General features: G+C 42.1%; 58 protein-coding genes and 1 tRNA gene (1 of these 59 running past the window's edge). 30 read left to right on the top strand and 29 right to left on the bottom strand.

Annotated features, from left to right (window positions below):
• Positions 1 to 167: 167 nt before the first annotated feature.
• Together metK and RM049_RS13635 are read right to left on the bottom strand one after the other, a co-directional pair.
• Positions 168 to 1,442, bottom strand: coding sequence for a methionine adenosyltransferase (gene metK / locus RM049_RS13630; RefSeq protein ID WP_322682594.1), 1,275 nt, complete (start codon positions 1,440 to 1,442; stop codon positions 168 to 170).
• Positions 1,443 to 1,701: 259 nt separating this feature from the next.
• On the bottom strand, positions 1,702 to 2,706 hold the full coding sequence (locus RM049_RS13635) for a phosphoribulokinase (protein WP_322675356.1): 1,005 nt from the start codon (positions 2,704 to 2,706) through the stop codon (positions 1,702 to 1,704).
• A gap of 1,220 nt (positions 2,707 to 3,926) precedes the next feature.
• Here RM049_RS13635 and petH point away from each other — a divergent pair.
• The gene (gene petH, locus RM049_RS13640) at positions 3,927 to 5,273 is read left to right on the top strand and encodes a ferredoxin--NADP reductase (RefSeq protein ID WP_322704621.1); all 1,347 of its coding nucleotides are present in this window, start codon (positions 3,927 to 3,929) and stop codon (positions 5,271 to 5,273) included.
• Positions 5,274 to 5,401: 128 nt separating this feature from the next.
• Complete coding sequence (locus RM049_RS13645) at positions 5,402 to 6,688, top strand: homoserine dehydrogenase (protein ID WP_322704531.1); 1,287 nt, start codon at positions 5,402 to 5,404, stop codon at positions 6,686 to 6,688.
• A 589-nt stretch (positions 6,689 to 7,277) separates the two neighbouring features.
• Here RM049_RS13645 and RM049_RS13650 read toward each other — a convergent pair.
• From RM049_RS13650 to RM049_RS13680, 7 genes are all read right to left on the bottom strand, one after another.
• Positions 7,278 to 7,427: a hypothetical protein gene (locus tag RM049_RS13650; protein ID WP_322704532.1), complete on the bottom strand. Its 150-nt coding sequence runs from the start codon at positions 7,425 to 7,427 to the stop codon at positions 7,278 to 7,280.
• Positions 7,428 to 8,288: 861 nt separating this feature from the next.
• Positions 8,289 to 9,443, bottom strand: coding sequence for a site-specific integrase (locus RM049_RS13655; protein WP_322704533.1), 1,155 nt, complete (start codon positions 9,441 to 9,443; stop codon positions 8,289 to 8,291).
• Positions 9,444 to 9,505: 62 nt separating this feature from the next.
• The gene (locus tag RM049_RS13660; RefSeq protein WP_322704534.1) at positions 9,506 to 10,090 is read right to left on the bottom strand and encodes a 3'-5' exonuclease; all 585 of its coding nucleotides are present in this window, start codon (positions 10,088 to 10,090) and stop codon (positions 9,506 to 9,508) included.
• A gap of 65 nt (positions 10,091 to 10,155) precedes the next feature.
• Positions 10,156 to 11,322, bottom strand: a complete 1,167-nt coding sequence (locus RM049_RS13665; RefSeq protein WP_322704535.1) for a hypothetical protein — start codon at positions 11,320 to 11,322, stop codon at positions 10,156 to 10,158.
• A gap of 211 nt (positions 11,323 to 11,533) precedes the next feature.
• The gene (locus RM049_RS13670; RefSeq protein ID WP_322704536.1) at positions 11,534 to 11,755 is read right to left on the bottom strand and encodes a hypothetical protein; all 222 of its coding nucleotides are present in this window, start codon (positions 11,753 to 11,755) and stop codon (positions 11,534 to 11,536) included.
• Positions 11,752 to 11,946, bottom strand: coding sequence for a hypothetical protein (locus tag RM049_RS13675; RefSeq protein WP_322704537.1), 195 nt, complete (start codon positions 11,944 to 11,946; stop codon positions 11,752 to 11,754). The genes RM049_RS13670 and RM049_RS13675 overlap by 4 nt, the downstream gene beginning before the upstream one ends.
• Positions 11,947 to 12,026: 80 nt before the next feature.
• A complete protein-coding gene (locus RM049_RS13680) occupies positions 12,027 to 12,392 on the bottom strand; it encodes a hypothetical protein (RefSeq protein ID WP_322704538.1) in 366 nt (121 codons plus the stop codon).
• 91 nt (positions 12,393 to 12,483) lie between these two features.
• On the opposite strand from RM049_RS13680, the gene RM049_RS13685 reads away from it, so the two are divergent.
• The 7 genes from RM049_RS13685 (at position 12,484) to RM049_RS13715 (ending at position 16,416) form a co-directional block, all read left to right on the top strand.
• Positions 12,484 to 12,684 carry a hypothetical protein gene (locus RM049_RS13685; protein WP_322704539.1) on the top strand — a complete coding sequence of 67 codons (201 nt, stop codon included), beginning with the start codon at positions 12,484 to 12,486 and terminating at the stop codon, positions 12,682 to 12,684.
• Positions 12,685 to 12,797: 113 nt separating this feature from the next.
• Positions 12,798 to 13,142: a hypothetical protein gene (locus RM049_RS13690; RefSeq protein ID WP_322704540.1), complete on the top strand. Its 345-nt coding sequence runs from the start codon at positions 12,798 to 12,800 to the stop codon at positions 13,140 to 13,142.
• Between the two features lie 115 nt (positions 13,143 to 13,257).
• On the top strand, positions 13,258 to 13,434 hold the full coding sequence (locus RM049_RS13695; RefSeq protein WP_322704541.1) for a hypothetical protein: 177 nt from the start codon (positions 13,258 to 13,260) through the stop codon (positions 13,432 to 13,434).
• Positions 13,431 to 13,652, top strand: coding sequence for a hypothetical protein (locus tag RM049_RS13700; protein WP_322704542.1), 222 nt, complete (start codon positions 13,431 to 13,433; stop codon positions 13,650 to 13,652). Before RM049_RS13695 ends, RM049_RS13700 begins: the two co-directional genes overlap by 4 nt.
• Entirely contained in the window at positions 13,621 to 13,881 is a 261-nt protein-coding gene (locus RM049_RS13705; RefSeq protein WP_322703732.1) for a hypothetical protein, read from the top strand. Before RM049_RS13700 ends, RM049_RS13705 begins: the two co-directional genes overlap by 32 nt.
• A 193-nt stretch (positions 13,882 to 14,074) precedes the next feature.
• Positions 14,075 to 15,880 (top strand): DnaB-like helicase N-terminal domain-containing protein, encoded by a 1,806-nt coding sequence (locus RM049_RS13710; RefSeq protein WP_322704543.1) that lies wholly within the window; start codon positions 14,075 to 14,077, stop codon positions 15,878 to 15,880.
• Positions 15,853 to 16,416, top strand: coding sequence for a hypothetical protein (locus RM049_RS13715; protein WP_322704544.1), 564 nt, complete (start codon positions 15,853 to 15,855; stop codon positions 16,414 to 16,416). Before RM049_RS13710 ends, RM049_RS13715 begins: the two co-directional genes overlap by 28 nt.
• A 125-nt stretch (positions 16,417 to 16,541) precedes the next feature.
• Here RM049_RS13715 and RM049_RS13720 read toward each other — a convergent pair whose 3' ends face one another.
• Together RM049_RS13720 and RM049_RS13725 are read right to left on the bottom strand one after the other, a co-directional pair.
• Complete coding sequence (locus tag RM049_RS13720; protein WP_322704545.1) at positions 16,542 to 16,742, bottom strand: hypothetical protein; 201 nt, start codon at positions 16,740 to 16,742, stop codon at positions 16,542 to 16,544.
• Between the two features lie 133 nt (positions 16,743 to 16,875).
• Complete coding sequence (locus tag RM049_RS13725; protein WP_322704546.1) at positions 16,876 to 17,481, bottom strand: site-specific integrase; 606 nt, start codon at positions 17,479 to 17,481, stop codon at positions 16,876 to 16,878.
• Between the two features lie 218 nt (positions 17,482 to 17,699).
• On the opposite strand from RM049_RS13725, the gene RM049_RS13730 reads away from it, so the two are divergent.
• The 8 genes from RM049_RS13730 (at position 17,700) to RM049_RS13765 (ending at position 23,068) form a co-directional block, all read left to right on the top strand.
• Entirely contained in the window at positions 17,700 to 18,050 is a 351-nt protein-coding gene (locus tag RM049_RS13730) for a hypothetical protein (protein WP_322704547.1), read from the top strand.
• Positions 18,050 to 18,592 (top strand): hypothetical protein, encoded by a 543-nt coding sequence (locus RM049_RS13735; RefSeq protein ID WP_322704548.1) that lies wholly within the window; start codon positions 18,050 to 18,052, stop codon positions 18,590 to 18,592. Before RM049_RS13730 ends, RM049_RS13735 begins: the two co-directional genes overlap by 1 nt.
• A gap of 4 nt (positions 18,593 to 18,596) precedes the next feature.
• Positions 18,597 to 19,529 carry a LamG domain-containing protein gene (locus RM049_RS13740; RefSeq protein WP_322704549.1) on the top strand — a complete coding sequence of 311 codons (933 nt, stop codon included), beginning with the start codon at positions 18,597 to 18,599 and terminating at the stop codon, positions 19,527 to 19,529.
• A gap of 3 nt (positions 19,530 to 19,532) precedes the next feature.
• On the top strand, positions 19,533 to 21,368 hold the full coding sequence (locus RM049_RS13745) for a hypothetical protein (protein ID WP_322704550.1): 1,836 nt from the start codon (positions 19,533 to 19,535) through the stop codon (positions 21,366 to 21,368).
• Positions 21,369 to 21,733: 365 nt separating this feature from the next.
• Positions 21,734 to 21,967 carry a hypothetical protein gene (locus tag RM049_RS13750; RefSeq protein ID WP_322704551.1) on the top strand — a complete coding sequence of 78 codons (234 nt, stop codon included), beginning with the start codon at positions 21,734 to 21,736 and terminating at the stop codon, positions 21,965 to 21,967.
• 58 nt (positions 21,968 to 22,025) lie between these two features.
• Positions 22,026 to 22,388: a hypothetical protein gene (locus RM049_RS13755; protein ID WP_322704552.1), complete on the top strand. Its 363-nt coding sequence runs from the start codon at positions 22,026 to 22,028 to the stop codon at positions 22,386 to 22,388.
• Positions 22,389 to 22,393: 5 nt separating this feature from the next.
• On the top strand, positions 22,394 to 22,756 hold the full coding sequence (locus RM049_RS13760) for a hypothetical protein (RefSeq protein WP_322704553.1): 363 nt from the start codon (positions 22,394 to 22,396) through the stop codon (positions 22,754 to 22,756).
• A gap of 21 nt (positions 22,757 to 22,777) precedes the next feature.
• A complete protein-coding gene (locus RM049_RS13765) occupies positions 22,778 to 23,068 on the top strand; it encodes a hypothetical protein (protein WP_322704554.1) in 291 nt (96 codons plus the stop codon).
• A gap of 17 nt (positions 23,069 to 23,085) precedes the next feature.
• Here RM049_RS13765 and RM049_RS13770 read toward each other — a convergent pair whose 3' ends face one another.
• The 7 genes from RM049_RS13770 to glcD form a co-directional block, all read right to left on the bottom strand.
• Positions 23,086 to 23,304 carry a hypothetical protein gene (locus RM049_RS13770; protein WP_322704555.1) on the bottom strand — a complete coding sequence of 73 codons (219 nt, stop codon included), beginning with the start codon at positions 23,302 to 23,304 and terminating at the stop codon, positions 23,086 to 23,088.
• Positions 23,305 to 23,412: 108 nt separating this feature from the next.
• Positions 23,413 to 23,598: a hypothetical protein gene (locus RM049_RS13775; RefSeq protein ID WP_322675389.1), complete on the bottom strand. Its 186-nt coding sequence runs from the start codon at positions 23,596 to 23,598 to the stop codon at positions 23,413 to 23,415.
• A 190-nt stretch (positions 23,599 to 23,788) separates the two neighbouring features.
• Positions 23,789 to 23,860, bottom strand: a tRNA-Lys gene (locus RM049_RS13780).
• A 63-nt stretch (positions 23,861 to 23,923) separates the two neighbouring features.
• Entirely contained in the window at positions 23,924 to 26,173 is a 2,250-nt protein-coding gene (locus RM049_RS13785) for a GAF domain-containing protein (RefSeq protein WP_322704556.1), read from the bottom strand.
• Between the two features lie 347 nt (positions 26,174 to 26,520).
• Entirely contained in the window at positions 26,521 to 27,084 is a 564-nt protein-coding gene (locus tag RM049_RS13790; protein ID WP_322704557.1) for a hypothetical protein, read from the bottom strand.
• The gene (locus RM049_RS13795; RefSeq protein WP_322704558.1) at positions 27,084 to 28,322 is read right to left on the bottom strand and encodes a glycoside hydrolase family 10 protein; all 1,239 of its coding nucleotides are present in this window, start codon (positions 28,320 to 28,322) and stop codon (positions 27,084 to 27,086) included. The genes RM049_RS13790 and RM049_RS13795 overlap by 1 nt, the downstream gene beginning before the upstream one ends.
• Positions 28,323 to 28,671: 349 nt before the next feature.
• Positions 28,672 to 30,144, bottom strand: coding sequence for a glycolate oxidase subunit GlcD (gene glcD, locus RM049_RS13800; protein ID WP_322688177.1), 1,473 nt, complete (start codon positions 30,142 to 30,144; stop codon positions 28,672 to 28,674).
• Between the two features lie 349 nt (positions 30,145 to 30,493).
• Between glcD and RM049_RS13805 the strand changes: the two genes are divergently transcribed.
• Both RM049_RS13805 and RM049_RS13810 read left to right on the top strand, forming a co-directional pair.
• The gene (locus tag RM049_RS13805) at positions 30,494 to 32,605 is read left to right on the top strand and encodes a helix-turn-helix transcriptional regulator (RefSeq protein WP_322704559.1); all 2,112 of its coding nucleotides are present in this window, start codon (positions 30,494 to 30,496) and stop codon (positions 32,603 to 32,605) included.
• A 31-nt stretch (positions 32,606 to 32,636) separates the two neighbouring features.
• Positions 32,637 to 33,323, top strand: a complete 687-nt coding sequence (locus tag RM049_RS13810) for a Uma2 family endonuclease (protein ID WP_322704560.1) — start codon at positions 32,637 to 32,639, stop codon at positions 33,321 to 33,323.
• 55 nt (positions 33,324 to 33,378) lie between these two features.
• On the opposite strand, the gene miaA is transcribed toward RM049_RS13810, so the two are convergent.
• Entirely contained in the window at positions 33,379 to 34,284 is a 906-nt protein-coding gene (gene miaA, locus RM049_RS13815) for a tRNA (adenosine(37)-N6)-dimethylallyltransferase MiaA (RefSeq protein ID WP_322704561.1), read from the bottom strand.
• A gap of 393 nt (positions 34,285 to 34,677) precedes the next feature.
• Here miaA and gyrB point away from each other — a divergent pair, with 393 nt between their 5' ends.
• Together gyrB and RM049_RS13825 are read left to right on the top strand one after the other, a co-directional pair.
• Positions 34,678 to 36,615, top strand: coding sequence for a DNA topoisomerase (ATP-hydrolyzing) subunit B (gyrB, locus tag RM049_RS13820; RefSeq protein ID WP_322669473.1), 1,938 nt, complete (start codon positions 34,678 to 34,680; stop codon positions 36,613 to 36,615).
• A gap of 358 nt (positions 36,616 to 36,973) precedes the next feature.
• Positions 36,974 to 37,600 carry a fasciclin domain-containing protein gene (locus RM049_RS13825; RefSeq protein WP_322704562.1) on the top strand — a complete coding sequence of 209 codons (627 nt, stop codon included), beginning with the start codon at positions 36,974 to 36,976 and terminating at the stop codon, positions 37,598 to 37,600.
• Between the two features lie 449 nt (positions 37,601 to 38,049).
• On the opposite strand, the gene RM049_RS13830 is transcribed toward RM049_RS13825, so the two are convergent.
• Positions 38,050 to 38,232 (bottom strand): hypothetical protein, encoded by a 183-nt coding sequence (locus RM049_RS13830; protein WP_322682581.1) that lies wholly within the window; start codon positions 38,230 to 38,232, stop codon positions 38,050 to 38,052.
• Between the two features lie 889 nt (positions 38,233 to 39,121).
• Here RM049_RS13830 and rpoD point away from each other — a divergent pair.
• Positions 39,122 to 40,291 carry an RNA polymerase sigma factor RpoD gene (gene rpoD / locus RM049_RS13835; RefSeq protein WP_322669476.1) on the top strand — a complete coding sequence of 390 codons (1,170 nt, stop codon included), beginning with the start codon at positions 39,122 to 39,124 and terminating at the stop codon, positions 40,289 to 40,291.
• Positions 40,292 to 40,446: 155 nt separating this feature from the next.
• Here the strand turns inward: rpoD and RM049_RS13840 are convergent, their stop codons facing one another.
• From RM049_RS13840 to gyrA, 3 genes are all read right to left on the bottom strand, one after another.
• On the bottom strand, positions 40,447 to 40,632 hold the full coding sequence (locus RM049_RS13840; protein ID WP_109009401.1) for a chlorophyll a/b-binding protein: 186 nt from the start codon (positions 40,630 to 40,632) through the stop codon (positions 40,447 to 40,449).
• Between the two features lie 288 nt (positions 40,633 to 40,920).
• Positions 40,921 to 41,382 carry a GNAT family N-acetyltransferase gene (locus RM049_RS13845; RefSeq protein WP_322704563.1) on the bottom strand — a complete coding sequence of 154 codons (462 nt, stop codon included), beginning with the start codon at positions 41,380 to 41,382 and terminating at the stop codon, positions 40,921 to 40,923.
• Between the two features lie 9 nt (positions 41,383 to 41,391).
• Complete coding sequence (gyrA, locus tag RM049_RS13850) at positions 41,392 to 43,878, bottom strand: DNA gyrase subunit A (RefSeq protein WP_322682579.1); 2,487 nt, start codon at positions 43,876 to 43,878, stop codon at positions 41,392 to 41,394.
• 284 nt (positions 43,879 to 44,162) lie between these two features.
• Here gyrA and RM049_RS13855 point away from each other — a divergent pair, with 284 nt between their 5' ends.
• Positions 44,163 to 44,561, top strand: coding sequence for a response regulator (locus tag RM049_RS13855; RefSeq protein ID WP_069073372.1), 399 nt, complete (start codon positions 44,163 to 44,165; stop codon positions 44,559 to 44,561).
• 212 nt (positions 44,562 to 44,773) lie between these two features.
• Here the strand turns inward: RM049_RS13855 and RM049_RS13860 are convergent, their stop codons facing one another.
• Both RM049_RS13860 and RM049_RS13865 read right to left on the bottom strand, forming a co-directional pair.
• Complete coding sequence (locus tag RM049_RS13860; RefSeq protein WP_322669480.1) at positions 44,774 to 45,667, bottom strand: tetratricopeptide repeat protein; 894 nt, start codon at positions 45,665 to 45,667, stop codon at positions 44,774 to 44,776.
• Positions 45,668 to 45,887: 220 nt separating this feature from the next.
• On the bottom strand, positions 45,888 to 46,019 hold the full coding sequence (locus RM049_RS13865) for a hypothetical protein (protein ID WP_322704564.1): 132 nt from the start codon (positions 46,017 to 46,019) through the stop codon (positions 45,888 to 45,890).
• A 158-nt stretch (positions 46,020 to 46,177) separates the two neighbouring features.
• On the opposite strand from RM049_RS13865, the gene RM049_RS13870 reads away from it, so the two are divergent.
• The 5 genes from RM049_RS13870 (at position 46,178) to RM049_RS13890 (ending at position 51,955) form a co-directional block, all read left to right on the top strand.
• Positions 46,178 to 46,711, top strand: a complete 534-nt coding sequence (locus RM049_RS13870; protein WP_322704565.1) for a hypothetical protein — start codon at positions 46,178 to 46,180, stop codon at positions 46,709 to 46,711.
• 101 nt (positions 46,712 to 46,812) lie between these two features.
• Positions 46,813 to 48,429 (top strand): efflux RND transporter periplasmic adaptor subunit, encoded by a 1,617-nt coding sequence (locus RM049_RS13875; RefSeq protein ID WP_322688254.1) that lies wholly within the window; start codon positions 46,813 to 46,815, stop codon positions 48,427 to 48,429.
• 22 nt (positions 48,430 to 48,451) lie between these two features.
• Positions 48,452 to 49,732, top strand: a complete 1,281-nt coding sequence (locus RM049_RS13880) for an ABC transporter permease (protein WP_416212637.1) — start codon at positions 48,452 to 48,454, stop codon at positions 49,730 to 49,732.
• 23 nt (positions 49,733 to 49,755) lie between these two features.
• Positions 49,756 to 50,427 (top strand): ABC transporter ATP-binding protein, encoded by a 672-nt coding sequence (locus RM049_RS13885; RefSeq protein WP_322704566.1) that lies wholly within the window; start codon positions 49,756 to 49,758, stop codon positions 50,425 to 50,427.
• Between the two features lie 115 nt (positions 50,428 to 50,542).
• Entirely contained in the window at positions 50,543 to 51,955 is a 1,413-nt protein-coding gene (locus RM049_RS13890; RefSeq protein WP_322701549.1) for a TolC family protein, read from the top strand.
• Between the two features lie 308 nt (positions 51,956 to 52,263).
• Here RM049_RS13890 and RM049_RS13895 read toward each other — a convergent pair whose 3' ends face one another.
• Together RM049_RS13895 and RM049_RS13900 are read right to left on the bottom strand one after the other, a co-directional pair.
• Complete coding sequence (locus RM049_RS13895) at positions 52,264 to 54,510, bottom strand: cation:proton antiporter (protein WP_322704623.1); 2,247 nt, start codon at positions 54,508 to 54,510, stop codon at positions 52,264 to 52,266.
• 187 nt (positions 54,511 to 54,697) lie between these two features.
• On the bottom strand, positions 54,698 to 55,516 hold the full coding sequence (locus RM049_RS13900) for a class I SAM-dependent methyltransferase (protein ID WP_322704567.1): 819 nt from the start codon (positions 55,514 to 55,516) through the stop codon (positions 54,698 to 54,700).
• Positions 55,517 to 55,561: 45 nt separating this feature from the next.
• On the opposite strand from RM049_RS13900, the gene RM049_RS13905 reads away from it, so the two are divergent.
• Positions 55,562 to 56,272 carry a class I SAM-dependent methyltransferase gene (locus tag RM049_RS13905; RefSeq protein WP_322704624.1) on the top strand — a complete coding sequence of 237 codons (711 nt, stop codon included), beginning with the start codon at positions 55,562 to 55,564 and terminating at the stop codon, positions 56,270 to 56,272.
• A gap of 72 nt (positions 56,273 to 56,344) precedes the next feature.
• Positions 56,345 to 57,034 carry a Uma2 family endonuclease gene (locus RM049_RS13910; RefSeq protein ID WP_322704568.1) on the top strand — a complete coding sequence of 230 codons (690 nt, stop codon included), beginning with the start codon at positions 56,345 to 56,347 and terminating at the stop codon, positions 57,032 to 57,034.
• A gap of 65 nt (positions 57,035 to 57,099) precedes the next feature.
• Here RM049_RS13910 and RM049_RS13915 read toward each other — a convergent pair whose 3' ends face one another.
• Positions 57,100 to 57,396: a hypothetical protein gene (locus RM049_RS13915; protein ID WP_322704569.1), complete on the bottom strand. Its 297-nt coding sequence runs from the start codon at positions 57,394 to 57,396 to the stop codon at positions 57,100 to 57,102.
• A 28-nt stretch (positions 57,397 to 57,424) separates the two neighbouring features.
• On the bottom strand, positions 57,425 to 57,671 hold the 3' portion of the coding sequence (locus RM049_RS13920) for a VOC family protein (protein WP_322688187.1). The gene runs 221 nt beyond the window's last position; only the last 247 of its 468 coding nucleotides appear in the window; the start codon falls outside the window, past its right edge; its stop codon occupies positions 57,425 to 57,427.

A 57,671-nucleotide genomic window follows, 5' to 3' on the forward strand; every position in this document is an offset into this window, starting at 1 on the left:
GTCCCCAGTCCCCAGTCCCCAGTCCCCAGTCCCCAGTCCCCAGTCCCCAGTCCCTTGCTATATTTGTGGATATTCAGGTGGCTAGCAAAAAATGAGGGTATTGCTAACTTGTTAAGTTGCCAATACCCTCACGTAGATAAACTAAGTTTTTGTAGTAGCCTATAAGTCTAAGTTACTGCCTGAGCAACTACTGCCGAAAGTGACTCATTTGCTGCTTGCTTCAACAATTCGGCTTTATCGGTCTGTTCCCAAGGCAAGTCTAAATCAGCCCGCCCAAAATGACCGTAAGCCGCGACGTCCTGATAAAAACGTCCGCCTCGTTCACTTGGTAAGTTCCGTAAGTTGAAGGTATGGATAATCCCTGCTGGACGGAGTTCAAAGTGCTTGTTGATTAATTCCAGTAAGGTTTCTTCATCCACTTTGCCAGTACCAAAAGTATCCACTAGAATGCTTGTAGGTCGTGCTACACCTATAGCATAAGATAGCTGGATTTCAACTTTTTCTGCTAACCCAGCAGCGACAATATTTTTCGCTACATAACGAGCCGCATAAGCAGCAGAACGGTCTACCTTCGTGGGGTCTTTGCCAGAAAAAGCGCCACCACCATGTCGTGAATAGCCACCGTAGGTATCAACGATTATTTTTCGTCCTGTCAGACCAGAGTCTCCTTGAGGGCCACCAACGACAAATTTGCCAGTGGGGTTGACTAAAAAACGTGTTTCCTGATTGGGTTTAACGTCAATGTCGCCAAAAACAGGTTCAACCACTGCTGACCAGAGGTCTTGTTTAATTTTGGCTTGTACCGCTGCCTCATCCGTAATTTCCCCAATACTAGCTGTATGCTGAGTGGAAATTAGAATCGTATCAATACCTACTGGGCGTCCATCTTCGTAGACCACAGTTACTTGGGTTTTACCATCAGGACGCAGGTATGACAGTTCACCTGTTTTACGGACTGCTGCCAATCGGCGAGCAATGCGGTGGGCGAGACTGATGGGTAAAGGTGTCAGTTCTGGTGTTTCGTTGCTGGCAAAACCGAACATTATACCTTGATCGCCCGCACCAATTTTATCGAATTGTTCATCACTATCTTGTTCGCGGGTTTCTTGGGCGGTGTTAACGCCTTGGGCAATATCGGGTGATTGTTCGTCTAAAGCCAGCAGAACGCTGGTACTGTTAGCAGAAAAACCATTGTCAGCATTGGTATAACCAATTTCAGCAATTTTTTTTCGGGCGAGATTGACGAAATTTACATTAGCTTTGGTGGTTATTTCACCAGTGATTAGCACCAAACCAGTATTAACTACGACTTCAGCGGCGACACGACTGCTCGGATCTTGTGTCAATAGGGCATCCAGAATAGTATCAGAAATCTGATCGCAGATTTTATCTGGATGACCTTCGGTGACTGACTCAGAGGTAAATAAATATCGACGAGACAAAAGAAATTCCTCCATCAAGAGTTTTTTCGTTGACTAAATGTGAGTATTTAGTTCAACTACTAATTTCTGAAATCATAACAATATTTATACTTCAGTCGTTAGTATCTTCTTGATATTGATAAAAACCAGTAACTATAAGGTAAATATCCGTAAGTAAGATAAATGTATGCTAATTATTTTGTAGCTAAAATGTATTTAATAACACAAAAAAAGGAGCACCCGAAAGCGCCCCATAAGCTTTGACACAAACACTGCTGCTTTAAACCTGAATCGCTAACTTTGCTTCTGTAGCTGTCAACCGCTCATAAGCAGCACGCATCTTCAAACCTGTAAGCACTTGGAAGAAACCAGTTCCATTATTGGAACCTGGATACTCGCGGTGCTGGAGTAACAAGTGAGTCAATTCACCCTGATATTTTGTGGATGTATTGCTGAGATGGGTTTCGATATAAATGACTTCTTCCAAATTGTCAAATTGACCATCCACCTCTAGTACTGAGACATAGCGACCGTAGTAAACATCTGAACCGTAGTACAGTTGCATACCAGGATAAGAACAGGTCAGCTTGCGTCCACAGGGAGTCCAATTGATTGTTGATCCTTCATCAAATAAGTAAGTTGGATCGAAGCCTTCCTTACCTTCCCGCTGGAGCATACGTACCCGTAAGACTCTACGTTCGGTGTCGTTTTTGATCAAGTTTGTGGGCAATACCTGAAGAACCACATCAGCAAATTCTCTTTGTGGTTCGATAAATTTATCAAAGTCAGGTTTGCGGGAATTAATTTGTGCTAACACATCTTCGTAGCGATGACCGCGTTCAGCCATATCTCGCTGGATTTTCCAGGCAATTTTGACCTCATCGCTAATGTCAAAATAAACACTGAAGTCGATTAGCGATCGCACCCGCTCATCATATAAAGGATGCAGCCCTTCAACAACTATAATATGATTCGGCTCTATCCGCTCTGGCGGATCGATCAAGCCGGTTTCGTGGTTGTAAATCGGCTTATCAATCGCTTGACCACTTTTGAGCGCTTTAATTTGCTCATACATCAGGTCAAAATTGTTTGCTCTGGGGTCTAGTGCCGTTATCCCCGTTTCTTTACGCTGTTTGCGATCTAGGGAATGATAGTCATCCAAGCAGATAACTGTCATTAACTCTTCACCAAACAAATCGATCAAACGACGCAAAAACGTAGATTTACCGCAACCAGAGTCTCCGGCTACTCCAATCAGTACCACGCGTTCCGGCTTACTTGTCATAAATCTCCTCTAAAATACTAAAGTTGTGTCAATAATTTTTCACACAGCAGATTCTGAAGCCAGGAGTTTACCCCTTTGGTTTATCCTGCGTTCTTGCTACCTAGCACATCTATAAGACACCAAGCAAGTAGACAACAAAGTAATTAAGTTGCTACTCGTCGGACTAGCCTGAATGTTGGTGCCGGTAAGTATTTAATCCTAGTGATATATTTGATTTTAACAGAAGGGGGTATCCCATACAAGATTGCTGTCAAGAAGAATTAACGTGGTTCCTCAATCATTTTTTTGTTAATTTAGTTGTTAATTTAAAAATGGGGATCGTTACTGCCCATCAGTGTTGCACCTTTATCTATCTGCTACTTGTGACTCTATAGAATCAAGCGTATAAGGTATAATTTATTATTGCAGCAAAATTGCTGCAAATTTTCTAATCTTCCTAAATTGTAATTTCTGCTCGACAATACTTAATATATTCAAAGCAAAAATCTATCCAACGAATGAGGAAATAACTTGCATTACCCAAATTATTGGCTGTAAATTTATGAATATGCTCGTATAGAAGCGTTGACGTTATGGCAAAGTACTGATGCAAGGTTGACAGATTTTTCACATCAAGTGAAACTAATTACAGTTGCTGAAATTATGATTGTCTATCTCGTGATATTTGTGGCTGGAGTTGTCCTAGTTATGTAATTGTCCATAGATAGGTAATGAAGATAGCTAATAACATTCCAGAAGAGTAGTAGATTTGGAGAAGTAAAACCAATTGGAAGAAAACCTTCTTTTCTTGACATTCTCCGATTTAAACCCCTGGAGTAAGCAAGCACAAGGGAAGCTTGTGGAGGATAACTTCGAGCGGTAGCTTCCACCGATTGAAGTAACTCTCCGAGAATATCTACTATTGTGAGTCGATCGTAGGGTACTAAGGTAAAAAGCTATCTCCCTGATGGGGGTGGTAGTTAACGAAAAAAAGATTAAATTGATTCATTATTAACATTCTCCACAAGACTTATCCTTTACCTTAGAAGGTAAACAGGTGTGTTTTTGCTATGCCTGCATGTCTTTGGTGAGTGTACTTAGCAAGGCATTAATTTAATGATGCCGTTTTTCCTTCAGGGCCAGTTTTGTGAAACGAAAATCCGGTAAACTAAAGCTGGCAAGGTAGGGGAATAGTTTTTTTTTGAAAAACGGTTAAGTAAATTATCGGAGTGGTAGAACGAATGTACAATCAAGGTGCTGTTGAGGGTGCTGCCAACACAGAATTAGGTAGCCGCATCTTCCTTTATGAAGTAGTGGGTTTGCGTCAGAGTGAAGAAACCGATCAAACTAACTACCCAATTCGGAAAAGTGGCAGTGTGTTCATCAGAGTGCCTTACAACCGCATGAATCAAGAAATGCGACGTATCACTCGTCTAGGCGGCACAATTGTTAGCATCCAACCTGTAACTGCTCTAGAGCCAGTTAATGGTAAAGCCTCACTTGGGAATGCTAATAGCGTTGTCAGCGAGTTAGCGACATCTGGGGAAAATGCTGACAGTGAAGGGAATGGTAAAGCCACACCTGTAAATGCTGGTAGTGAAGCCAAAGGCTTCGCTAAATCATCAGCTGAAGAACAGATCAAGAACAAGGACAAGAAAGGCAACACCATGACTCAAGCGAAAGCCAAAAAAGACCACGGTGACGTTCCTGTTAACACTTACCGTCCCAATGCTCCGTTTATTGGCAAAGTAATATCTAATGAACCGCTAGTCAAAGAAGATGGTATTGGTATTGTTCAACACCTTAAATTTGACATTTCCGCCGGGGATTTGAAGTATATAGAAGGTCAAAGTATTGGGATTATTCCACCAGGATTAGACAAGAACGGTAAACCAGAAAAACTTAGACTCTATTCCATCGCCTCAACTCGTCATGGCGATGATGTGGATGATAAGACAGTATCACTGTGCGTCCGCCAATTAGAATATAAGCACCCGGAAACTAGCGAAACAGTCTACGGTGTTTGCTCCACACACCTGTGTTTCCTCAAGCCAGGGGAAGAGGTAAAAATTACAGGGCCCGTGGGTAAGGAAATGTTGTTACCCGACGATCCTGATGCTAATGTCATCATGATGGCAACCGGAACAGGTATTGCCCCCATGCGAGCTTATCTGTGGCGTCAGTTTAAAGATGCGGAAAGAGCAGCTAACCCAGAATACCAATTTAAAGGATTCTCTTGGCTAATATTTGGTGTGCCGACAACTCCAAACCTTTTATATAAGGAAGAACTGGAAGAAATTGAACAAAAATATCCTGATAACTTCCGCCTCACTCCTGCCATTAGCCGCGAACAAAAAAATCCTCAAGGCGGTAGAATGTACATCCAAGACCGCGTAGCAGAACATGCTGATGAATTGTGGCAGTTGATTAAAAACGAAAAAACCCACACCTACATCTGCGGTTTGCGAGGTATGGAAGAAGGTATTGATGCAGCCTTAACTACTGCTGCTGCTAAGGAAGGCGTAACCTGGAGTGATTACCAGAAGCAACTTAAGAAAGCTCATCGCTGGCACGTAGAAACATACTAAATTAGTCATTAGTCATTTGTCATTTGTCATTAGCAAAAGACGAAGGACAAATGACAAAGGAAGCAGGATAATCAGTAGGTAGGGCAAACGCTCTACCTACAATTGTTATTGGTTAAATTGGGTGCAAAATGGGTGTGAAACTAGGAATACTGGGATTAGGCACCGTGGGAACGGGAACAGTGCAGTTGTTGCAAGATAGTGCTGGGCGTCACCCATTGTTGCAAGAGATAGAAATTTATCGGGTGGGAGTCCGATCGCTAGATAAACCCCGTGCAGTAGAATTGTCTACGGAAGTAATAACAACAGATTTAGAATCTATTGTCAACGATCCGGCGGTAGATATAGTTGTCGAGGTGATGGGTGGATTGGAACCGGCGCGATCGCTCATTCTCAAAGCTTTAAGTAATGGTAAGCATGTAGTCACAGCCAATAAAGCAGCGATCGCCCGCTTCGGAGCAGAAATTTTCACAACTGCCAATCAAGCAGGCGTATACGTGATGTTAGAAGCCGCCGTGGGTGGTGGTATTCCAGTGATTCAACCTTTAAAGCAATCTTTAAGTGTTAACCGAATTCATACTGTAACAGGCATCGTTAACGGTACAACAAACTACATCCTGACGCGGATGCAAACAGAAGGCAGCAACTTTAATGATGTCTTAGCTGATGCTCAACGTTTGGGTTATGCTGAGGCTGATCCCACTGCTGATGTGGATGGCTTAGACGCAGCTGATAAAATTGCCATCCTGGCATCATTAGGCTTTAGTGGACGCATCAACTTACAAGATGTTTATACTGAGGGGATTCGGCAAGTAAGTAAAACAGATATTGCCTACGCCGAAAAATTGGGATTTGTGATTAAATTGTTAGCGATCGCTAAACGTGATACTCCCTCATCTTCCCTCTCTGTCAGAGTTCATCCTACCTTAGTGCCTCAAGCCCACCCTTTGGCTAGCATCAACGGCGTTTACAATGCCATTCTTGTCGAAGGAGAACCCATCGGGCAAGTAATGTTTTTTGGCCCCGGTGCTGGTGCTGGTGCAACTGCTAGTGCTGTCACGTCAGATATTTTGAATTTAGTTGCTGTCCTCAAAACTAATACAGCAGTTACAAATCCATTATTAACTTGTGGGCATCAAGAATACTGCCAAATTGCGCCGATGGCAGAATTGATAACTCGATTTTACGCCCGTTTCCTCACCAATGACCAACCCGGAGTTATCGGTAAATTGGGTACTTGCTTTGGCAATTATGGCGTTAGCTTAGAGTCAGTTGTCCAAACTGGCTTTCAAGGGGAACTAGCAGAGATTGTGGTTGTCACCCATGATGTGCCAGAAGGCAATTTTAGGCAAGCTTTGGCAGAAATTCGGGAGATGTCAGCGATTGAAAGCATTCCTAGCTTACTGCGCGTACTTTGAGATTAGTCGGGAGTTAATACTGTTCGGTTAAGGCAAGAGACGCGATAAATCGCCGTCTGTACAATAATCAGTCTTTCGTCTTGATGGCGATTTATTGCATCTTTGCGATCTAGAATTTTCATCAAAAAACCTTAACCGAACCGTATTGAGTCGGGAGTAAGGCTCGTCAAGTCGGCCCCAAGAAAAACAGTTGAAATTTGGATAGTATCGTTGTTCATTCTGATACTTCTGACGGTCGAGATTTTCTTAGTCATTAGTATCTGTATATTCAACTATTATACTTATTCCTTTATTTTTGGCAGATATTATAAAAATAATAGAAAAATTAGCAGAAAAAGATAATACTTTAGGTACTTTACTAACTGTGGGAGGAATAATATTTTTTATTGTTGGTAACTTGTTTCAATTCATAGCAAGTTTTAAATAAATTAAAGCAAAGTAGAGACGGTAGAGCAATTAAAACCTCCTACAAAATAGAATAGGCAACCTTTTTGGGGAAAGGTTGCTTATTGCTTGTGATATACGCTAATCTGAGAAAAACAATTTAAATTACGAGTCTCTGGTTAGTCAAACTATCTGGAGACATTTTTTATTTCAGCAAATAACCCAAATAGCCAGCTAAAAATAACTTGGAATATTCCAGTAGCACTGTTTGGGCTTGTGCATCTACTACGCTACGCATAGCTAGAACCACAAAAACCACAGCAAACATAGTAAACAGAATTGTTTCCTTATTCATGATTGAAATTATTAACTACGAAGCGAGATTAACATGAATAAATTAGGAGATATTAATAAGCGTATTTGCGTTACAAACTTTAACAATCCGCCAAATAGTATCTGTAACTCGTTTTTATGACTATTTACCAGTAAACTATTAAAGTTCAAAAACTAGACCAAAATACTACTGCTATCGCATTTCGTATTCTTTTTTAAATGCAATAGTAAGCGTCAAAAAACTTAAACCATAAATACACTTAACTAGTACCGTACCCCTACCAAGGGATTTTATATCCTTCACAACCAGCTAGATATTTTCCTGTTAAAGGTGAATGAAAACAGCTTAGACTAGCCTTTATTAATTAGGAGTCCCGTTTCCTTTAGATTCCATAGCAAGCATAAAAAGTTGGATAAAAATATACTCAAGTATATAAAGTATGTAATTTTTTACACACTAAATTACATACCTCTAGATATAGGTGATAGCACTCTAACGCAGAGACAGCACCACTATGAAACCAACTTGATGCACAAAATTTTAAAAAAGTCAAGTTTAGTATAAATTATATTAAAAATTTTCTAGCAAGTTCTTAGGAATTATCAGAGACAGGTTTTATCAATTTATAAGCAAAAATCATACTAACGAGTCTGACATATAATTTTTCTGTATTCCAGCTATCCGTTGCAATTATGTCTCATAGGGTAAATTGGGTTTATCCACTGAGATAAAATTGAGAGAAAATTTGGATAGCTGGAAGTGGGTGACGAGGGATTTGAACCCGCAACCAATAGATTAAGAGTCACCGTCTCATTACAATCGCAATGCAAAAACCCAGCAAACTAGCTGCTGGTTAACTCAGAATTAGAAATTATAAATTCATCATTCTGGTGGCAGGGGGCGATCGCTTTTATTCATCGCTAAGTCGAAAGCTCTTTGGTGATGCTCGGCGTTGATCCAGGCGTGATAGAGGTTACTGTGAACTGACAGACTGTGCCCCATCTGCTGCGCTGCAAGGGTTATATCAATTCCATACTCTAATGTGCGAATAGCCCAAGCATGGCGAAGATCGTAAACTCTAAATGGTAAACCATCATTTCGCCTAAATCTTTGAGTAACGGTTCTGCCAATTGCAGAATTATTTCGGTTTAAGTTGATCTCTGGGATTTTGACATTAGGCAAGCCAAATGAGTCAAACCACTTTGGATGGAAGGGCCAGATTTTTCTGTAGCCAGTCTTGCCGGCGAGGACGGTAATAATTTTATTACCTGCTCGTAGCTGCTCTAAATCTAAGAAAAATACTTCATGATTTCTCAATCCGTAAGTGGCAAGCATTCCAAATATCCACTGCCATTTCGCATCGGCTAAATTTGAATGGCATTCAAAAATTAATTTATCTGTTGGCAGACTACGAATCTGCCTATTTCTATAGCTATAGCTTCCTGAATAAGAATTAGGATTAAAATCAAGGTCAGCAAATTTAGCTAACAATTGCAATGTCAGACAAAATCGTTTGCGGGTTCTAGTATCTGGTGTGGTTGTTAAAATGGCTTGCTTTAGTACTTCAGTATTAAGTATTTCGTGTTGAGGCAAGGTTTTAAAAACTGTCTGATATTCAACCTTCCATGTACTTTCTGTTTTAAAGTTACGTTGCCTTCTTTCAAAATAATCTTTTTCAAATTCTTGAATTAATTCACCGATGGTTTTCACTTTACTATTCTGTGGTTCTGATTTTAAATAATCGTTCCAATCAAAGGTTTTAGTATCGAGTCTCAGCCTGAGAAGCTTACCTTCTTTCTCAGCAAGCTTTACTCCGTCCAGGTTGGCAACGGTAATATTTATTTTTTGTTGATGCCAGCCGTTTTTTAATGCCAAAGGTTTTGGGGGAAGCGTTGCACGCAAATAAAGCCTGACACCAATTTGTTCAATTTTGATGCCGTAAATACGGAGCCTTCCGTTAGCCTCCTTAAGAGCGTGTTCAATATTTTTCATGAAATTCCCATTAAAAATCCATCCCAAAATGAAGTAGGTTTTCATCTACTTCTCATTGGGATAAAATCACAAGCTTTCAGTTAGTGGTTTCGTCCGACAGTAAAGGCTTAGAAGAGTGGATCAGACATTGACTTAATTACTTCTAGCGTTGCCTTACAATCTCCTAATGCAGAATGATCGCCTCCTGGCAATTTCTGCCATTTGTAATTCCCGTGATAATCATTCCACTCACCAACGTATTGAGAGTAATAGTGCATTGCACAATGAATCGATCCGCCATTGACGAAAATTCTACAGTTCCTACGGTCGCTAGTTGGAAAGGCAATTTGAATGCCTCTAGCTTTCAGAGAATTCCTGATTACTTTTAAATCGAATTCTGCATTGTAAATGATTACATCTCTATCCTTCAGCAACTTCCACACATCCAAAAATACTTGCTCAAATGGAAGTGCTTGTACTACATCATCATTGTGGATGCCGTGTATTTCAGATGCGGCTTCACTAATTGCAATAGTTGGTTTTGCAAGGGTTTGATATTCTTCTCCCGAACTACTAAGAATGCCTATTTGAACTATTTCAGCATTGTTACTCAACCCTGTGGTTTCAGTGTCCAAAATACACCATTTATCGTTTTTGAGTATTGTTCTACTCCACTCTATGGACTTTTCTGTGTCGCTCATTTCGCTAGTCATAAATCACAATCTGGTAGATGTATCTGTGAAATGCGATCGCGTTCTTGAGAAACGCGATCGCAATTTCAATTTGTCCCTTGTATCCATTCCTCAATCAACGCCCTGGCTGAGTAATAATTTCCAGGTAAACCGGGAACGTTCTTGGCGCACCAGTCAACGGAGCGACCAGCATCGAGGGCGGATTTTACCGCCTCCTGGGGGTCGGAAATGGCGCCCTTTTCCGGCGTGGTTTTGGGCTGAAACCCTTGATTTTGCGTGGTTTTTTGCGGTTTTTGCGATTTGGCTTGCAACTGGCTTTGTAACTGGTCAACAACCGAGTAGCTACTATCCATGAGAGCAACTGCAACGGCTTTGCTACCCGGTTTCCAGTTCGACAAGTCGGGGACTCTGGCAGGAAGTCGGTCAATCATGCAGCACCGAAACCCTTGTGAAACCAATTCATTGAGTACCGCAGAGTAATAAAGAAACTCATCACTGTCTTTTCGGTACTGGTTTCTTAGCCCTTTACAGTAGTCCAGGGCGAAATCACCAAAGCGCACTGAGGTAAAGCATTCCTCTAAATCGCTTTCCCCTTCTAGCCCCCAAGTGGCAACATTTTCGCCTTGGGCCAGAGCTATCAAGCGTATCTTGGCATCTCTGGCCACAATAATAATGTCCTTCATCACCTCCTTGGCACTAGAAACATTTTTGTTGATCAGCTTCCACTCGTCGCAGGCGAAATTGATTTGGTTATGGGTAACGCCCTCCTCCATCTCTGCATAACGCCTGTGCATGAGTGAATGAACATCCTTGAGCTTGGCTTCACATTCTTGGTAGTTGAACGGGTAGCCATAAATGTCGTGATTCTGCCAGTCTGTAGGCTTTTTCTTGGGCGTGATCACGAACTGTTCACCACCCAGTAAATCCATTAGCCACTCGGTAAAACGGGTTTTACCAACGCCAGTTTTACCGATGACACGCAGGTGCGGGAACTTGTCCGGCTCGTTGCGGAACTGAGAAAAATCAAAGAACTGAATTTCGTTTGTGGTGGCTAGCGCTGGTACGTCTATTGTTTGCGCTTGTAGCTCTTGTCTCATGATCGCGATCGGAACACCAGCATAGGGTAGATGGTCAACCACAAAGGCGATTTTATCCATTGGTTTATGAGCTAATTTCACACACCACAGCAGAAACTCAAGGATTTTCTCAGCTAGCAACAGGCAAAACTGAACTAGAGAAACAACTAGTTTCACTGCTACCCACCCCAAGAACCTTAGCCATGTCCTTGCTGAGGGAATATCAAAGTGGTTCATTTGCGGTAAATGACTCCGTTCTTGAATCCTTCAAACTCAGATTGACACTTTGTTAGCTGTGCCTCCGTGTCGGGCATAGGGTACTTGAAAGCAACCCACACCCCAACACTAATAGCAGCCAAAATCAAAAATAAAGGCGTGCTATCCTTCATTAGCCAATACCGTATCTTTGAAGGTTGGCTACAGCATGGTCAAAAGGGTTTTTGACTTCTCTGAATGTTTCTACTTGCACAGGACTTGTACTAATATCGTTGGCTAGTAGTTGTTCTTGAATTAGCTCCGAAGCTTCCTCTACATCAAGGGGGTCAGGTGACTTGATTAGGGTAGTACCTCCGCCATCTTTATCCCAGTACTGAATTTTGTACGTTATCATTTCAACTCCCTAGCAGCATCAAGGACAATTTGCTGTTGCTCAGGTGTCAAATTGACATCCCCGTTACACTCAATCACCTCCATGTGTGTTCCGGCACGGTAAAGGGCATCATTTCTGATTTGTTCGTTTGTCGCTCCCTCTGCTTGCTTGATATAGCGCTGAACGTATGATTTGTTGATGTCTTCTGTCATAATTTGGGTACGTGTTGTTTTCTTTGTAAAACAGCTTTTTTGCTTAGGCGATCGCAATCCTGGTAGATGGGCGGTCGCCTTTAAAAATCTGTTTTGTTGGCACTGGTTGAGTTGAAATTGGTCACAACCCAGACCTGTAAAGAGTTGCGGATTGATGGCTTAATCTCAATCGGTTGGCGAGTATCTAAGCAGATGGCACGCCCATCGTTAAGCTTGACGTGCAAGTTTTTGCCAGACTTGGAGCGAGAGAATAGCTGACCGGCTTCAAGTAATGCCCAGGTAATAGGTGCTTTGCCCACGACATACTCAGCATGATGGCTGTCATACCCCTCTGAGAGTGGGTCAATACTTAAATCTTTCCACTCCTTCTTCTTCCCTTTACGGCTGGTGTAGTTAGTCGTTAGTCGCCCATTAAGGGGCTTATCTGTCGTCTGTTGTTCGGTCATAGTGCGTTAATAGTCGCTCGTTGTTTACCATTTAGTTATTTGCTAAAGCCTTGCTCAGTCAGGGTTTCAGTGTTTTTGTGGTAAAATCTCCTTGTTAAATACTACGCATTTGGCGATCGCAAACCGTTGGGACGGTATCCGGTCGCCTTTTTACTTGGACTGCCACCCCGCGACGCTACGGCTTATGGGTGAATGCAGTTGTCAGTCATCAGTCATTGGGCATCAGATACAGGGTGTTTCCGCGCAAGGTCAAGGCGCGGGTGCTTTCTCCGGTTGCAACGCAAAGGGTTAGGCGTTGGGGAGCGGAATGCACTTGCATAAATGCATTATTCTTTTATAATATGCACATGCGCATGTGCAAGTCAAGAATGCATTTGCGCATGTGCAATAATTAAGGAGTTGAGAATGGAAAAAATAAATGGTAAAAACCGGTCGTCCCAACCCTCGAAAAAACGCCAGAACAGTCAGCTTGAAGTTAGAAATGGAAGCCTGGGAACTTTTCCAGGAGGTAGCTCAGAATATGGGTTTAACCAGATCCCAGTTGGTAGAGAAGATAGCGACAAACCAAATATCTTTGTCAGCGGACAATGGTCAACTCATGGAATCCCTGGGAAAATAGTTGGCCAGCTTATTGAAGAGAATGAGAAACAGCTGGCTTATCACGAACAACAAGCTGAGTTAATAAGAGGCAGAATTAAACAGCTAAAAGAGATTCCCGAAACTCTTCAAGACATTAACCATAAAGAATAATAAAGCCGTTTACCTATTTGGGTAGACGGCTTTATTCGTGGCGCTATCGCCTTACTTCAAATCGGAGTGCGATCGCCACGAAGACTTGATTGACTAGAAATCTTGATTGCCAACTATGAAAGTGATTCTAAAAATCAGCACCGGAATAGCCGAAACAAAGGAATTAACTGGCGTTCTAGAATTTCCTAACTTCATTCTGAGCAAAGGACATCTTTACAAGCTGGTAGAGCGGAACCTCTCAGAGGCAACTTACCAGTGGGAGGAATGTTTCCTAATGCCAAATGACCAATGACCGACCAAAAAACCGAAGGGCAAAGACTCGAAGACCTCATGACCAAGATAGATACCGAAATGCAGCGCCTGGGCTGGACGGTAGAACAAGGTCGAGAACATTTGCAGAAATATTACGGAGTGCGATCGCGCCTCCTGTTGACTGAGGACGAATTAGATAACTTTCTATTGTTTTTACAGCTTTCCGATGTTGAATCCTCACCAAAAACCACTTCCTAAACCCAAAGACCTAACCCAGGAGCGACTAGACAGACTAGAGCGTACAGTGGATTTCCTCCGTAGGCATCTGCTCTCCACTCTAGAACTAACTTATGCACTGGCCGCAGAGCTAGCCGAAACTAAGGGGCGAGAACAGTCCAAAGACCCAATCTGTACCAAGCTGCTAGCTGAATTCAACACCCTTAGCACCCTAAAGACAACCCAACGTGACTTCAATCAGAGGAGGTAGTTCTTAAACAGCAACTAGGCAACTTCTTACACGCAAAAAAAAACTCACCAACTCAGATGTTGATGAATTCAGTACCAAAAAATCAATAAAAAATGAACAAATACTTAAAAAGCTTAGGCGATAGGATAGCCTTTACTTTCTGCTATTCTACCACATTAAATAATTCAAATTCAGCGAATCGGGGGGCAGGAAAATGGTAGCTGTTCCCTATTCTTACACTGAAGAATTAGACTTTAGCTTTAATGACAGTAAGCTTCCACCACAAAATATTGAAGCCGAAGAAGCTGTACTGGGAGGCATCTTATTAGACCCATCAGCAATCTATCGGGTTAAAGACAGGTTACAACCAGAACACTTCTACATTGGGGCACACAAAGATATTTACAAAGCGTGTTTAAGGCTTTGCAAGAAAGGTGAACCAACAGACTTATTAAGTGTTACTAGCTGGTTGTCTGACCATGAATTACTAGCAGAAATTGGTGGGCGAAACAAACTAGCGACTCTTGTTAACAGAACAGTTTGCGCGGTAAATATCGACTACGACGCAGGGAAGATAATCGAAGAATCCAAACTCCGCGAACTGATTAGAGAAAGTTATAGAACTATCAAGCTAGCTTATGATAAAACACAAGACTTAACAGATAAATTGTCAACAGTTGCCAACAGAATAAAAGCAGTAACTGATACACCAATTGCACCAACTAAAGAGGAATATCTGAGATGGAAGCATGACCAACTACTAGAAGAAGTGACGAATATTTATACAACAGTAGTTGAGCCATCATTTAGATTCTTTAGACTGGAAGAACTCGCTAAAGAGTATTCACGCAGTACAAATTCTCTTGAACATCTCTACCTCAAAAGTCTCACTGCTGAGTGTACTAAACTACTAACTTATGAGGAATTAAAAGAGTTAGCAGGCTCTACAGTTCGTGAGTGGTTAGTTAATGGCTTAGTGCCTAAAAGTACCACTATTTTGCTAGCAGCCGATGGCGGAATTGGTAAAACCAAATTCGCCTATGGAATTGCAAAAACTATGATTCAGGGTACTCAATTCGGAAAATTTATTGCCACAGGACAGAGACGAAAAATTCTTTACTACCAGGGAGATGAAAGCCCAGGTGACATGATGCAGGCCTTAGAATCTCTTGGATATTCCGAATCCGACATTGGTAAATATGTCAGAGTCAGGTTTGGGTGGAGTGCTGAGAACATGCCAGCGCTGCTCCAGGACTTAAAAGAATTCCAGCCCGACTTTGTGGTACTTGACTCACTTTCAACCGCCAACAAATACTCTGTTTACCAAGAGTCGCAAATGGAGTATGCCCGTCCCATTTTGCAAATGACCGGACTTGCAACCCAGTACAAAACCACCTTTTTGATAATTCACCACACTAACCGGGAAGGTGGTGTACGCGGAACGACCGCAATTAGAAACGCCGTTAGCGAAGTGTGGTTACTGACCAAAGACAATAGCCAGACCGCCACACCTTATGACCGTCTCCTAGAAATTAACAAATCGCGATCGCGCTCCAGTGGAAAAAAATATCGATTGATGTTCAACCCCGAAGACCTGCAATTTACCTTCCTGGGTGAAGAATCCGAGCAGGGATTTAACGGCACGGAGCAATCAGCCAAAGATGCACTACTGGAATTCTTCAGCAACAACCGAAACACCCGCTTTACTACCAAAGAGCTAGCGCACAGGCTGGGATATTCAGATGGGCATCTTCGCAACTGCTTAGGTGGGCTGGCGGCGGATGGGCTAATCTCGGCTGAACCGCAAAACGGTCGAGCTACAAATTACTTCTTAGTACTGGAGTCAGTGACGATCACCCCCGATCACCCCTGCGAAACGCCTCAAAGCATTGCCAGAACTCAGCTAGAGGCGGTTGAGACTGGAAGTATCGCAGAATACCCGATCACCCCACGATCACCCCCGACGATCACCCCAGTGATTCATACACTGCAATGGATACAGCCGAAGGTGATCGTCTAAGTACAGAAAAATCACTAGAAAAAAAATCTGAGTTAGAAAAAAATAATGGGCATTTTTCGCGATCGCCCGATCACCATCAGCCAGAAACCTTGCCAGCTAATAATCTTAGGGGTGATCGTGGGGGTGATCGTGGGGGTGATCGTGGGGTGATCGTCATTGAGGACGATCACCCCACCTCTTCGCCGTCAGCGACAAAACCAGAGTTGCCCCTTATTGAAGAGAAGGGAATCTACTGGAGCGCATCGTTTAAGCGAGAGGTAACAGTATTCCTGATCTTTGATGAGATGTCTGAGGCTAGTTGCCAGATTCCAGGGCGGGGTAGGTGGAGCTTGCAATTTACTGATTTACAATATTGCGACAAATCCCCCAGACACGACTTCAAGGTGGGAGACAGGGTAGTAATTCTCGTTGGCAAGCTCCATGAAACCTTCGCCACGATTACTGACATTAGATCCGATGGTATCTGGCTAAAATCTGACGATCGCAAAAAACGGCTAACAAAACCTTATTGGCCTCACCAACTGGTAAAAGCCTGACATTATAATCTGGCACAGTGCGATCGACAAGTATTGCAAAACCATAAAAAAGCTTATGCCAGCAGTTACTGACATAAGCCCCCATTTGTAATTCGTAGTGTAGCTGAACGTGTGCTGTATTTGGTTTATTCCCCGTTATCATCGCCATCATCGTCACCATCCTCGGTAGAGATGACCATATTCACACAGTCAGACCCAGCCTCAAAACCGATGATGGTAAACGTTTCACCATAGGCATCTGTCAAGCAGATATGTGCATCACCCGGAAAGTCTTGTAATTCTTGAATCAGTTCTTCTACAGTCAGTTCTTTGGTTGTAGTAGTCATATTTTTTCTCCTTTAAACAGCGATCGCACCGATCAGAGGAGAGTGCGATCGCAAAAATCCAATGCAGTGAAATTAGGTGTTATCAACCTAGTCCAGCTTACCTGCCTGAGTAAACTTTGTCAGATGGTTAGCGTTATAGGGTTGCGATCGCGTTTTTCATGTCGTCTTCGCTAACCTCGATATACGCCGAAAGCACCTTTAAATCGGAGTGACCAGTAATTTTTTTAATCATCGCCAAGTTGATACCCTTGTTCGCTAGATTGGTAATGAAGCTCCTGCGGGTGCTGTGAGTGCTGATTCCTTTAGCTGATAATCCAGCTTTATCAACCGCAGCCCGTAAAATCGCATCTGCCCACCTCAAGGTGATGGGTTTGTCTCCATCACGAGCAGGAAACAACCACAGAGAACTTGATTCTGGCTTGTATGCAAGCAATATCTCTCTAAGAACTGGATGCACTGGTACTTGTCGGTTTTTGCGTTTAGCTGGATCTTGTGAAGAGCGTTTACTGTTGGGTTTAGCTTTGCGCGTTCTGGCTCGAAAATTGATATACTCACGTGGGCTGCCATCCTCGCTGTAAACATCGGTTACTCGCAGCTGTACCAAAGCACCCCAGCGCTCACCCGTGTACCAAGCCAAATCAAAAAGTAATTTGTATTTGCGACTCCTGATTTTGGTGCGAATTTTCGAGCAATCCGCATTTGAGATAACAGCAGCTTGACCTTCTCTATCATTTTTCATTTCGACCTTCTCTTATTAACTGTTCTGGTTTAACCACTCCCAATGGCTAAACCGGAACATTTCTGTTTCTAGCTAACAGCTAAATCTGGCTTAATACTATTCACAGCAAGGGTTTTGCGTCCTCAGCAATTGTGCTGCTTTTACATAAAAGTGGAACATTTACATAAATTTGGCTAACGCATAAAACGGATTTATTCACCTCATCAAAAATCCGTTATATGACACAAATCACAGATTTGAGTTTTCAGCAATTAGAAACAGCATCGGGGTTAACTGATTTGTTCGTCGTAGATCCTACTTATGGGCTGATGCTGAGATTGTCGGCTATCACTCCCACCGCAGTGAATGCGAAATCTGCTACCGGAGTAGTCCAAGCTTTGTATCAACTCAGAGAGTGCGCAGCTAGGGCACAAGTAACAGTAAATGCTAATCAAGCCATTGGTCAGAGATTAGCGGCGTTCCCGCAAGCTTCCACTGGTACAGCGGTAAATGGCTTTGTACTTTCTTCCGGGCAAATTATCACTAAGACACCATTAGCAACATCTGGGATTGTAGGAGCGAATAACTAATGGCTAATCCTGGCATCTTTAGGAATGTAAATATTCTAAAAGAACTGAATGCTGGCACGGGAACTGACATGATAGAACTCTATCAACCCGGTAGGCTTAATAGCTTGGATGTGGTGAGTAATGCCAAGTATTCAGGGTTTATTACTTCACTGCGTTTGACAGTTGATGTCACCAGTATCGATGAACTAGAAGTAGTTGAGAATGATACCCTCGCTGACGATGCAACAATAGCCGCTAATGCCAAAACTACTTTTAATAATAACCCTAAAAAGTGCTTAAGTTTTTTCATTGGTAATAGTGACACGCCACCAATAAAAGTAGTAGATATTTACATTTTTAATCAGCGACCTTTTTATTATATTTCACTGCTACCCTACTTCACTAGTGCTACAACTTTTGATGTAGCTCCTGATAGTGTTATTGCAGTTCAGCAAACTGAGGCAGGTTATGGCTTGTTGCAAGATGATGACCGGATTTTAATATTGGGAACTGTAATCGAAGAATCACCAGCTTACGACCAATCAGTATTGACAGTTGAATAAAATAATGGAAATTTCAAAACTTAAAACTCTCACTACACCCAATCTAAATGACGTATTGCCAATACTTGATATCAATGGTGGTGTGAGTGGTAAACCTATCCTCAGAAAAGCAAGTCTGGGTAGCCTGTTAGCACTAGCAGAAAGTGATAATAGTTCAGAATTTCAAGTACCTAGTGTTATCAAAACTACTGCTGAAAGTGGTGATTATTTTATTGGTATTGACTCAACAGGAACACCATATAAAATTAGCAAAGCTGACTTATTAGCAGGATTGTCTAGTGGGGGAAGTAGCAGTGGTAGTGGAGCCACCACAACAGATCCATATTTTAGTGATGTTGTTTTCTTGTCTCACTTTAATGATTTAGTTGATATCAAAGGAAAGACAATCACTGCTGGAGGAAATGCACAGATAAGCACTGCAATTAAAAAATACGGCACAGGAAGTGCAATTTTTGATGGTAGTGGAGACTATCTTAGTATTCAGTCATCCAATGATTTAAACTTTAGCACTGGGCAAGATTTTACTATTGAATTCTTTGTCAATCTGTCGTCTTTAACATCAGCGTTTAAGGTATTGTTAGCACGTTCTGTAGTGAATAGTGATAGTACTTTCAATCTTGACATAAATTCAACGAATATCAGGCTAACTGGTTGGTATTCTGTTTATATTAACCAACCGCATAACATAGTTACTAATACTTGGTACTATATCGCAGTCACAAGAGAAGGTAATGTTTTAAAGTTATACAAGGATGCTACTTTATTAGGGTCGTATACCGGAAATACAAACTTTCCCAATATAAATAATTTTACTTTTGGAGGCGACCCCTTGTCGGGCCCTGGTGCAACTATATTAGGCAATATTGATGAGGCAAGAATAACGAAACGTGCAAGGGTAATATCTTCTGTTCCTAGCGCTGCATTCCCTGATAGCTAAATTATGCCAGACGTAACCTACGCCGATCCAACCACTACTAGAACCCCGCTAAATTTTGATGTCTTGCCACCGATACAGCAAGCGTCACCAATAGTTAACCCTCCAGCAGTAAGGCAACCTTTCAGCGCACAGCAGGTTAGTACTGGACAGCTTGCACGACCAATAGATTACCATGCTCAACCTCAAAATATCCCCAGTGTTCAACAACAAATAAAACTTGATAGTGCAACATGGAAAACAATTGATATAACACCCAATTCTTCAGCTAGACCTAGAGTTTCTACCACCCAATCTGTACTAGCAGGAACAAATGTTGTTAGTGGCAATAACTTTGCACAAGAACAGGCTTTTGAGCAAGCTGCATACCTTCTAGGATGGTCATTGTCTGGTTTTTGGGATGGTGCAATTGAAGGGAAAAACTACCCGAATGAACAGCTTAGACTGAAGAGAGATTTCGCTGAGGATGGTGCTTACGCGATTGGCAATAAAGTTGGCGATCAGGTACGAAATATTGGGCAGCAAGGTAAAGCTAATTTAGAAGACCTCTGGAAGAATCGCCCCCAATTTGAAATTCCAACTATTCAAATTCCTAAATTTGATAGACCTAGAATACCAGATTTGAGCATTCCAAAAGTTCCAGAATTTGATATACCCCAACTGCCAAAAATTAAGTTTCCCGGACTACCAGAACCAACAGTACCAGAACCTAAAAGTAAACCACAACCTACAACAAAAGAGAAAGATATCCCAATTCCAAGGGAACCTAAAATAAAACCTATCCCAAAAAATCCTATTGACAGACTTAAAGCGACTGACTTAAGTCATTGCGGTAATGTTGATTTTTGGTTTGGTACGGGATTTATCGCTTTTCAAGATGGTACTACTGTTAGAACAAGCGTAGATACCGTAGTTCAAAATATTAGGTCTTGGTTTCCTTATCTTGATGAATCAGCCTTTAATTTAATTCAAGGTATTGGCACCGATGGCAATGTTCAGCGTTACTTAAAAGACAATACTTTTTATATTACTACACTAACCCGTCGTGCAATAAGTGCCGGGAAGTACGGCGTAGCTGCCACAAATCTTGATTTCCCTAAGATGTATGTGGCAGAAATAGGTGTTTCTATTCCGGCAACAAGAGCAAGCAATAGTGTCATAAATACAGCAATAGATTTGGGTTCTATTGATGGCATTGCGGGAGAATTGTTGCACTATCAAACTACAGTTCAAAGTGATAGCTGTCTTTTACCAGAACCTACACCAACTACCTCCACTCCACCACCATTACCACCACAGGATTGTGAATGTATGGGATGTTGCCCAGAGATTGATTACAGAAAAATTAAAGCGCTTATAGATGATGCAGTATCTCAGCTTGATGTAACTGCTGCAATGCCTCTTTCCTTCCAAATTAGACATGAAGGTGATACACCCCAGATGATAATTCAATTTGCTGAAAGAAAGAGCGCTGCAAATGGTAATAAACCTGCAAAGTATGATAGTGCAAAATATCCAATCACTGTACCTCACTGGAAAGGCGGACAGAATGATAAGCCTGCTTTACCACCATATAAAAAAGGTAATTGGGAAGGAATTTTGGTACTTGCTGATAATACTAAAGTGACAATAAATGCTCAAAATGAATCAGAATGTATAAAAATATTGAATGCTATTAAACCTTGGATAGACTCAAAGATGTTGGAAGGAAGCTACTTTAAAGGTGGCAAGATAACGACTAAAGAACCAATTAAAGAAACACAGGTCTACCCCAAATATGGCAGGTATTTTGGCAAAGGACAGAAAAATGGTAAACCTGACTGGAGAGTAGACTTCCCATAATGCAAAGATGTCCGAGACGAATAAAATGTCAAAGCGACAAAGACAACAAGCCTGATAAGAATGGCAAGCAGACATATATATCAATGAGTGATGCTTGCAAGACACTTTACCTTGATAGAAGTACTATTCGTTATCACATTATTCGTAAGCGGATAAGAGCATTTAAATCAGCTGGTAAATGGTGGCTGAATTTTGATGATGTAGAAACCTTCTCTAAGTGGAATAGCAGCAATTCACAAGTAGTTAAGTGAAACTCGGTCAAGGGTTAAGGCTCGATAGGGAGAGTAAGCGATTGTTAGTGACAACGACACCTTGTAGCCACTAGTTTTGATGTATTAAAGGAAACCAATTCTAGGTACATACTTATGGCTGCTAGCGTTACTACAGTTGCAACAACTCTTGAAGGTCAGTTATGGGAAGTTGCTGTTCGCGCCCAAATTGCTGAATTAGCGATTGATCCGGCAGACCGGCCCAACAATATCCAAACTTCAATTGATACTGAGAATCAACTCGTTACTATCACTTTTTCCGCCCCCGCCACATTTAGCGTGAGTGCTGCTGGTGCGTTGGTTGCTACTCCTACTGCTTACCTGCCGTAGGCTTTACGCGGGGTGAAACCCCCGCCTGATTGCAAACATTATTCAAAAATGGAAGACAATGGCAACTGATTCAAAGACTCAAGTTTATTTCATCAATCTTGGCGGTAGCGTGGGCAATATCGGTGCTATGCGTTTTGCGTGGCGCGGTAAGAAGAATCTGTACAAAAATATTGCGGATGGTCTAGGTGTTGTTCTAGCAAAGGATACTGATTCTGGGCTAATGTTCGGTGCTAATAACCCCCGTCCGGCACAAGTGAGAATTGGGTATACCGATGCTAATGGAAACAGCAAGTCAACGATTAGATTTTGTGAACCAGACAAAATCGGTGATGTGACGACTGGCGGCAAGTTGAACGGTAAAAAGGTATGGGTTGCTGGCAAGGAATACAATATCAACAACGTGGCAATTAAATCTAATTAATTGACATGGAATTAGCGGAAGGCTACCAAAATCTAAGAAACGATTACAACTGGAATATCAGATTTAATCAGCTAGTTAGTGGCAATAAAGATTTCGATGTTCCGAGAGAATTTACAACAGGAATTATTGCGGTTATTGGCGACACTACTAACATTAATCCAAGCAACGTAGTTGGGTATATTATGCAAACCGTAGATTTATTCCAAGTCGGCGGTATAGCACAAATCAACAATAGGATTACTATTCCCAACAAAAAACCTACGGTGATTTTATTTGAGAATTCCATTAGTCCGTATCGCATTAGATTTAAGTTTGCCTTCCCGGTAGGACATTGCACTCTTAAAGTGTGGGAAGCTATCCCAAAATAATTTTAAGTAATAAAAATAAGAATGAAATTTGATGTTAGCCTTGGCAGTTTTTTGCTGGCTTGCATTGGAGCTACTTCTGGTTGGATAGCTTGGTGGATCGGTAAACGTCAGCAAACGATTCAAAAAGCTGTCGCCGATGCTGAAAAAGCTCTTAATGATAAGCGAAATTTTGATCACCTTGTTAGAAACCAATCTGAGATTTCAAAAAATATCGCTTACGGCTTCCAAGATATTGAGAGCCAAATCGCCGATCAGAATAATGAGCTTAGGGAAATCAAAGCTTGGTTGATCCGTGGCAAGGCTAGCGAGTAACCCTCTGGGGATTCACTCTAGTAATTTGTCGGTGGCGTGGTGGCGATGGACTGGATAATCAAGTCGTAGTGACCTTGCACCGCCTCATCCCAAGTTGAGTAGAAGCGTTTTTCACGATCGCAACTCCCTCCAGTTACCAGTGACTCAAAAATCTTAGGTTTTTCAACAGTCCCAATATTTACGCCAGTAAATACAGTTGAAACGCTGATGGAACTATGAATGACAGAAAGGATCACTTGTGTGTTAGCAATTGTGCACCAGGCGGCCCATTCTTCAAAGTCAACAGGGATAGGGGTATGTCCGTCTAGTTTGTAGTAGGGAGTCATAATCTCCATTTTGTCTGTTCATTTCAAAAAGTCCCAACTTTCAGCCAATGGGACGTGCCAATAGGAGCATTCCACATATTCATCGGTTTGGGGATGCTTTTTAAAAGCGTGTCCCCCAGCAAAAAGTATTTCTGGATAATTGTCTAGCTCTGGGATTCGTATAGTTTTGCGTTCGCCGTCATCCCTAATTAAAGTAATCTCCATAATTCACTTTTCGTCACATTTTAACTGCTTAGTGGACACGCGAGAAAGTCCACTGGGCAGTAAGCGTTTTTAATTAAATTAGTCAAAGCTTTAGTGCTGTTTACCCTTGAAAATTGGGGCTTTTGGAGCATGACACCAACTCAATTTAGTCAAGAATTAGTCAAGCCCAAATTTAGAGCGCTGGAAGTAGTGGGTGACGAGGGATTTGAACCCGCAACCAATAGATTAAGAGTCTACTGCTCTACCGTTGAGCTAGTCACCCGCACGAATAACCATGATAGCACAACTTTTGACAATTTAGCTAGTGCTATGCCCAAAAAACGAATTAAAAGGGGAATTTGACGGTAAAGGTGGTTTGACCTGTTGCACTCTCTACATAAATTGAGCCGCCTAAATGTCTGACCATTTTCTGCACTAATGCCAATTCCAGCCCCGTGCCGCTATGTTTCCAAGGATCGTGTTTGGAAAGGTGATAAAAAGGTTCAAAAATCCGCGAGAGTTCATTGTTGGTAAGCTCTATTCCCGAATTGGTAATATTAAGCTCGACTGCATCCCCGATCAACTGAGCAGAGACTGAAATTAATTCCCCGGCTGGGGTGTATTTGCAGGCATGGTTGAGCAGTTCGGTGACAATCCGCTCCAAATCAGTGATATCTGTCTCTAAAGGTGGCAGTGCCCGATCTACAGTCAGGTTTAACTGCTGTCGCTGGCAGTTGGTGAGGTCTCGAAAAGACTCGATAATGGGATGAAGCCAGCTTTGAAAGTCAATGGCAATCAAGGTTGGGGGATCGGGTTCAGCTTCGAGATATGTGAGTGTGAGTAAGTCGTTAATTAACTTGCTTTCTCGCCCACACTCGTTATGCAGAATCTGCAAGAGTTGCGGGACTATTTCTATTTCTGATATTTCTGCTGGTGTGAGGACACTTTCGAGAGTTTGGACTGCAAGGCTAATGCTAGTTATTGGTGTCCGCAGTTCTTGGGATAAAGTTCTGAGAAATTGGTTTTTGAGCCGATCGCATTTTTCTAGTTCTTTTACCTGTGCCTGGTTTTGTTTGTAAAGCTGGGCTTGACGAATGGCGATCGCACATTCATTTGCTACCTGTTGCATTAGCTCAATTTCAAATTCGTCAAAAGCCTCTTGCGATCGTCTTGTCAGCCAAATATTTCCTAAAATTCCTTGAGGATCGAAAATTGGACAAGCCATCTGGGACATAACTAGCAATTTTGGTTCCCATCCCGGTAAAATTTCCAAAAATTGCAATGGTTGTTTTTGCAACAGCGGCTGATAAACTTCAAGATAATCTGCAATCTGTTTAGTTAATCCTTTACATTGAGGCAAATTAATACTGTATTCGTAAGCAATAGTAACTAGAGTTTGACAGGTACTGTAAAGTTCAATTTGGCAACGCTCAAGGTTTAGTAATTTTGCTAATTCCTGGGTAAGTGTCTGCAATACCTGAGTTTGATCCAGACTGTCGCGGATTTGTTCTGTCATACGTCGCACCAAGGCTTCAAAGTTTCGCACCTGCTGCAACTGACTAATGTGCTTCTGCTTTTGTAACTCCATCTTGGCTTTGAGATCCTGGAGTTGCTGATGCAGTTCTGCCTGTTGGACTGCAATGCCGATTTGAGTTGCCAACTGAAGAGCCAAGTCAGTTTCTGTTTGCTGCCATTGACGCGATTGGTGGCAATGCTGGGCAATCAATAACCCCCACATATCTTGCTCTTGGAAAATCGGCATGACAAGATTGGCTCTGATCTGCAAAGATGTCAGGAAATCTATATGGCAAGGATGCAAGCCGGCTGCATAAATATCTTCGACAACTTGAATGCAACCTTGTCTGTAATGTTCTGGATGTTTGCCAGTGAAGCAGGGATCGGTGATGTTTTTGCCCAATAGGGGATCGCTTGTAACTACAGTTGATTCGGCAATGATTACTCCACTGCCATCAGCCTCGAAACGATAAATCAACACGCGATCGCAATTCAAAAATTGCCGCAGTTCAATTGTAGTCTGATGCAGAATTGTCTCTAATTCTACTGATTGGTGAATCCGTCCAGCGATCGCTTCTAGCAGTTGCTCTCGTTCAACCTGGAGTGCAACTGCTTGTTCTGCTTGCTTTACAGAAGTAATATTGCTACTAGTACCAATCAATCGATAAACCTTGGAGTTAGCATCTTTTAGTGGCGTGAGAGTTGTACTCCACCAAGTGGGAACTCCCTGAAATTGCAAACATTGTTCGTAAGAAATAGTTGTGCCGAATCGCACGCAGTCAGCATAATGTTGACGCACCTTTGCAGCATCAATAGCAGAGAGAATATCCTCTGGTTTTTTGCCCCGGAGATCGTCTGAGCGAATCCCTATCCACCGCTCATGAGTAGGATTAAGTGCCACATATCGGAAATCTCCATCCTCCAAAACATCAACTACAAATATTGATGCCTGTACAGAATCATAAATGCTTAGTAGAAACTGCTCGCTACTACTTTTTTCATCTACTTCTTTGCCGAAAAGAATTTGAGGTGGTGATAATTTTGTCAACTCCATAGTTGATTCCACTGGATTTATATTCATACGAGAGTCCCACTCTTGTATTACTGACTCTTCTAGGCGTTCTCTTGTCGTTAAGCTTGTAGTAGATGCACTTTAGCGCCTATAGCAAAGTGTTGTCAGCTGTTGCTCATCGAAATTGTGATCTTTCTCTACTTCTTGTCAGAAATCTAGGAAAGCTAATAGGAGTCAGCTTAACAAAATCCTGCTTTTTGAAGCTGAAAATACATTTGCAGGTGAGGGCAAATTTACTGCAATTTATTTTTAACAGTTTTTTAAAATTCTTGCATATATCTAAGTGCAAACCTAAATATATATCAATTAAGTTTATAATTCTTAATAAAAATGCGATTAATAGCGTCTGTGGCAACTTACAATCGCAATTTATGAGCATTGATTCCTGTGAGGATACCAACTAGCAGCCAAGTGATGCCTAAGCCGATGACTTCACCTAAAAATAACTGACTTAAGTAGCGCCAGATGATCCCCGCAGCAGAACCCACAGGGACAGCAACCGCCCAACTTGCCGCAGAGACGAATATCCATCGCCAAGCTACAGGCTGGGGAATGGCTAACCATTGTGCCAATCCAATCCCCAAGCCGCCAAGGGCACCATAAACCGCCCCTGACAAGATTCTCACGGGAAGAATCTGAGTGCTAGGTACAATCCAACCCACCGCACCAATACCGATTGCAGTAATAATACTCCAACCCAAAAGACTTGACAAAATCCACCTGATACAACATATAGGTTGTTTGAGAAGACAACCTTGAGGAAGTGCGATCGCAAATCCGCCGATAGCAGCTTCTAGCACCCCAACATCTGGCTTTTCACCGACTTCAATTAAGAGTAAACTCAATAAAAATCCGCCAAAAGTAGCTAAAGTCCACAGCAATGTAAAGCCAAATTTAGTATTATTAGGCGCGAATGGCATCAAAGTTTCTTTGTTTGTAATAGTCTGACAGTTTTTGCATTAAACATCTCAAAAAAACCTTTGCGTCGCTGTTGGGGTGATTCAGGTACAATGTAACCCCAGAGACTCTCCCAGTAGAAAAAGGAGATACCATCAAAATTGCGATCGCGTACTACCTGAACCTGTTCTCTAACTTGTGCCATTTTTACCGGATTACCTACTGTTCCCGTTGATATCCCAATACCTACAGGAATTAGACTTTGAGCTAATTTTATCGATGGAAGTTCTAGTTGAGCGATAAAAGACTTTTTGTCATTTCGATATACCTGCAAAATCAACTCATTAACTAAACCTTTTTTTACCCAATTTTCCCAATCTTGCAAATAGTATTTATAAGCAAAAGCTTGATAGTTGGGAGACAGAGATATTTTGATTTTGGGCTTAACTGCCTTCACAGCTTGATAGATTTCTGCCATAAAATCAGTAATTTTATCTGCCCGCCACCGCATCCATTCTGGGTTAAAAGGGTCATTAGGGGGACTTTTGCCTTGATGTTCTTGCTGGTAGAGTTCAATAGTGAAGCGATCGTAGCCGAACTGTACAGGCATCCCAAAATGGTCGTCAAGCTGAATACCATCCACATCATAATCCCTGACTACTTCTAAAATTAACCCTTGGATAAACTCTTGTACTTGTGGATGTAAGGGGTTTAGCCAAGCCTGTTTAGTTATTAAAAGATTGTCGATTTCTTCTGGTGGAGCATCTTGAATAGAGTTTATACCTTCTTGCCCAATTGTCAACCAGTCAGGATAACGCCTTGCTAATTGTGAGTAATGCGGCGTCATGAACCCGTATTCAAACCAGGGAATGACTCTCAAATCTTTATTTTTGGCAAGTGTGATTATTTTTGCTAAAACATCCTGTCCACCGTGCATAAAGTTAAGCAAAGGTTGAGTTTCTGATCCTGTAGTTATTTTAGCTACAGTACTTTTATAAAAAGTATGTCCTCGGTTCCAAACTACAGGATAAATCGTATTAAAGTTGAGAGTTGATAACTGATTTATGGCACGGTTAATACCCCAAGGGACAAATAGTACACCACTAGCAACATTAGTAAGCCAAACGCCGCGAATTTCTGTAGTTAAAGGACTGGTTTTTTGGGAATAAACTGGCAGTGAAGAGGGTAAAAAAACTGTTAAAGTGACTACTAATCCCAAACACAGCAAGTAAGCAACACAACGGCGAGCAACCCGATTCATTTGTAAGCGTGACCTAGTGCGATCGGAATATATATAACTACAAAATAAAGTTGTAATCCTCCGGATGATGTAAAGAAATGATGATTCAGAATTCAGAAGTCAGAACTCAGGAGTCAGAATATTTGAAATAATACGGAGCCAGTTTTGGTTAAGAATATACTTGACGATACCAAAACCTAATAAATTCTAAATCCAAACTCCTTAACTCCTAACTCAATACCATTCAAAGCGCTACTTGTACAAAATCGTGGGTTTTTGAGACGCGATAAATCGCCGTCTCTACAAGTGTTTTGGTTTTATCCTGTATTGACTCCTGACTCCTGAATTTTGATTCCTGAATTCTTTATTCTTAAAATCTTTCCACGCCTTCAAATCGCTTGAGTGCTGATGTATTTGCTGCTTCACCACAAGTCCGTGGTGTGGGGAATATCTTTTCAGGATTTGCTAACCCTTTAGGATTAAAAACTTGCCGCACCCATTGCATAGTTTCTAAATCAACTTGGCTAAACATCTGTGGCATATAGCACTTTTTCTCTTCACCGATGCCATGTTCGCCAGAAATACTACCACCGACTTGGACGCAAAGTTTGAGAATTTTTCCACCCATTTCTTCTACTTGCTCTAATGCACCAGACACAGAATTATCATAAAGAATTAGCGGATGAAGATTGCCATCGCCAGCATGAAACACATTAGCAACACGATAACCGTATTGTTTACTTAACGCCTCAATTTCATGTAAAACATAAGGTAACTGAGTCCGGGGAATTACACCATCTTGCACATAATAATCTGGGCTTAAATGCCCAGCCGCAGCAAAAGCAGCTTTGCGTCCTTTCCATAATTTCAAACGAGTTTCTGGGTCAGTAGCAGAAGTGACATTCCGCGCCCCATTCTTTTTACAGATTTCGGTAACTCGCTGCTTATTCCCTGCAACTTCCACTTCTAAACCGTCAATTTCTATTAGTAAAATAGCTGTTGCATCGCGGGGATAACAATTAGTTGCGACAACATCTTCAACTGCATTGATGCTGAAGTTGTCCATCATTTCCATACCACCAGGAATAATGCCAGCGCTGATGATGTCAGAAACAGTTGCCCCGGCAGCTTCAATACTAGTAAAATCTGCCAAAAGCACACAAATTGATTCTGCACTTTTGAGAATTCGCAACGTAATTTCTGTGGCAATTCCTAAAGTACCTTCGGAACCAACAAAAACACCTGTTAAATCATAACCAGGCATTTCTGGAATTTGTCCACCTATATCGATAATTTCCCCTTCTGGCGTGACAATTTTTAATCCTAAAACGTGGTTAGTAGTAACGCCGTATTTAAGACAATGTACGCCACCAGAATTTTCGGCAATGTTGCCCCCAATAGAGCAGATAATTTGACTAGAAGGGTCAGGAGCATAGTAAAATCCAGCACCACTAACAGCTTGTGTTACCCAACTATTAATCACCCCTGGTTGTACAACAGTCCGTTGATTTTCTAAATCAATGCTGAGGATTTGCCGCATTAAGGAAGTAACAATTAAAACAGAATCTTCTAATGGTAAAGCGCCGCCAGATAGACCAGTACCAGAGCCACGTGCGATGAAGGGTATAGAATATTGATTGCATATCTTCACAACTTGGGCAACTTGTTCTGTAGTTCTGGGTAACACCACCACAGCCGGACGTTGGCGATAGCCAGTTAAACCATCACATTCATAAGTAATGAGTTCTTCGCGGCGTTGCACCACACCATTTTTGCCAAGGACAACCTCGAATGCTTTGAGAATGGGTTTCCAGTTGCGTTGTTTTTTATCTTGGGTAAGCATAGTTTTTTAAAGTTCAAGGTAGATGTTGCAGGCTGGTTAGTATAGCTGTAATTACTATTGTTGCAAGAATAGCAGTCAAAAGTGAGTAAAAGCGATCGCACGATTTGAGTATGGAAGGTGCGATCACATTTGATGGAGAGGAAAAAGTTGCTTGGCTTGAACAATAACAAAATAGCCTTTAAAGTGTTAGGTTTTGCTCTTCAACACAACCAACTGCCTACAAAATCTAATCCTGAGTCTCTTGAGATATCAGAGCAGTTCGTTTTGCATATATACGTAAAATATTGTCATTTTTAAAAATATATGCATAAATATATTTATAGCCGTGTATATATATCAGAAAAAAAATATGTCTAGTAGCATATATGATTTGCCAAGCGATGTGGGCAAAACTTTGTCCGAGTTGAGAAAAATAGCAAAAAAGAAGCAAGCTGATATTGCAGCAAGTATAAACGTAGCGCAAAGCCACATTTCACGTATAGAGAAAGAGAAAGTTACTCCTACAAGCCAGGAAGTAGAGGGATATATTAATACTGTTGGTACGAAAGAGGCAAAGGATTACTTAGCATTTTTGAAACCTTGGAAGATTTTGAAGCGCCCATCATTCAATAATCCACAGAGAGAAGAGTTATGGAAAGCAGAAATTTCTCTTCGAGAATTGCAACAATTAATCTTTGAAGGGGCATCTGATTTTGTAATACGTCAAGCAGAGATGTATCAAAATACTGTTCGGAAAGAGGCTGAATATCTTGCATCTCTTGAACACTCGATTATATATACAGGCTCAATTGGTGTGGGTAAAACAACAGCTGTTGGCAAGTTGACAGGGTTAACAATTCCACAAGAGAAACAATTAACTCGTCAAAGTGTTCTTGCAGTAGGGACTGGTAGGACAACGGTTTGTGAAGTTGCTATCCGATGCGGAGAAAAATTTGGAATACGTGTCAAGCCTTATTCCTTGGATGAAATAAACAAATTGCTTGAATATATATGCATGGATAGCAATAATAGTAATGAGGAAAACCAAGAGAATCAACAAGAAGTAGTTTCTCAAGAAATCCAGCGTTTGCTATTTAATATGGCTGGATTGAAACGAGAAACTTTTACAGAGTTAGCGAAACAGCATGAAAATCCAGAACCTCTATTTTTGAAGTTTTCAGAGATGTTAAAGCTTCAAGAAAGATCGCGAGAGGAAATTTGGTTTGATAAAACATCTAACCAGACAGGTATAGAATGGCTAAAAGAGACCTTTCGATTAATCAATTATGGTCTCCATAAAGAATTTTCCGTGCCAAGACGGATTGATGTTATGGTTCCAGACACATTCTTTCAGTCCTCTAGCTATGACTTAGAGATTATTGATACAAGGGGTTTAGATAAGGATGGTACAGCAATCCGACGCGATTTAATGGACTGTCTTAATAACCAACGAAGCTTGACAGTGTTTTGTTCTCGCTTTAATGATGCACCAGGTAGTGAGATACGCGATCTGATTAATACCCTGATTCAAAATGGTTCTGAGAAAGTATTACAAGAGCGTGTAGTCATTCTTGTTCTTCCGAAAAATGACGAAGCTTATAACAAGACTAATGATGCTGGAGACTTAGTAGATTCAAAAGAAGAAGCATATAATCTAAAGTGTGAAGAAGTACAGACTGCATTACAGCCACTACTTAAACAAATCGATGTAAAAGATATACCAATTCTATTTTTTAATGCTCAACCAGAACAGGACAATCCTGCGGAGATAGCTCAGGCTCTAATTGAGAAACTGGATAAATTACGGTTGAATTATGCTAAACGTCTATCCAGTACAGTAGAGGCTATAAACGCTTTGATTAGAAATCAAAAAGAACATAATGCACAGAAGGCATACGAAATAGTTAACAATCAATTAAAGATTTTTTTAGATCGATGGCAGGGAAAGCCTCTATATTTTGGGCGTATTCATGAGAAGCTATTAATACCAGAAATGCGAAAAACTCATGCAGGTACAGTACGCGCAACCACACGCCGTAATGGAACCTTAGACAAGTTTGATGTCTATTTACTTCTTGGTAATGGTTCTAAGTTTGTTGCCTGGAACACTACTATGCCTATTTTTCACGAGTTAAAAGGAATACTTCAAAATTTAGTTGGAGATTCTCTAGTCAAAGAATACGCAGATAATTTTGTAAATGAAGTATTATCGAATTGGGATGAATGGCATCAAGAATTCCTTACCTACTCAGAACAAATCGGGGAACAAATTTTTAAAGGTACTCTGATAAAGAGCGATATCTGGAAAGAGTGTGTGGTTATAAAAGGTTCAGGATTTCGTGATGAAGTAATTAGTAAACTTAAACGATGGTTTACTGCTACCGATCAACAGCACTTACACGACTTATTAAATAAAAGTATTGAAGAAGCGTGGCAAGAAAAAGTTTTTGGAAAATTAAACAAATTGATAGGTAATATTTAAACCTAAAAGTCATGATATAAAGGATAAAATCATGGTTCAGGAAGTTCTAATTAATGATGATGATTTCTATGTGCCAGATGCTAACCAGCTAGTCACTGAAAATGATACACCTGTGGATAATTTTGCATCTGCCAAACAACAACGCCTTTTAGTCGGATCTCTTTACAGTTCTCTACAAAACCAAACTTTTTTAGCTGAAGCTAATGTAGGTATTTACTACACAGACCTTCAGCCCCCCATTGTGCCTGATGTCTTTCTCAGCTTAGATGTCCAAGTGCCTCAAAATTGGTGGGAAAAACAAAATCGTTGTTATATGGTTTGGCGTTTTGGCAAACCTCCAGAAGTTGTCCTCGAAATTGTCTCTAATAAAGAAGGTGATGAACTGGGCAAAAAGCTGGAAATTTATGAACACATGCGGGCTAGTTACTACATCGTATATGACCCAAACCAGCAATTAGGAGAAAAAGTACTACGCATTTATGAACTTAGAGGAAGGCGCTACTTTGAAACTTCAGAAAATTGGTTAGAACAAGTTGGTTTAGGTATAACTCTGTGGGAAGGTGAATTTGAAAGCAGACAAAATAATTGGTTACGCTGGTGCTACCAAGATGGTAATGTTTTATCGACTGGAGATGAACGCGCTTCCATAGCCGAACAACGTGCCCAAATGCTAGCAGAAAGGCTACGGGCTATGGGCGTAGATCCCGACAATCTGTAGAACACTAACAGTAAAGGCGCAAAGTTTTTTGCGTTTCTGCATGAGTTTATAATTCTCACGAACTTGTGCAACTTATAAACTCATTTATCCGATGCCAAACCTTCTCTAATAAATTAGGATCATCTGAATCAAACCATTCAATTTGCGGATATGCTCGAAACCAAGTGCGTTGTCGCTTGGCAAATTGTCGGGTATGCAAAATTGTTAATTCTTTTGCTTCATCTAAGGAAATATCCCCAGCCAGATATTGTTTAATTTCTTGATAGCCCAAAGTATTCAACAAAGACAAATCAGCGCCATATTTTTGACAAAGATACTCCACCTCAGCAACCAAACCATTTGTTATCATTTGCTCAGTACGCTGTTGAATACGAGCAAGCAACTTTTCAACATTGCAATCTAAACCAATTTGCAAAATCGGATAATTCGGCGGATTCTCCCCTTGCTGTTCTGAAATGGGATAACCAGTGACATAATATACCTCTAAGGCTCTTAAAGTTCGCACTAAATCATTGCCATGAATTTTTTGTGCGGCAACGGGATCGACTTGTTGTAAAATTGCGTGGAGTTGTGGTTGTCCGAGAGATTCAAGCTGCGATCGCAATTCCATCTGTGGTGCAACTCTCGGAATTTGCATCCCTTGGACAATCGAACGTATATATAAACCAGTGCCACCAACTAGAAACAGTGGTGTAACGCCAACAGAAGCAATTAAGGCTTGTGTTTGCTGCTGATAATCTGATACTGTCATCATATCTGCTGGATTGCAGATATCTATTAAATAGTGTGGCACCAATCTTTGTTCAGCTACAGTTGGTTTAGCTGTCCCAATATCAAACTCACGGTAAACTTGACGAGAATCAGCACTGAGAATTACAGAACCCAAACGCATCGCCAAAGCCAAAGCCAAACCCGATTTACCCGTTGCCGTTGCTCCACAAATCACAATTAATTTAGTCATTAGTCATTAGTCATTTGTCATTTGTTATGGGGCATTAGGCATTGGGCATTGGGCATTGGAAAGAGGACTTGGAGACAAGGAGAATTGGGGACAAGGGGAAAGACTTGTTGTAAGTTCTAAACTTTTGTCACCTTGTCACCTTGCTTCCCCTGCTTACCCTGCTCCCCCAGCCCCTCTGCTCCCCTGCTCCCCTGCTCCTCTGCTCCCCCAGCCCCTCTGCTCCCCCAGCCCCTCTGCCTCCCTTGCCCTCTTCCACGGTACTGCAACCCCAGTATAAACTTCTCTTGAAAATGCCCTACAGACGCCAGCAAGGCTTTTGTGTTACAATTTTGGAGTGTTTTTACTTTTATTTGCCTTTCGGCGATTTTAAACCCACGCATCAGGAGAGTTTACATGACGAGCAGTTACAGTGCCGATCAGATTCAAGTTCTGGAAGGTCTGGAAGCCGTCCGCAAAAGACCAGGAATGTACATCGGTACCACTGGGCCGCGAGGACTCCACCATTTAGTTTACGAGGTGGTGGACAATTCAATCGATGAGGCTTTGGCGGGTCATTGCACTCATATAGAAGTGGATATCAACGCTGATGGTTCGGTGACTGTAACAGATGATGGTCGCGGTATTCCCGTAGATACTCACTCGCGTACCGGGAAATCGGCTTTGGAAACCGTAATGACGGTACTGCACGCCGGTGGTAAGTTTGGCGGTGGTGGTTACAAAGTTTCTGGAGGATTGCACGGGGTTGGTATTTCTGTTGTTAATGCCTTATCTGAAGTTGTAGAAGTTACGGTTTGGCGAGATAAAAAGGTTCATCTTCAGCGCTATGAACGTGGTGTCCCAGTTAGTGAACTGCAAGTCAAGCCTTACAAAGAAGCTAGAACTGGAACTTCTGTTACTTTTAAGCCGGATGTCCAAATATTCACTACTAGCATTGAGTTTGATTACATCACTTTATCAGGTCGCCTACGGGAATTGGCGTATCTGAATGCAGGTGTCAAAATTACTTTTACTGACCACCGTTTAGAACTACTAAAAAGCGATACAGCTAAGGTAGAAACCTACGAGTACAAGGGTGGGATCAAAGAGTACATTGCGTACATGAACCGCGAGAAGCAACCGCTGCATGAAGAAATTATCTATGTGCAGGGGGAACGGAACAATGTACAAGTGGAAGTTTCTTTGCAGTGGTGTACTGATGCTTACACGGATAATGTACTAGGTTTTGCTAACAATATTCGCACGGTGGATGGTGGTACGCACTTAGAAGGGTTAAAAGCAGTTCTGACTCGGACATTAAATGCGATCGCCCGCAAACGAAATAAAATTAAAGAGAATGAACCTAACCTCAGTGGCGAACACGTCCGTGAAGGTTTGACTGCGGTAATTTCGGTTAAAGTCCCCGATCCCGAATTTGAAGGACAAACTAAGACTAAACTCGGTAACACCGAAGTTCGCGGTATTGTGGATTCCTTGGTGGGAGAAGTCCTCACTGAGTACCTAGAATTTCATCCCAGCGTTGCTGATTCAATTTTAGATAAAGCTATCCAAGCTTTCAAAGCCGCAGAAGCAGCGCGTCATGCACGGGAATTAGTTCGACGCAAATCTGTACTGGAATCTTCACCATTACCCGGTAAATTGGCAGATTGTAGTTCTCGCGATCCTGGCGAATCCGAGATATTCATCGTAGAAGGGGACTCAGCCGGCGGGAGTGCCAAACAAGGACGCGATCGCCGTACTCAAGCTATCTTGCCTCTACGTGGTAAAATTCTCAACATTGAAAAAACCGACGACGCTAAAATTTATAAAAATAACGAAGTTCAAGCGTTAATTACAGCCCTCGGTTTAGGTGTCAAAGGTGATGAATTCGATTCCACCCAACTGCGCTATCACCGGATAGTCATCATGACTGATGCTGACGTAGATGGAGCGCACATTCGGACTTTGTTGTTAACATTCTTCTATCGATATCAGCGATCGCTCATCGAACAAGGCTTTATTTATATTGCTTGTCCCCCACTGTATAAAGTAGAACGGGGACGTAATCATGAGTACTGCTATAGCGATCGCGAAAAAAATCAAGCGATCGCCAAATTTCCGGCTAACGCCAACTATACCATCCAACGCTTCAAAGGTTTGGGTGAAATGATGCCACAACAACTATGGGACACCACCATGAACCCAGAAACTCGTAAAATGAAGCAAGTCGAAATTGAGGATGCCGCCGAAGCCGATCGTATCTTCACAATTTTAATGGGCGATCGGGTCGCACCCAGACGAGAATTTATCGAAACCTATGGCTCTAAACTCAACTTCACCGATCTAGATATCTAAATACCAGCAGTCCTAAATCATTCATAAAAAACAAGATCCCCGATTTCTTTGAGAAATCGGGGATCTTTAGCTTTCAAGTATTGCTTGACATTGCTGCAACACAGCGCAAGGGACGTAGGAGAGGGACTGGGGGAGAGATCAAAATAGCACTCGTCGAACTCACGTATTTTAGTAAAGACTTTATATCCAAAATCTTATAAAAACTACCTCTTTTGGTTGATGACAAATTATGTATTTTAGAAAAAATTCGGATTAATATTTTTCCCACTACAAATTATGTCGTTAGATGAGTGACTATATTCACAAATTCATTAACTATTGTTAATAATTCCTTATTAACTGGATTCTACACAAAGCTATGAAAGTGAGCAAAAGCATAGTAGGAACATTGTTCAATATTATTGGCATCGGTAGCTTAGTTGCTCTGTCTGCCTGCGCTCAACCTGTTGTAGAAACTCCTACAGCAACTGTCCCTTCAACAACTGTCTTGCCCGTCACGCCAACTCCTACTCTCACTATTGCCACCCAAAATTTAGCAGAATTGGCAAAGTCAGCAGCTAGTCAAGGACAGTTTAAAACTCTTATCCAAGCAGTGCAAGCTGCCGGATTAACTGAACAATTGGCGACACCAGGCCCTTATACAGTATTTGCACCTACTGACGCTGCTTTCTCTGCTTTACCAAAAGCTACTCTAGACCAACTCTTACAACCAGCAAACAAACAACAATTAGTCAAGCTTCTGTCCTACCACCTCATACCTGGAGGAATTACCTCGCAGCAATTGACATCTGGAGAAGTTAAAACAGTTGAGGGTAGTCCGGTTAAAATCGCAGTCGATCGTGCCAGCAACTCAATCACAGTCAACAACGCTAAGGTGACTCAGCCAGACATCCCAGCTAGCAACGGCATCGTTCATGTAGTTGATCGGGTACTTGTGCCACCTAATTTTCCTGCAAGTCTAAACACCACCCCAACACCACGCTAATTCTGCAAAGTTCATAGTCTCCAGTTTTCAACTTTGAAAGCCATTGTGATTTTGAATTAATCTCTAATAATCAATAAAAAAAATTAAGTTGACTTGTCATACAAGTGATAGGCTTTACTACAAAAACTACATAAATTTCATTTTTTCGCTTGCAAAGTCATATAATTTACCAATTGTCAATATTGTCAAAACAATCAATGCTCAATTGTTAGCAAAACTACCAACTTTATCGGAAAGTTAGTCCAGATAATACTCTTTGCTCTGACTCGCTGATTAATTTGAACCACTAGCTAGAAACACATTTGTTATGCTTTAAGGAAATAACTAAATATCATCTATCCAACAGCAATTAATAAGTATTTTGAGGATTTCTCATCATCAGATGACAGAAAATTACTGAGATAAAAGTATTGAAATTTACAATCAATTTACGTAAAAAGATTTTGTCACTAAATCATCAGGTAATCTGCTGGGTTCTCTGTGTTCGAGGTAATAGCTGTTGGAAGTACACAACATAAGGCTGAAAACTTGTTAATATCTTCATGTAGTGCTGTGGCGATCGCGATCGTCTTGTATGTATCTAATGTACTTTTGCCTAAGAGTAAGACAAGATTGGCAAGTTCGCAGGACAAATTGTTTTTGAATTGATTAAAATATCCTTGTATACAATAAAAAAAGTTTGTCAAGTTTCATAGGGCTGAAATCACCACAGTGCGCTAACGTGTGAATAAGACCAAATTAGTAAACCTAAATCGATCTGCGATCGCATCGATTCTGCCACCGCCTCAACTCCTCAGTTAAGGTAGTTAGTACGCAAAAGGTTAACTGCTTTCAGGCAAACACCACCGTTGTTGTATTTACCCAAGGACAATACCCGTTTTAGTCTAAGGGATGCTTAATTTATGAAGGAAATGTAAAAATGGTTAGGTTAAGAGGAATAGTCTGAGTTAACATATAATTCACTCTTTCTCAGTAATTAATGTTGTGTAAAATACATGAAATTCGGCATAAGCAAGCGTACTTACTTCGTAATGTAATAAGAGCGTCACTGCAATTCCGAAAAGTAGAGAAAAAATTTCCGGGTATAAATCCCGTTTTCAATGTCTTTTTGGTGAAAGTAGCTAAAAGTTGCTTAATGAATTCATGATTAATACACAAAAAGAGTGCAATTTCTGTGAAACAGGCTACAATCGGAAGAGTCTTTATACAAAAATCTGCCAACAGTATGAACTCATTTGTATAGAGTGGTAAATTTTTTGATAAAGGCGAGTCTTTCTTTTGACCAGTTAGTTGAAAGCAATATGTGATAGCAACACATATAACATTTACTAAAGTGAGCAAGTCACCTTTAGTAGTTGCTTAAACTAAAGTAAAAACCCTCCTACCGGAGGTCTAAAACTTCCGAAAATATCTCTGGCAAATCTGCCAAAAAGCTTATTTTCGGTTGGCAATTGGCTCGTTTAAAAGAGCAGTAAACACATCTTGAGTAATTGATTCTGCAAGGAGCATGAGGAACGCGGCATGAACCAGGCTAACAACGTACTCGAAAGCATATATCAGCCTGACCTAGAAATAATGAATCAGCCTGAGCTCGAGTTAGAAGAACTCTTAATAGACGATGAAGAGGACTTGCTGATCGTAGATGAAGGTGACGAGGAATTTTTAGAGCCTCAGTCTGATGAGGACGACGCAAAGTCTGGAAAAGCCGCTAAATCGCGTCGTCGGACACAAAGCAAGAAAAAGCATTACACAGAAGATTCAATTCGGCTTTACTTGCAAGAAATTGGTAGAATTCGTCTGTTGCGGGCAGACGAAGAAATTGAATTGGCGCGGAAAATAGCCGATTTGCTGGAATTAGAGAGAGTACGCGAAAGACTCTCGGAGCAATTAGATCGCGATCCTCGAGATAGTGAATGGGCAGAAGCAGTACAACTGCCACTACCAGCCTTTCGTTATCGCCTCCATGTTGGTCGTCGGGCGAAAGACAAGATGGTGCAATCTAACCTCCGTCTTGTAGTTTCAATTGCTAAGAAATACATGAATCGTGGTTTGTCGTTCCAGGACTTAATTCAGGAAGGCAGTCTCGGTTTGATTCGTGCCGCTGAAAAGTTTGACCACGAAAAAGGTTATAAGTTTTCTACATACGCTACATGGTGGATTCGTCAAGCAATTACCCGCGCGATCGCAGATCAATCCCGCACAATTCGGCTTCCAGTTCACCTTTACGAAACCATTTCTCGGATTAAGAAAACTACCAAGTTACTATCTCAAGAAATGGGTCGCAAACCCACCGAGGAAGAAATCGCTACTCGCATGGAAATGACCATTGAGAAGTTGCGGTTTATTGCGAAATCTGCCCAGTTACCAATTTCATTAGAAACGCCAATTGGTAAAGAAGAAGATTCTCGATTGGGCGATTTTATTGAATCCGATGGTGAGACACCAGAAGACCAAGTTTCCAAAAATCTTCTGCGCGAAGACCTTGAAAAAGTCCTCGACAGTCTCAGCCCACGCGAACGCGACGTTCTCAGACTGCGTTACGGTTTGGATGATGGTCGGATGAAGACCCTTGAGGAAATCGGACAGATTTTCAACGTCACCCGCGAACGGATTCGTCAAATTGAGGCGAAAGCACTCCGCAAGTTACGCCATCCAAATCGTAACAGCGTTCTCAAGGAATATATTCGGTAGTCAATTAGTCATTAGTCATTAGTCATTAGTCATTGGTCATTAGTGAATAAGCAAATGACAAATGACAACTGACAAATGACAAAAAAATAAAACCTGGTAGTGAATTAGCACTCCAGGTTTTTTTATTTATAGGTCATCTTAAATATTAAAACTTATTATAGGATGCCCCAAAAATGTAGAAATCCTTGACCAGAAAAAAGCTCAACCAAAACGGCTGCTAAAAAGCCAATCATTGCCAAGCGACCGTTCCAAATTTCTGCTTGTGGGGTAAAGCCCCAACGCCAAGCGTTGCGATCTTCAATTACGGGAGTAGTGACTTTTGTTGTGGTTGCATTTGTCATGGTTAGAACTCCAAATTCAATTTTTAATGTTTATTGCCTTATGTAAACTAATATAACAAATATTTTCATAAAGGCAACATTTTTTATATTTTTGTTTCCATAGCTTGACATAAATAGAAATAGCTATTTATACAGACTAAAACATCAGCCTTCAGTAAGAGTTTCTGAGATAGAGAAATGTTATTCAGACTTTTAGCTTGATAAATAATCTCATTAATTTAGTTAAATTGCTTGATTTTCAATATATTTTGCCTTTTAAAATAAAAAAATTATTGAGAATTTAAGTTACTACCAGACAATTTCCATTTCTTTTGCAGTCGAGACCAAACCAAGCTTCTCGTAGATATGTTTACCATCCTCAGTGGCGTGAAGCCAGAGGCGTTTTGCCTCAGTTGCTCTCACAAAGCTGATAATTTCCTTTAATAATGCTGTTGCAATTCCCTGTCCTCGCCACATCGGAATTGTATAAACGTTCATAATGTAGCCTTCTAAGCCTGAGAAATTGCCGTTGTAAGGGGGTCGTTGAAAAAAAACCAAGCCGCTAGTGGCAACAATTTGGTTATTCACTTCAGCTACCCAAGCTAAAAACTCACCCGTCGGCATTTTTTCGCCAAGATATTTTCGAGTTGCTTCTGCTAGGTTTGTGGTGTCAGAGTCACCTTTAATATCGCCAGCTTCCCGCAGGAGTTCGAGACGCAGTTGGATTAGCGCCTCTAAATCCTGCAAGTTGGCTTGTCGCAAGTTGAACATCACCTTAATTTACGATCGCACTTCCGCCACGGTGATGATTTTTTCATCGCGGTTGAGTTGGAGGATGCTTTCACCTTTGACATCCCTACCTAAAAGCGGCACTGTTTCCACAGGTATGCGTACTACCCGCTCCTTATTCGTTACTAAAGCTATCTCGCCAGATGCGATTGCCATCACCATACCAGCTAAGTTGTCAGTTTTGCTAGCAAATTTCAGCGCTTGCGTGCCTAAATCACCGCGATTAGCCGCTCTTAACTGACTCGCAGCCATCCGCTTGGCATATCCTTCTTGAGTAACTAGCAGCAGTTGGTCGTCTTTACCGACAGTGACACAGCCAACCATTTGCTGATTTCTCAATAGTCGAAATGCTTGTAAACCCATTGCTGTGCGTCCCATGACCGGCAATTGTTCATCATTAACTGCAAAGCGCAACATTCGCCCACCGGAACTAGCTAAAATCAGATGCTCCCCTGGAGCGGTGAACTGGGTGAATGACAATTCATCATCATCTTTGAGCTTCAAAATTGTGATTCCGCGCCGAGTCAGGTTAGTGAATTCTCCCAAAGACAGACGCTTAATTCTTCCCTGTTTTGTTAGGAGAATCATCTGCCTAGTTTCGAGGTTTTCCGGCAGTAAAAAGCGGCTGACCACAGCTTCTTGAGTGCCTTGAGCAGTACTACTGAGCATAGCGATCAAAGGTTTTCCCCGTGGAGAACGCCCAGTCGTTGGGGGAATTTCTCCCACATTCACCGGATACACTTTGCCACCACCAGTTAGTATTAGCAAGTCTTTCCCTGTGTCGGTCAACACAGTTTGGATAATGAAGTCATGATCGTGTAGACCATTTTCAGCTTTTGACTTTCTCCCAGATGGCTGGGTGCGGCGAACATAACCTCGTTGAGTAAATTCTAAAATAGCTTCCTCTACTGGTTCAGAAGATTTAAGTTCCTCCTCCTCTGCGCCTCTGCCCCTCTGCTCCTCTGCCCTAGACTTTTGCTCCTCTGCAATTTTCGTGCGTCGGGGATCGCTGTACTTGCGCTTGAGCGATCGCAAATCTTTTTTCAGCGCCTTCAATAATTCGCGGCGATCGTTGAGTAATTGCTCCAATAAACTAATTTGTTCGCTGATCTGCTCAAATTCCTGCTGCAAATTTTGCTGTTCTAAACTAGTGAGGCGACGCAACGGCATAGCGAGAATTGCATCTCCTTGTACCTCACTCAAATCCAGTCGGCTACAAAGGTTAATTTTTGCCGTACTCCCATCGGGAGCTTGGCGCAAAATTTGAATTACCTCATCCAAATTAGACAGCGCTTTCAGCAAACCTTCTACCAAATGCACGCGACTTTGGGCCTTACCCAACTCGTAATTGTAGCGACGGTTCAGCGTCTCTTCTCGGAATCTCAAAAACTCTTGCAACAATTGACGCAAACTTAACTGGCGGGGTTGTCCATCGACTATTGCCAGGAGAATCGCCCCAAAAGTCATTTGTAAAGCAGTTTGGTGATATAAATTCTGGAGAACTTCTTGGGGATTGGTATCGCGTTTGAGTTCAATTACCACCCGCATACCTTCGCGATCGCTCTCATCTCGAAGATCGGAAATTCCTTGCAAGCGTCCTTGATTTACTAAGTCCGCTACCTTCTCAATCCAGGCAGCCTTATTCACTTGATAAGGCAATTCTGTAATGATAATTGCCGTCCGGCGCTTGTTTCCCCTAGCTGCTGGAATTTCCTCTAGAGTTGCGACTCCCCGCAGCAGAATTCCACCTTTACCTGTGGTATATGCTTCGCGAATTCCCGCTTCACCAACTATTTCCCCACCAGTGGGAAAATCTGGCCCTGGAATTAGCTCAAATAATTTTTCATCTGGCAAATCTGGGTTGTCGATTAAAGCAATTAACCCATCGACAACTTCTCCCAAATTGTGGGGTGGTACATTTGTCGCCATTCCCACGGCAATACCAGAACAGCCATTGAGTAACAGAAACGGCAACTGAGCAGGTAACACCGTTGGTTCTTGCTGGGAATTATCGAAGTTACCAACAAATTCCACAGTTTCTTCACCAATTTCTGTCAGCATTCCCTCATGGCTGATGGGTGCGAGACGCGTTTCTGTGTAGCGCATCGCCGCTGGCGGGTCATTATCGACGCTGCCAAAGTTACCGTGTCCTGCCAGCAAGGGATAGCGGCTAGAAAAATCCTGCACCAGCCTGACTAAAGCATCGTAAACTGATTGGTCGCCGTGAGGATGGTATTTACCCAACACATCACCCACTACACGGGCACATTTTCGATAAGGTCTATCTGGTACTAAACCGAGTTCGTGCATTGCATACAAAATGCGTCGATGCACTGGTTTTAAGCCATCACGCACGTCTGGTAGCGCTCGCCCGACAATCACGCTCATGGCATATTCTAGATAAGACCGTTGCATCTCGGTGTGCAGGGCTGTTGGAATTACCTGTCCCGTTGAGAGAAGGTTTAACTGTTTTGCCATGAGTTTTTTCCCTGAAATTTAACTACACAAAAACCGATGGAACTCAACACTGCGGCAACCACAGCATAACGGATGAAATGAGATTCATAACAAAATTTTGATAGTCACAGAAGAAAAAGCAGTACTATCATCCTTGATGACGAAGATGCACTTGACTATTAAAAAGGATGCACACGAGTATAATCTACATAAACTTAGTAGCCATGATACTTTCCATGATTGCAAATCTTTAATTTTGAATTCTGAAATTCTTGAATATCCTCACCTCTATAACTAAAATTCTCATGAAAACTGTTTTAATTGTCGAAGACGATCTAATTAATGCTCGTGTTTTTTCCAAAATTTTGTCCAAGCGTGGTGGCTTGGGTGTAAAACACACTGAAAATGTCGAAGAAGTCATAAAAATTGCCCAATCAGGAGAAGCCGACCTGATTTTAATGGATGTTTCTCTCTCCAGAAGTGTTTACCAAGGCAAGTCTGTTGATGGAATTAAGATTACACAAATGTTAAAATCCGATCCAAAAACAGCAAACTTACCTGTGATTCTGGTGACAGCCCATGCTATGGAAGGCGATCGCGAGAACTTTCTCAAGCAAAGCGGTGCTGATGGCTACATTTCTAAGCCAGTTGTTGACCATCAACAGTTCGTTGACCAAATCATCGCACTTCTACCCACAGACTAACACTGAAAATTAACGACTTATTTTCAGGAATACTTGCCCGCAAATGTTTTTAGGCAACTAATTCCTGTATTTATCTAGTATAGATGTACTACGAAAAGGTACTATTAGGCAAGTGGCAATAGGACAGTTAGGAGTTATGAGTGAGGAGTTGAAATATTTAACTTTTAACTCCTAACTTTTAACTTCTAACTCCTAACTCCTAACTTAGACTTTTATTGAGTCGGCTGTTTTCTAGGCGTAGGCGCTGATGATGAGTTTTCTCGTTGCTGTATGGCTGCTTGAATACGTGGTAATTCTAGGAATTTTTTCGTATCAGACAGTAGACGATCGCCCCAAAGATTTTCTTTGAGGAAATTTAAATTAGCATAGCGCGAATCGATACGGAGTGCAGTTTCTCCCAAGGTTAGTCCTTGTTGGCGATCGCCTTTAGTATAGAGTGCCACTGCCAAGGCCAATAAAGGTTCTGCCGCTTGTTTTTCAAGGGTTACAGCAGATTGCCATCGCTTAATTGCTTCAGGGATATTACCCTGTTCGTAGTTGATTAAGCCAATGTTGTTGAGTGCGGGCCAGAACTTTTTATCTTGGGAGACGGCTTTATCATACTGTGCGATCGCATCTGGCAATTTACCCAGCAAATAATAAGCATTACCCAAATCAAATAATCCCTCTGGATCGTTGGGTTTTAACTTCAAACCATCTTGATAATTGACAACAGCAGCCTGGTAATTTTTCTGCTGAAAATTTGCTGAACCCAAAGCAAACAAAATATCACCATTTTTGGGGTTAAGAGATTGCGCTTTTTTCAGACTAGCGATCGCGCCATCAAACTCTTTGGATTGCAACTGCAATCCACCCAACAGCAACCACACTTTATCATTCCCAGGAGCCAGTTGACTGGCCAGCCGCGCTCGTGGCAAAGCTAAGTCAACCTGTTGAAACTGAGCTAGTTGAGCCGCCTCTTGTGCCAAGCTCAACCCCTGCTTTTCTAACTTTGTCGCATCTAGTTGCAATGTATGGGGTATTAATGCCTGCGCGTTAGCGGCTTTTGGCATACTCCATAAACTACAGACCATTAAAAGAGAAATCAAACGAATATGTTTAGGCACACTACCGCCTTTAAGCCACTAATCAAAGAATCTTTCAGCTAGCTTAAACGATCTGCGCTGTTGGCGGTAGCAAAATCTTATAAAGAAAGGCAGGAGGCAGGAGGCAGAAGGCAGGGGGAGCAGGGGGAGCAGGGAGATGAGGGAGTGAGCGAGTGAGCGAGTGAGGGAGTTAGGGGACAAGGGGACAAGGGGACAAGGAGATAAACAAAACTCCTAACTCTTAACTCCTAACTCCTAACTCAGCACTCAGCACTCCTAACGCCCAATGCCCCATGCCCAATGCCCCATACCCATTAAACAATTGATGACTTTGGTCATACATCAGTCTGGAATTACTAGTGACTTTGGTCATACATCAGTTTGGATGTTTTGAATGATAATTATTATGTATGAATTTATACGATGAGGTAAATATTAAACACTTTGATATCAAAAAAAAGCAACTGTCTAAAATTGCTTAATCCATACATCAGCAGAATAGAACTTTAATGTAAATAAGGAGTTGATTCGATGTTGAAACCAAACCGTATATCGATTGTATTAGCTGCTGCTGCCCTGATTCTTGTTCCCACTCTCTTGACTGCGCCTGCAAGTGCCCAGACGAAAGTCTACGTTGGTGGCGATCGCAATCGAGATTGGGATCGCGACGGCAGATCCAATTCTAGAGCCAGAGATAATTGGAACCGCGACGGCAGATCCAATTCTAGAGAAGTCAGAAACTCTAGAGACAGGGATAATTGGAACCGCGATCGCAGAACATATCCTGTAGAAGTCAGAAATCCTAGAGATCGGGATAATTGGAATCGTGACAACCAATTTAATAGCAGAGTAGTCAGACTTGGTAATGGTGATATCAGATATCCCAATGGGCAAATTATTCCTGCTAGATCCGTAGTCAGACTGCGCGATCGAGGTTATTTCAGACTTCCTAACGGGGATATTCTTCTTCCCAATCAAGAAATTGTTCCTGCTGGGAGATTAGTAAGAGTGCATGATGATTACTTTAGACTTCCTAGTGGATTAGTACTGCAAATCAACCTTTAAAATACTAAAAACTCAAAATCATTGTCAGTATTAGGCTACCAGGCTATAGTTTTAGCCGTGAATAAATAGCTCGGTAGCCGTTCCTTATAGACAAAATGGATATGAAAATTGATACACCAAATACCGTAGATTCCCCAGTTTTGGTTCCAGAGGTAAAGAAAAAAAAGAGCAGACGTAATTGGCTCTCTTGGCTAATAGCTCTTTGCCTTTTGGGTGGAATTGGCTATGCCGTTTATTACCAAGTAACGGTTGCTCCTCGTCAAGAAGCCAGACGCAGAGTGCTGACAAGGCCTGTAGAAAGGCAGAGTTTAACAATTACAGTTTCAGCGAACGGAACGGTGAAACCTGAGCGGTCAATCAACCTCAGCCCGAAAAATTCTGGCATCTTGAAAACACTGCTGGTGAAGGAAGGAGATATCGTCAAACAAGGACAGATTGTCGCTTACATGGATGATTCCAACCTCCGGGGGCAACTTACCTCCGCTCAAGGGCAATTGGCACAAGCCGAGGCGAATTTGCAAAAAGCGATCGCAGGTAATCGTCCTCAAGATATTGCCCAATCACAAGGAGCATTAGACGAAGCCGAAGCGAATTTGCAAAAAGCGATCGCAGGTAATCGTTCTCAAGATGTTGCCCAAGCACAGGCACGCTTGCAAAGCGCTCAAGCCGCCCTTCGCCAAGCAGAAGATGATTTTGCTCGCAATCAGCAACTTTACAATGCAGGTGGTATTTCCCTTCAGACTCTCAACCAAAACCGTTCTAATCGTGACAGCGCCCAAGCGAATGTAAATGAAGCACAGCAAGCACTGGCTCTGCAAAAAGCCGGGTCACGTCCAGAAGATATCGAGCAAGCACGAGCTGTGGTGAAGCAGAGACAGCAAGCTTTGGCACTCCTGAAAGCCGGAACGCGCCAAGAAGATATTAATGCTGCTCGTGCCCAAGTAACATCAGCTCGTGGTTCGCTGCAAAACATCCAAGCTGAAATCAACGACACGATCATTCGCGCACCCTTTGATGGTGTGGTGACAAAGAAGTTTGCCGATCCAGGCGCTTTCGTGACACCGACAACTGCTAGTAGTGAAGTAGCTTCTTCTTCTTCTTCTTCAATCTTGTCTTTAGCTTCCACAAATGAAGTTGTCGCCAATTTAGCGGAAACAAATATTTCCAAAATCAGCCTTGGTCAAAAAGTCTCGATTAAAGCAGATGCCTACCCAGGAAAAACCTTTGAAGGTAAAGTCAGCCAAATTGCTGCCCAAGCAATAGTAGAGCAAAACGTCACCAGTTTTGAAGTAAGAGTATCACTTTTAGACCCTCAAAGACTATTGCGGTCTGGGATGAATGCAGAAGTAGATTTTCAAGTCGGTCAAGTTCAAAATGTTTTAGTAGTGCCAACAGCTTCCGTGGTTCGTCAAGAAAATGCCACAGGGGTGTTTGTGCAAGGAAAAAATAACAGACCTGTATTCACTCGCATCGAGACTGGCGTCACCGCGAATAACTTTACCGAAGTTAAGTCTGGATTGACAGGAGACGAAAGAGTATTACTCAGTTTCCCACCAGGATCGCGTCCGCAATCAACACCAAGAGGAGGAGTTTTCCCTGGTTTAGGTGGAGGCGGAGGAGCCGGCGGAGGCGGAGGAAGAGGAGCAGGTGGGGGCGGAGGTCGTTCCGGCGGCAGTTCTGGCGGTGGTGGTCGTTCTCAAGGCGGTGGTTCCCCTTAAAGTTAGTTTTAAATAAAACATTATGTTTAAGATATTTAAGGGCTTTTACAAAGCGAAGAATACCCGCACAGTACCATTGCTGGAAATCTTGACAATGGCGGCGGAAACTCTGTGGAGTAACAAATTACGCACAGGTCTAACTATGTTAGGCGTGATTATTGGGATTTCTTCAGTTATTGCCATTACTTCTGTCGGTCAGGGAGTACAAAAAGGAGTTGAGCAGCAGATCCAAGCATTGGGTACAGATGTGATCCAAATCTTGGCGGGTGCGGCAAGAAGCGGGAATGTCCGTCAAGGAGTAGGTTCTAGCAGTACCTTGACTTGGGAAGATGCGAAAGCGATCGCTACACAAGCGCCATCAGCACAGCTGGTTTCTGCTTATCTCCAACGGACTGCCCAAGTTGTCTATGCAGGACAGAACACCTCAACAACCATTTATGGCACTGATTTGAACTACCCAGAAGTCAGAAATACTCACCCCCAACAAGGGAGATATTTTACTCAAGAAGAACTAGATACTGCCGCACAGCTTGCCATTCTTGGCCCCACAGTTCAAAAAACACTTTTTGCACAAGGTGTAAATCCGATCGGTGAGAGAATTCGGATTCAGGGAGAGGCTTATGAAGTAATTGGGGTGATGGAACCTAAAGGCGCTCAGGGGCCGATGGATCGAGATGACCAGATTTTTATTCCTCTAACTAGTATGTCGAAGAGACTAGTTGGAAATAATGCCCTGGTAGGCGTTTCTGTAAGTGGAATTTTAGTCAAAGGCGCGAATCAAGAGCAGTTAGAAGCCGCTCAGTTTCAAGTTACCAATCTCTTACGGCTGCGTCATAACATTTATCCGCCACAAGCTGATGATTTTCGGCTGACTAATCAAGCTGATATTGTTAGTACCTTTACTAGTATTGTGGGTTTATTTACAGTCATGGTGGTAGCGATCGCTGGAATTTCTCTGGTTGTTGGTGGCATTGGTATTGCTAACATTATGCTAGTTTCTGTGGTCGAGCGGACGCGGGAAATCGGGATTCGCAAAGCCGTAGGAGCCACTAATTCAGCCATACTTAATCAATTTTTAGCGGAAGCGATCGTCATTTCCATTGTCGGCGGAGGTATTGGGATGGTGACTGGCGTTTTATTAGCCTTTGTGGCTGCAAACGTTTTCAAATTCCCGTTTGTAATTTCTTTGTTGTCAATTATTGCTGGCTTTGCACTCTCGTTAACTGTTGGCTTAATCGCTGGGGTGATTCCAGCACGGAACGCATCTAAATTAGATCCGATCAACGCTTTAAGAAGCGACTAAATAATTCGTAATTCGTAATTCTTATGCCAACAATGATTTGGATGGAATCTATTACTAAAACATACCACTTGGGAGAAGTTAGTGTTCCCATACTCAAGGGAATTGAACTCTCTATTGAGGAAGGGGAATATGTCTCAATCATGGGTGCGTCAGGTTCGGGTAAATCTACGCTGATGAATATTTTGGGATGTCTGGATCGTCCGACAACTGGAGACTATATTTTTGAAGGCAGAAACCTGACGACTTTTGATGATGATGAATTAGCCTATATCCGCAACCAAAGGATCGGTTTTGTTTTCCAACAATTTAACCTATTGGCGCGGGCAACAGCGTTGGAAAACGTCATGTTGCCAATGGTTTACGCCAATTTACCCAAGCCAAAACGTCGGGAAAGGGCATTAGAAGCCTTAGAAAAGGTAGGACTAGGGGGACGCATCGCTAACCGTCCTAGTCAACTCTCTGGCGGACAACAACAACGAGTAGCGATCGCTCGTGCTTTGGTTAACCGACCTGCATTAGTTTTGGCAGATGAGCCAACAGGAGCTTTAGATACTGAAACTTCCCATGAGGTGATGAGTTTACTGACTGAACTTAATGACCAAGGGATCACAATTGTGATTGTCACTCATGAACCTGATATCGCTGCTCAAACCAGAAGGATTATTCGAGTTCAAGATGGTTTGATTGTCGGCTAATTTGTTAAGATTAACCTTCTAAGGAGGAATTTAAGATTTAAACATCTTAGGTCAATCAGGATGAAAACTTTTAATTATATCCTCAAAAAACCTAATTAATGACTATATCTAGATTATGAATTTCAGCTTATTCTTCGTGCATTCTGCCTGGGTTACTGTCGCGTTGGCGATTCTTCTTCCAAATGCAGTAAGTGCAGCAACTCCACTAAAAGCACAGAATTCTTCAAGCTCTGTACAAGTTCCCGATCGCCTCAACCCCAATCCCAACCCTCTGCAATTTCCAACTAAACCGGAGGAAGTAAGGATTCAGGGAACTGTGCCAATCAGTTTGGCACAAGCTTTGGAACTAGCAAAACGCAACAATCGAGACTTACAGGTAGCTATATTACAGCTAGAACGCAGTCGCTCGGCACTACGCGAGTCTCAAGCTGCCTTATTTCCGACTCTGGGAATAAACAGTAGTGTGACTAATAGTGGTAATGGTTTTAGTAACAATTCATCTCAAGCCAGCACCTCTTTTAATGGTTCAGCGCAACTAAATTATAATCTTTATAGTTCTGGGAACACACTAGCGGCTATCCGAGCCGCAGAAGAACAGCTACGGGTAGATGAGTTAAATGTTGAAAGTCAGTCTTTGACAATTAGCTTGAATGCGACCACTCAATACTACAATTTGCAACAAGCAGATCAACTAGTAAGAATTAATCAGTCTGCTGTGATTAATGCCCAGGCTAGTTTACGGGATACTCAAGCAAGAGAACAGGCTGGAGTGGGTACGCGGTTCGATGTGCTGCAAGCTCAGGTGAATTTAGCAAACTCCCAACAACAACTGACTAATGCGATCTCACAGCAGCAAATTGCCCGTCGTCAGCTTGCTACGTTGTTAAGTTTGTCGCAGTCAGTTGATATCGCTGCCTCAGATCCCGTACAATTAGCGGGTCTTTGGTCGCAGACGGTAGAACAAAGTATTGTCCAAGCGTTTCAAAATCGTCCAGAGTTGCAACAGCAATTAGCACAACGTAATATTTCTGAGCAACAGCGACGACAGGCACTTTCACAGCTAGGGCCGCAAGTTAGTTTGGTAGGCAACTACAATCTGCTAGATCGGTATAATGATGGCGCGAGCATTACTGATGGCTATTCAGTAGGACTTCAAGGAAATCTAACTTTATTTGAAGGGGGAGCAGCAAGAGCAAGAGCGGCTCAATCGAGAGCTAATATTGCGATCGCAGAGACTCAATTTGCTAGCCAGCGCGACCAAATTCGCTTTGATGTAGAACAGTATTATGCTCAATTGCAATCCAATTTAAATAACGTGCAGACTTCTAGTGTGGCTTTAAATCAAGCCAGGGAAGCTCTGAATTTAGCAAGGTTGAGGTTCCAAGCTGGTGTGGGTACTCAAACAGAGGTAATTGATGCTGAAAATGACCTGACAAGAGCAGAAGGTAATCGAGTCGCAGCTATTTTGGATTACAATCGCGCTCTAGCTAATTTACAAAGATCGGTAACATCCAGAGCTTCGCGCTAAGATCAAATTATTAGACATCTGGTGAAATTAAATATGCGTTATCCAGAACCCTTGTAGAGACATAGCACTGCTACGTCTCTACATTCTTTTTTGCAATGTCTATGAAATAAATGTATAGCTGTAGTCAGATATGCTATACCAATTCAATTAATGATTGGAACATATTCTGGGATAAAGACGCGATTTATCGCGTCTCTACAAATGGTTTATTTGTCGCATTCTTTGTTCCAATTGGTATTAGGACAGTGTTGATTGCTCAAAGCTTTAGAGCAACTGGGTTTATACTCAGCACTCAGCACTCAGCACTCTTAAGGTACAGTAATTACTGCTACTGGGCAATGGGCTTTACTCAGAATTGTATCGACTCTATGACCGAAGAAAACGCGACCCGTAACCATGCGGATACTACTCCCTAGAAGAATTAAGTCAACTTCCTGAGTTTTGGCAAACTTGAGGATTTCCTTTTCTGGGCTGGTTCCTTGAAGAATATAGGTTTTGACATCAGCACCCAGATTGCGGGCAATTTCTGCTTGCTGTTCGAGCATATCGTGAGCAATTTCCTTGACTGGAGCTAGCGATCGCTGTTCGTAAAGAATATACTCAACCTGTGGCAAATTAATTACGTTAACGATCGTAACTAATGCCCCGGTTTGAGCTGCGATCGTACTTGCCATCTCTACAGCATTTTTACTATATTCTGTCCCCACCGTTGGCACCAAAATCTTGTTGATCTGTTGTTGAGGAATTTTGCATATCTCGCCTTTCGGTTGGGGTAGATGCGACTTTACCACCATCGTTGCACAAGGTGCTTCTTGGACAACCCGATCGACAAGCAAATTGAACAATGCTTTCTGGGGGCGGATCTGTTCTGAAGCTCCCAATACAATCAAGTCATAGTTTTTGTTTGCTTCATTCAAAATTACCTCCGCTTTATTACGCCCCGACTCCGTTTTTGTTTGCAGGGTGGTATCAGCAGGTAGCTGCATTTCCTCAGTTACAGCAGCTAAAGCAAGGTCTGCGGCAGTATCTTTAACCTGGGTTGCCTCCATCCGGCGGGCTTTGCTTTGAGGTTGCTTATCACTCAGGGCATATAAAGATGTAACTTCTATCGAGTTTTGGTGAGCCATGTAACCGACTAGTTGCGCTGCCAGTTGGATGTTGGGCCCACCACTAGTGGGTATTAAGACACGCTGGATTTGCTTGATAAAGCTGCGGCTATCCTGTTCTTCTTGTTCCAAACGTCGAGCTTCCTCTTCACCCATAACCACCTTCGACAAACACCAGCGCAGCAGGGGTGGAGCCATTAGGGAAGTGACGATCGCTACCATGACAATAATCGAGTACATCTGGGGATTCAGCACTCCCAAAGATAAACCAATGGTGGCAACGACAATTTCCATCGCCCCGCGAGCATTCATCCCGGAACCCATCGCCAAACCTTCCCAATGACTCAAGCCGCCCGCACGAGAACCAAGGTAAGCACCTGTAAATTTGCCAACACAGGCGACAGCCAGAACAATCAAGCCAAATATCAATGTTTGAGGGACTAACAGAGCGAGTAAATTAACTTTCAAGCCTGCTGAAGCAAAGAAAATTGGCGCTAGAAAGCTTGCTGTAAAAACTTCTAACATGTGCCCAGCTTCATTGCTAAAGCGGCGGGATTGGCCTGCTAGAATCCCCAGCACGAAAGCACCTAATGCTGCTTCTAGACCTAATGCGTGGGTAAGTGCTGCTGCCGAGAGCGAAAGAATTAGCACAACCGACATACTCGCGGCGATTCCACCAACATAGTCATCAACCCACCGTAATATCTGGTCTACGATGGTACGCCCAATTGTAAAAGCGATCGCTAAAAACAATATCGCCGCGCTCACAGAATGGAAAATTGTCCCAAAGTCAAATTTGCCGCTACTAGCTAAACCTGAAACTACAGAAAGTAAAATCCAGCCGATGGTGTCGTCAGTCATCCCAGCAGCTAAGGTGACTTGACCAATGTCACGGCGAATCAGGTTTAAGTCCATCAACACTTTCGCAATCACTGGGACTGCCGAAATACTCATTGCTGTGGCGATAAATAGACTAAATACCAATCGCTTTTCTGGGTCGGCTAAAAAACTATCTGGCAATAGCCAGCCCAGTCCAAATCCAGTGATAAACGGGATAATAATTCCGCCCAGTGAAATCAAAAGAGCCGTTTTACCCTTACGAAGAATCAGCTTGAGATCCGTCTCCAACCCAGTCACAATCAGCAAAAATAACACGCCTAACCAAGAAATCACCGAAAGTAAATTAGACTGTTCTTGACTTTTGGGAAAGATGTGCGCCTGTAAATCTGGAAGAAGCAAACCAAATAAAGAAGGGCCAAGCAGCACACCCGCCAGTAATTCTCCAACAACAGGCGGTAGGTTAATTCGGCGCATCAACTCACCTAATCCCCGCGCTACCAAAAGCAATAGTGACAGTTGCACTAGCACCAACAGCAGCTCGTGATGACCAAGAGGTTTAATTAAACCGTCACCGGCTGCTTTCTGCGCAGCGAGTACAGGCACTAACATTAGGGACAGGTTTTGCATAACGTCGAAAGGGTGGATTACAAATTTTTAAAGGGGCTGCTACAAGTAAATCTGAAAATATTTACTTCTACATCGGTCTAGGAGATTAAACTGTGATTGTTATTATTAATCGCAAGAATATCATGTGCGATCGCCCGAAGCTGTCAGTTCAGGAACAAAGCTCATCAACTTATTTTCGAGCGCGAACAAAGAACTTTGTAGTGTCTATCCAAAGACCTCGATCGGTTGCTAATTTCTCAATTTCTGCTTTGTACTCAACTTGCAATTGATTTAATTGTTCTGGTGATAATTTTGACAATAGAGGATTGCTTTTAAAATTTATATTAATTACTGTCATTGATAATCTGTTATCACTAAGAGAGTGATAACGTCCTGATGGTTCAATCTTAATTTCGATATCTCTAAAACCTGCCCGCTCAAGCAATTTTCGACATTTTTCTGGAGTTCCCAGTGGTTCAAGAATATGTGGTAGTGATACACCCAAAACTCTAGCGCAGACCCTCTGCTGAAGAGATGCCATAATAGCAGTTTCGGGAGGACAGGTAAATGCCACATACCCTCCTGTTTTTAAGAAGCGATACCACTTTTGCAAAGTAGCAAGAATATCGGGAAAAAGTACAATTGCCTCACAGCAAAAGACAGCATCAAAACTACGATCGCTAAAGTTTAAATATTCTGCATCCGCCTCAATCAACTCGATATTTTGTAATTTTGCTGCTGCAATTTTTTGTCTTGCTTGATGCAACATTCCAGGGGTCATATCAATTCCAATCACGTAGCCCTCTGAACCAACTTTTTGGGCTGCGGGTATCGCAACTAAACCCGTTCCAGTTGCCACATCAAGGATTTTTTGTCCCGAATGTAGTGGAACAAATTCAAGTAAAATTTTGGCTTCTAAAGGATGGCGAGTACCTTCCTCATGGTCATAAGTCGTTCTACTACCATAAAATTCTTTTAATTGCTGCTTATAGCTATCCCGATCGGTCATAACCAAATGTCAAATTTTCTCCACTTTATAGTAACTTTTATTGTGATGTTGAGTTGCTTGCTACTAAACCCAACCCTGACAGTACAAGCTGCGTCTTCATCTACCACTGTTTACGAACAGCGTTTTATCCATAGTCCAGATGGTATCGGCAAATACTATATGGGGCGCGAAATTGCCCAAGTTATGGGATACACTGGCGCTGGCTGGCTAGAACGTTCCAGCCGGGAGCGAGAAGAACAGCCAAGTAAGGTAGTCAGCCTCCTCAATCTCAAACCTAATGATGTGGTGGCGGATATCGGCGCTGGTACAGGTTACTTAAGCTTTCGCATCGCGCCGTTATTAACAACAGGTAAGGTGTTAGCTGTAGATGTTCAACCAGAAATGTTGGAAATCATTGAGTTGTTCAAAAAAGAGAAAAATATCACCAATGTTGAGCCAATTTTAGCCACTCTTAGTAACCCCAACTTACCATCTGAAAGTATCGATTTAGCCTTGATGGTGGATGCTTATCATGAACTTGAGTATCCTCAAGAAGTGATGCAAGGAATTGTGAAAGCGCTGAAACCTGGTGGCCGGGTAGTGCTGGTTGAGTATCGGGGTGAAAATCCTTTTATTATGATTAAACGTCTGCACAAAATGACTCAAAAACAAGTCCGCAAAGAAATGCGATCTGTTGGTTTGGTTTGGCGGGAAACTAAAAATTTGTTACCTCAACAGCATTTAATGGTGTTTGAGAAACCCAATACTAATTCGTAATTCGTAATTCGTAATTCGTAATTAAGGTGTCAAGCGATAATAAAGTAAGACTCCTTGCTAGAGCAGAAAATCATGGTCAACTTATCATTCAAGCAGCGAATTCCTTATTTAGAAAATGGCGATCGCCTTACTCGCTACGAATTTGAGCGACGCTATCAAGCAATGCCCCGTCATCAAAAGGCAGAATTAATTGAAGGAGTTGTATACTTGGCATCCCCATTACGCTTTGAAAGTCATGCTGAACCACATGGCCATCTTATCGGTTGGTTGTGGACTTACCAAATTGCCACTCCTGGTGTGAGATTGGGAATTGAGCCAACAGTCCGCTTAGATCGAGACAATGAACCGCAACCAGATGGAGTGCTATTAATCACACCAATAGCTCAAGGACAATCTCGTTTGAGCGATGATGATTACATCGAAGGTGCGCCAGAACTGGTAATAGAGATAGCAGCTAGCAGCGTTGCTATTGATTTACATGACAAGAAAAAAGTTTATGGTCGTAATGGAGTAAAAGAATATATTGTTTGGCAAATATTTGAAAACAAATTAGATTGGTTTAGCCTGCAACAAGGAGAATATATATCTTTAGAAGTGGACGCAGATGGAATTATCAAAAGTCAAGTATTTCCTGGTTTGTGGTTGTCAATGTCCGATTTAATTGCTGGCAATATGCAGCAAGTATTGGCTGTATTACAGTTGGGATTAAATTCACTAGAACATCAAATATTTGTGCAGCAGTTGTCTGATGAAGGAAGATAGTTAGTCAAAATACATCCGTCTGAATAGTTAAAGAATCAGGGAAACATTTAATGACTATTTTGGCATCAGTCTATTTTTTGAGGAATGAGACTGGCGCTTTTGGTTGCACTATCCCAAACAATCCAGTTAAAAGAATTATCTAAATCATCGGGGCTGTTTGAAACTTTGAAATATAGCTTTTCTTCACGTTTTCTTTCAATGGCAAAGTCGGCATTTTGAGCATAAGCGACTATAAAACCTTTGTCTCGCAAACAATACATCGCCCAGGCTTTCAATGATTGCTTGTATGGTTCGTGGGGTATTGGTGGTTTTGTGATTGTGTCTTCAATGACTTTAAATAGTTGCGTGAGTTTCGCGGTCATAGTAGATACTTTTGTTATTACCCTTAAGTTAACTAGCTTCTGGATCGCAACGAATTTCAATCATAAAGCCATCTGGATCGTAAAAATATACTCCTCTACCAGTAGGACGAGTGACTGGGCCATGTGCGATCGCTATTTTATTTTCCCCGATTACTGTCACCGCGCGATCGAATAACTGCGGATCGATGTCAAAGGCTAGATGGTAAGCTCTAGTGAAGGTCTTTTCTGGATTGGGATCTGGTGGTGATAATTCTGGTTCCCCAAATAAATCTAGA

The sequence above is a fragment of the Nostoc sp. DedQUE04 genome (assembly GCF_034530995.1).
Taxonomy (GTDB): Bacteria; Cyanobacteriota; Cyanobacteriia; order Cyanobacteriales; family Nostocaceae; genus Nostoc.

Coding starts and splice junctions, on each gene's coding strand:
- RM049_RS13855 (WP_069073372.1), top strand. CDS start 44,163: ATGAAAACTGTTTTAATTGTCGAAGACGATCTAATTAATGCTCGTGTT.
- RM049_RS13740 (WP_322704549.1), top strand. CDS start 18,597: ATGGAAATTTCAAAACTTAAAACTCTCACTACACCCAATCTAAATGAC.
- RM049_RS13905 (WP_322704624.1), top strand. CDS start 55,562: ATGTTGAGTTGCTTGCTACTAAACCCAACCCTGACAGTACAAGCTGCG.
- RM049_RS13915 (WP_322704569.1), bottom strand. CDS start 57,396: ATGACCGCGAAACTCACGCAACTATTTAAAGTCATTGAAGACACAATC.
- RM049_RS13805 (WP_322704559.1), top strand. CDS start 30,494: ATGTCTAGTAGCATATATGATTTGCCAAGCGATGTGGGCAAAACTTTG.
- RM049_RS13730 (WP_322704547.1), top strand. CDS start 17,700: ATGACACAAATCACAGATTTGAGTTTTCAGCAATTAGAAACAGCATCG.
- RM049_RS13870 (WP_322704565.1), top strand. CDS start 46,178: ATGTTGAAACCAAACCGTATATCGATTGTATTAGCTGCTGCTGCCCTG.
- RM049_RS13785 (WP_322704556.1), bottom strand. CDS start 26,173: ATGAATATAAATCCAGTGGAATCAACTATGGAGTTGACAAAATTATCA.
- RM049_RS13705 (WP_322703732.1), top strand. CDS start 13,621: ATGTTGAATCCTCACCAAAAACCACTTCCTAAACCCAAAGACCTAACC.
- RM049_RS13655 (WP_322704533.1), bottom strand. CDS start 9,443: ATGAAAACCTACTTCATTTTGGGATGGATTTTTAATGGGAATTTCATG.
- rpoD (WP_322669476.1), top strand. CDS start 39,122: ATGAACCAGGCTAACAACGTACTCGAAAGCATATATCAGCCTGACCTA.
- RM049_RS13885 (WP_322704566.1), top strand. CDS start 49,756: ATGCCAACAATGATTTGGATGGAATCTATTACTAAAACATACCACTTG.
- RM049_RS13825 (WP_322704562.1), top strand. CDS start 36,974: ATGAAAGTGAGCAAAAGCATAGTAGGAACATTGTTCAATATTATTGGC.
- RM049_RS13675 (WP_322704537.1), bottom strand. CDS start 11,946: ATGACAGAAGACATCAACAAATCATACGTTCAGCGCTATATCAAGCAA.
- RM049_RS13790 (WP_322704557.1), bottom strand. CDS start 27,084: ATGCCATTCGCGCCTAATAATACTAAATTTGGCTTTACATTGCTGTGG.
- RM049_RS13765 (WP_322704554.1), top strand. CDS start 22,778: ATGAAATTTGATGTTAGCCTTGGCAGTTTTTTGCTGGCTTGCATTGGA.
- RM049_RS13840 (WP_109009401.1), bottom strand. CDS start 40,632: ATGACAAATGCAACCACAACAAAAGTCACTACTCCCGTAATTGAAGAT.
- RM049_RS13775 (WP_322675389.1), bottom strand. CDS start 23,598: ATGGAGATTACTTTAATTAGGGATGACGGCGAACGCAAAACTATACGA.
- RM049_RS13660 (WP_322704534.1), bottom strand. CDS start 10,090: ATGACTAGCGAAATGAGCGACACAGAAAAGTCCATAGAGTGGAGTAGA.
- RM049_RS13680 (WP_322704538.1), bottom strand. CDS start 12,392: ATGACCGAACAACAGACGACAGATAAGCCCCTTAATGGGCGACTAACG.
- gyrB (WP_322669473.1), top strand. CDS start 34,678: ATGACGAGCAGTTACAGTGCCGATCAGATTCAAGTTCTGGAAGGTCTG.
- miaA (WP_322704561.1), bottom strand. CDS start 34,284: ATGACTAAATTAATTGTGATTTGTGGAGCAACGGCAACGGGTAAATCG.
- RM049_RS13715 (WP_322704544.1), top strand. CDS start 15,853: ATGGATACAGCCGAAGGTGATCGTCTAAGTACAGAAAAATCACTAGAA.
- RM049_RS13645 (WP_322704531.1), top strand. CDS start 5,402: ATGGGTGTGAAACTAGGAATACTGGGATTAGGCACCGTGGGAACGGGA.
- RM049_RS13760 (WP_322704553.1), top strand. CDS start 22,394: ATGGAATTAGCGGAAGGCTACCAAAATCTAAGAAACGATTACAACTGG.
- RM049_RS13755 (WP_322704552.1), top strand. CDS start 22,026: ATGGCAACTGATTCAAAGACTCAAGTTTATTTCATCAATCTTGGCGGT.
- RM049_RS13910 (WP_322704568.1), top strand. CDS start 56,345: ATGGTCAACTTATCATTCAAGCAGCGAATTCCTTATTTAGAAAATGGC.
- RM049_RS13810 (WP_322704560.1), top strand. CDS start 32,637: ATGGTTCAGGAAGTTCTAATTAATGATGATGATTTCTATGTGCCAGAT.
- RM049_RS13695 (WP_322704541.1), top strand. CDS start 13,258: ATGAAAGTGATTCTAAAAATCAGCACCGGAATAGCCGAAACAAAGGAA.
- RM049_RS13720 (WP_322704545.1), bottom strand. CDS start 16,742: ATGACTACTACAACCAAAGAACTGACTGTAGAAGAACTGATTCAAGAA.
- RM049_RS13900 (WP_322704567.1), bottom strand. CDS start 55,516: ATGACCGATCGGGATAGCTATAAGCAGCAATTAAAAGAATTTTATGGT.
- RM049_RS13750 (WP_322704551.1), top strand. CDS start 21,734: ATGGCTGCTAGCGTTACTACAGTTGCAACAACTCTTGAAGGTCAGTTA.
- RM049_RS13735 (WP_322704548.1), top strand. CDS start 18,050: ATGGCTAATCCTGGCATCTTTAGGAATGTAAATATTCTAAAAGAACTG.
- RM049_RS13700 (WP_322704542.1), top strand. CDS start 13,431: ATGACCGACCAAAAAACCGAAGGGCAAAGACTCGAAGACCTCATGACC.
- RM049_RS13865 (WP_322704564.1), bottom strand. CDS start 46,019: ATGACCAAAGTCACTAGTAATTCCAGACTGATGTATGACCAAAGTCAT.
- RM049_RS13890 (WP_322701549.1), top strand. CDS start 50,543: ATGAATTTCAGCTTATTCTTCGTGCATTCTGCCTGGGTTACTGTCGCG.
- RM049_RS13875 (WP_322688254.1), top strand. CDS start 46,813: ATGAAAATTGATACACCAAATACCGTAGATTCCCCAGTTTTGGTTCCA.
- petH (WP_322704621.1), top strand. CDS start 3,927: ATGTACAATCAAGGTGCTGTTGAGGGTGCTGCCAACACAGAATTAGGT.
- RM049_RS13670 (WP_322704536.1), bottom strand. CDS start 11,755: ATGATAACGTACAAAATTCAGTACTGGGATAAAGATGGCGGAGGTACT.
- RM049_RS13845 (WP_322704563.1), bottom strand. CDS start 41,382: ATGTTCAACTTGCGACAAGCCAACTTGCAGGATTTAGAGGCGCTAATC.
- RM049_RS13795 (WP_322704558.1), bottom strand. CDS start 28,322: ATGAATCGGGTTGCTCGCCGTTGTGTTGCTTACTTGCTGTGTTTGGGA.
- RM049_RS13710 (WP_322704543.1), top strand. CDS start 14,075: ATGGTAGCTGTTCCCTATTCTTACACTGAAGAATTAGACTTTAGCTTT.
- RM049_RS13690 (WP_322704540.1), top strand. CDS start 12,798: ATGGAAAAAATAAATGGTAAAAACCGGTCGTCCCAACCCTCGAAAAAA.
- RM049_RS13895 (WP_322704623.1), bottom strand. CDS start 54,510: ATGTTAGTGCCTGTACTCGCTGCGCAGAAAGCAGCCGGTGACGGTTTA.
- RM049_RS13880 (WP_416212637.1), top strand. CDS start 48,452: ATGTTTAAGATATTTAAGGGCTTTTACAAAGCGAAGAATACCCGCACA.
- gyrA (WP_322682579.1), bottom strand. CDS start 43,878: ATGGCAAAACAGTTAAACCTTCTCTCAACGGGACAGGTAATTCCAACA.
- RM049_RS13745 (WP_322704550.1), top strand. CDS start 19,533: ATGCCAGACGTAACCTACGCCGATCCAACCACTACTAGAACCCCGCTA.
- RM049_RS13650 (WP_322704532.1), bottom strand. CDS start 7,427: ATGAATAAGGAAACAATTCTGTTTACTATGTTTGCTGTGGTTTTTGTG.
- glcD (WP_322688177.1), bottom strand. CDS start 30,144: ATGCTTACCCAAGATAAAAAACAACGCAACTGGAAACCCATTCTCAAA.
- RM049_RS13635 (WP_322675356.1), bottom strand. CDS start 2,706: ATGACAAGTAAGCCGGAACGCGTGGTACTGATTGGAGTAGCCGGAGAC.
- RM049_RS13725 (WP_322704546.1), bottom strand. CDS start 17,481: ATGAAAAATGATAGAGAAGGTCAAGCTGCTGTTATCTCAAATGCGGAT.